At 45.3% G+C, this 57,671-nt stretch carries 52 protein-coding genes and 1 tRNA gene (1 of these 53 running past the window's edge); 16 read left to right on the top strand and 37 right to left on the bottom strand.

Annotated features, from left to right (window positions below):
* Positions 1–262: 262 nt before the first annotated feature.
* Entirely contained in the window at positions 263–688 is a 426-nt protein-coding gene (locus MKS89_RS11330) for an Hsp20/alpha crystallin family protein (protein ID WP_072956353.1), read from the top strand.
* 73 nt (positions 689–761) lie between these two features.
* Here the strand turns inward: MKS89_RS11330 and MKS89_RS11335 are convergent, their stop codons facing one another.
* Entirely contained in the window at positions 762–1,673 is a 912-nt protein-coding gene (locus MKS89_RS11335; RefSeq protein WP_072956350.1) for a DMT family transporter, read from the bottom strand.
* A gap of 111 nt (positions 1,674–1,784) precedes the next feature.
* On the opposite strand from MKS89_RS11335, the gene MKS89_RS11340 reads away from it, so the two are divergent.
* Positions 1,785–2,297, top strand: a complete 513-nt coding sequence (locus MKS89_RS11340; protein WP_072956346.1) for a MarR family winged helix-turn-helix transcriptional regulator — start codon at positions 1,785–1,787, stop codon at positions 2,295–2,297.
* Positions 2,298–2,592: 295 nt separating this feature from the next.
* Positions 2,593–3,099, top strand: a complete 507-nt coding sequence (locus tag MKS89_RS11345; protein WP_072956344.1) for a Fe3+-citrate ABC transporter substrate-binding protein — start codon at positions 2,593–2,595, stop codon at positions 3,097–3,099.
* A gap of 158 nt (positions 3,100–3,257) precedes the next feature.
* Here MKS89_RS11345 and MKS89_RS11350 read toward each other — a convergent pair whose 3' ends face one another.
* Both MKS89_RS11350 and gltX read right to left on the bottom strand, forming a co-directional pair.
* Positions 3,258–4,259, bottom strand: a complete 1,002-nt coding sequence (locus tag MKS89_RS11350) for an OmpA family protein (RefSeq protein WP_072956341.1) — start codon at positions 4,257–4,259, stop codon at positions 3,258–3,260.
* A gap of 267 nt (positions 4,260–4,526) precedes the next feature.
* Complete coding sequence (gltX, locus tag MKS89_RS11355) at positions 4,527–5,954, bottom strand: glutamate--tRNA ligase (RefSeq protein ID WP_072956340.1); 1,428 nt, start codon at positions 5,952–5,954, stop codon at positions 4,527–4,529.
* A 244-nt stretch (positions 5,955–6,198) separates the two neighbouring features.
* On the opposite strand from gltX, the gene MKS89_RS11360 reads away from it, so the two are divergent.
* Both MKS89_RS11360 and MKS89_RS11365 read left to right on the top strand, forming a co-directional pair.
* The gene (locus MKS89_RS11360) at positions 6,199–8,949 is read left to right on the top strand and encodes a heavy metal translocating P-type ATPase (protein WP_072956338.1); all 2,751 of its coding nucleotides are present in this window, start codon (positions 6,199–6,201) and stop codon (positions 8,947–8,949) included.
* A gap of 85 nt (positions 8,950–9,034) precedes the next feature.
* The gene (locus tag MKS89_RS11365; protein WP_072956335.1) at positions 9,035–9,913 is read left to right on the top strand and encodes a TraB/GumN family protein; all 879 of its coding nucleotides are present in this window, start codon (positions 9,035–9,037) and stop codon (positions 9,911–9,913) included.
* Between the two features lie 77 nt (positions 9,914–9,990).
* Here MKS89_RS11365 and MKS89_RS11370 read toward each other — a convergent pair.
* Positions 9,991–10,067: transfer RNA gene (locus MKS89_RS11370), tRNA-Pro, on the bottom strand.
* Between the two features lie 704 nt (positions 10,068–10,771).
* On the opposite strand from MKS89_RS11370, the gene smrA reads away from it, so the two are divergent.
* Complete coding sequence (smrA, locus tag MKS89_RS11375; protein WP_072956334.1) at positions 10,772–11,353, top strand: DNA endonuclease SmrA; 582 nt, start codon at positions 10,772–10,774, stop codon at positions 11,351–11,353.
* A gap of 126 nt (positions 11,354–11,479) precedes the next feature.
* Here smrA and upp read toward each other — a convergent pair whose 3' ends face one another.
* Positions 11,480–12,106, bottom strand: coding sequence for a uracil phosphoribosyltransferase (gene upp / locus MKS89_RS11380; protein WP_072956480.1), 627 nt, complete (start codon positions 12,104–12,106; stop codon positions 11,480–11,482).
* A gap of 234 nt (positions 12,107–12,340) precedes the next feature.
* On the opposite strand from upp, the gene purM reads away from it, so the two are divergent.
* The 3 genes from purM (at position 12,341) to nudI (ending at position 14,765) form a co-directional block, all read left to right on the top strand.
* Positions 12,341–13,381, top strand: a complete 1,041-nt coding sequence (purM, locus tag MKS89_RS11385; RefSeq protein WP_072956331.1) for a phosphoribosylformylglycinamidine cyclo-ligase — start codon at positions 12,341–12,343, stop codon at positions 13,379–13,381.
* Between the two features lie 3 nt (positions 13,382–13,384).
* Positions 13,385–14,032, top strand: a complete 648-nt coding sequence (gene purN, locus MKS89_RS11390; RefSeq protein WP_072956329.1) for a phosphoribosylglycinamide formyltransferase — start codon at positions 13,385–13,387, stop codon at positions 14,030–14,032.
* A 304-nt stretch (positions 14,033–14,336) separates the two neighbouring features.
* Complete coding sequence (nudI, locus tag MKS89_RS11395) at positions 14,337–14,765, top strand: nucleoside triphosphatase NudI (RefSeq protein WP_072956327.1); 429 nt, start codon at positions 14,337–14,339, stop codon at positions 14,763–14,765.
* Between the two features lie 55 nt (positions 14,766–14,820).
* On the opposite strand, the gene MKS89_RS11400 is transcribed toward nudI, so the two are convergent.
* Both MKS89_RS11400 and lpcA read right to left on the bottom strand, forming a co-directional pair.
* Positions 14,821–15,666 carry a class II glutamine amidotransferase gene (locus MKS89_RS11400; RefSeq protein WP_072956324.1) on the bottom strand — a complete coding sequence of 282 codons (846 nt, stop codon included), beginning with the start codon at positions 15,664–15,666 and terminating at the stop codon, positions 14,821–14,823.
* A gap of 29 nt (positions 15,667–15,695) precedes the next feature.
* On the bottom strand, positions 15,696–16,271 hold the full coding sequence (gene lpcA / locus MKS89_RS11405) for a D-sedoheptulose 7-phosphate isomerase (protein WP_072956322.1): 576 nt from the start codon (positions 16,269–16,271) through the stop codon (positions 15,696–15,698).
* A 316-nt stretch (positions 16,272–16,587) separates the two neighbouring features.
* Here lpcA and fadE point away from each other — a divergent pair, with 316 nt between their 5' ends.
* Positions 16,588–19,074: an acyl-CoA dehydrogenase FadE gene (fadE, locus tag MKS89_RS11410; protein WP_072956320.1), complete on the top strand. Its 2,487-nt coding sequence runs from the start codon at positions 16,588–16,590 to the stop codon at positions 19,072–19,074.
* A gap of 127 nt (positions 19,075–19,201) precedes the next feature.
* Here fadE and MKS89_RS11415 read toward each other — a convergent pair whose 3' ends face one another.
* The gene (locus MKS89_RS11415; protein ID WP_072956318.1) at positions 19,202–20,449 is read right to left on the bottom strand and encodes a TIGR03503 family protein; all 1,248 of its coding nucleotides are present in this window, start codon (positions 20,447–20,449) and stop codon (positions 19,202–19,204) included.
* Positions 20,450–20,463: 14 nt separating this feature from the next.
* On the bottom strand, positions 20,464–21,201 hold the full coding sequence (dnaQ, locus tag MKS89_RS11420) for a DNA polymerase III subunit epsilon (protein ID WP_072956315.1): 738 nt from the start codon (positions 21,199–21,201) through the stop codon (positions 20,464–20,466).
* 57 nt (positions 21,202–21,258) lie between these two features.
* On the opposite strand from dnaQ, the gene rnhA reads away from it, so the two are divergent.
* A complete protein-coding gene (gene rnhA, locus MKS89_RS11425; protein ID WP_072956312.1) occupies positions 21,259–21,720 on the top strand; it encodes a ribonuclease HI in 462 nt (153 codons plus the stop codon).
* 4 nt (positions 21,721–21,724) lie between these two features.
* Here rnhA and MKS89_RS11430 read toward each other — a convergent pair whose 3' ends face one another.
* Positions 21,725–22,453 (bottom strand): methyltransferase domain-containing protein, encoded by a 729-nt coding sequence (locus MKS89_RS11430; protein ID WP_072956310.1) that lies wholly within the window; start codon positions 22,451–22,453, stop codon positions 21,725–21,727.
* Between the two features lie 52 nt (positions 22,454–22,505).
* Between MKS89_RS11430 and gloB the strand changes: the two genes are divergently transcribed.
* Positions 22,506–23,264 (top strand): hydroxyacylglutathione hydrolase, encoded by a 759-nt coding sequence (gene gloB / locus MKS89_RS11435; protein WP_072956307.1) that lies wholly within the window; start codon positions 22,506–22,508, stop codon positions 23,262–23,264.
* Positions 23,265–23,338: 74 nt separating this feature from the next.
* On the top strand, positions 23,339–24,913 hold the full coding sequence (locus tag MKS89_RS11440; protein ID WP_072956305.1) for a lytic transglycosylase: 1,575 nt from the start codon (positions 23,339–23,341) through the stop codon (positions 24,911–24,913).
* 98 nt (positions 24,914–25,011) lie between these two features.
* On the opposite strand, the gene MKS89_RS11445 is transcribed toward MKS89_RS11440, so the two are convergent.
* From MKS89_RS11445 to rpsB, 20 genes are all read right to left on the bottom strand, one after another.
* The gene (locus MKS89_RS11445; RefSeq protein WP_072956302.1) at positions 25,012–25,872 is read right to left on the bottom strand and encodes an endonuclease/exonuclease/phosphatase family protein; all 861 of its coding nucleotides are present in this window, start codon (positions 25,870–25,872) and stop codon (positions 25,012–25,014) included.
* Positions 25,873–25,983: 111 nt separating this feature from the next.
* Positions 25,984–26,322 (bottom strand): nitrogen regulatory protein P-II, encoded by a 339-nt coding sequence (gene glnB, locus MKS89_RS11450; RefSeq protein ID WP_072956299.1) that lies wholly within the window; start codon positions 26,320–26,322, stop codon positions 25,984–25,986.
* A gap of 277 nt (positions 26,323–26,599) precedes the next feature.
* Entirely contained in the window at positions 26,600–27,988 is a 1,389-nt protein-coding gene (tilS, locus tag MKS89_RS11455) for a tRNA lysidine(34) synthetase TilS (RefSeq protein WP_077316512.1), read from the bottom strand.
* 181 nt (positions 27,989–28,169) lie between these two features.
* Positions 28,170–29,129 (bottom strand): acetyl-CoA carboxylase carboxyl transferase subunit alpha, encoded by a 960-nt coding sequence (gene accA / locus MKS89_RS11460; protein ID WP_072956296.1) that lies wholly within the window; start codon positions 29,127–29,129, stop codon positions 28,170–28,172.
* A 44-nt stretch (positions 29,130–29,173) separates the two neighbouring features.
* Positions 29,174–32,653, bottom strand: coding sequence for a DNA polymerase III subunit alpha (gene dnaE, locus MKS89_RS11465; protein ID WP_072956294.1), 3,480 nt, complete (start codon positions 32,651–32,653; stop codon positions 29,174–29,176).
* An 81-nt stretch (positions 32,654–32,734) separates the two neighbouring features.
* On the bottom strand, positions 32,735–33,349 hold the full coding sequence (rnhB, locus tag MKS89_RS11470; RefSeq protein ID WP_072956291.1) for a ribonuclease HII: 615 nt from the start codon (positions 33,347–33,349) through the stop codon (positions 32,735–32,737).
* Entirely contained in the window at positions 33,350–34,501 is a 1,152-nt protein-coding gene (gene lpxB, locus MKS89_RS11475; protein WP_072956289.1) for a lipid-A-disaccharide synthase, read from the bottom strand.
* 92 nt (positions 34,502–34,593) lie between these two features.
* On the bottom strand, positions 34,594–35,382 hold the full coding sequence (lpxA, locus tag MKS89_RS11480; RefSeq protein ID WP_072956286.1) for an acyl-ACP--UDP-N-acetylglucosamine O-acyltransferase: 789 nt from the start codon (positions 35,380–35,382) through the stop codon (positions 34,594–34,596).
* Between the two features lies 1 nt (position 35,383).
* Positions 35,384–35,815: a 3-hydroxyacyl-ACP dehydratase FabZ gene (gene fabZ, locus MKS89_RS11485; protein ID WP_205409182.1), complete on the bottom strand. Its 432-nt coding sequence runs from the start codon at positions 35,813–35,815 to the stop codon at positions 35,384–35,386.
* Between the two features lie 149 nt (positions 35,816–35,964).
* The gene (gene lpxD / locus MKS89_RS11490) at positions 35,965–36,996 is read right to left on the bottom strand and encodes a UDP-3-O-(3-hydroxymyristoyl)glucosamine N-acyltransferase (protein WP_072956474.1); all 1,032 of its coding nucleotides are present in this window, start codon (positions 36,994–36,996) and stop codon (positions 35,965–35,967) included.
* Positions 36,997–37,003: 7 nt separating this feature from the next.
* Entirely contained in the window at positions 37,004–37,513 is a 510-nt protein-coding gene (locus tag MKS89_RS11495) for an OmpH/Skp family outer membrane protein (protein WP_072956471.1), read from the bottom strand.
* A gap of 16 nt (positions 37,514–37,529) precedes the next feature.
* A complete protein-coding gene (bamA, locus tag MKS89_RS11500; RefSeq protein WP_072956280.1) occupies positions 37,530–39,950 on the bottom strand; it encodes an outer membrane protein assembly factor BamA in 2,421 nt (806 codons plus the stop codon).
* 51 nt (positions 39,951–40,001) lie between these two features.
* Positions 40,002–41,360: a sigma E protease regulator RseP gene (rseP, locus tag MKS89_RS11505; RefSeq protein WP_072956277.1), complete on the bottom strand. Its 1,359-nt coding sequence runs from the start codon at positions 41,358–41,360 to the stop codon at positions 40,002–40,004.
* Complete coding sequence (gene ispC / locus MKS89_RS11510; RefSeq protein ID WP_072956469.1) at positions 41,357–42,568, bottom strand: 1-deoxy-D-xylulose-5-phosphate reductoisomerase; 1,212 nt, start codon at positions 42,566–42,568, stop codon at positions 41,357–41,359. The genes rseP and ispC overlap by 4 nt, the downstream gene beginning before the upstream one ends.
* 67 nt (positions 42,569–42,635) lie before the next feature.
* Complete coding sequence (locus MKS89_RS11515) at positions 42,636–43,478, bottom strand: phosphatidate cytidylyltransferase (RefSeq protein ID WP_072956274.1); 843 nt, start codon at positions 43,476–43,478, stop codon at positions 42,636–42,638.
* Positions 43,479–43,489: 11 nt separating this feature from the next.
* Positions 43,490–44,245 carry a polyprenyl diphosphate synthase gene (gene uppS, locus MKS89_RS11520; RefSeq protein WP_072956271.1) on the bottom strand — a complete coding sequence of 252 codons (756 nt, stop codon included), beginning with the start codon at positions 44,243–44,245 and terminating at the stop codon, positions 43,490–43,492.
* 91 nt (positions 44,246–44,336) lie between these two features.
* The gene (gene frr, locus MKS89_RS11525) at positions 44,337–44,894 is read right to left on the bottom strand and encodes a ribosome recycling factor (protein ID WP_072956269.1); all 558 of its coding nucleotides are present in this window, start codon (positions 44,892–44,894) and stop codon (positions 44,337–44,339) included.
* A gap of 34 nt (positions 44,895–44,928) precedes the next feature.
* Positions 44,929–45,666 carry a UMP kinase gene (pyrH, locus tag MKS89_RS11530; RefSeq protein ID WP_072956266.1) on the bottom strand — a complete coding sequence of 246 codons (738 nt, stop codon included), beginning with the start codon at positions 45,664–45,666 and terminating at the stop codon, positions 44,929–44,931.
* 161 nt (positions 45,667–45,827) lie between these two features.
* Entirely contained in the window at positions 45,828–46,670 is an 843-nt protein-coding gene (tsf, locus tag MKS89_RS11535) for a translation elongation factor Ts (RefSeq protein WP_072956264.1), read from the bottom strand.
* A gap of 130 nt (positions 46,671–46,800) precedes the next feature.
* Entirely contained in the window at positions 46,801–47,529 is a 729-nt protein-coding gene (gene rpsB, locus MKS89_RS11540) for a 30S ribosomal protein S2 (protein ID WP_106406926.1), read from the bottom strand.
* 360 nt (positions 47,530–47,889) lie between these two features.
* Here rpsB and map point away from each other — a divergent pair, with 360 nt between their 5' ends.
* The 3 genes from map to MKS89_RS11555 all read left to right on the top strand — a co-directional run bounded on the left by map (position 47,890) and on the right by MKS89_RS11555 (position 52,103).
* Positions 47,890–48,732: a type I methionyl aminopeptidase gene (gene map, locus MKS89_RS11545; protein WP_072956259.1), complete on the top strand. Its 843-nt coding sequence runs from the start codon at positions 47,890–47,892 to the stop codon at positions 48,730–48,732.
* Between the two features lie 222 nt (positions 48,733–48,954).
* Positions 48,955–51,579 carry a bifunctional uridylyltransferase/uridylyl-removing protein GlnD gene (gene glnD, locus MKS89_RS11550; protein ID WP_072956256.1) on the top strand — a complete coding sequence of 875 codons (2,625 nt, stop codon included), beginning with the start codon at positions 48,955–48,957 and terminating at the stop codon, positions 51,577–51,579.
* A gap of 140 nt (positions 51,580–51,719) precedes the next feature.
* Positions 51,720–52,103: a DUF3461 family protein gene (locus tag MKS89_RS11555; protein ID WP_072956253.1), complete on the top strand. Its 384-nt coding sequence runs from the start codon at positions 51,720–51,722 to the stop codon at positions 52,101–52,103.
* Between the two features lie 47 nt (positions 52,104–52,150).
* Here the strand turns inward: MKS89_RS11555 and pgpA are convergent, their stop codons facing one another.
* From pgpA to ribD, 7 genes are all read right to left on the bottom strand, one after another.
* The gene (gene pgpA / locus MKS89_RS11560; protein WP_370737053.1) at positions 52,151–52,657 is read right to left on the bottom strand and encodes a phosphatidylglycerophosphatase A; all 507 of its coding nucleotides are present in this window, start codon (positions 52,655–52,657) and stop codon (positions 52,151–52,153) included.
* The gene (thiL, locus tag MKS89_RS11565) at positions 52,658–53,635 is read right to left on the bottom strand and encodes a thiamine-phosphate kinase (RefSeq protein WP_072956248.1); all 978 of its coding nucleotides are present in this window, start codon (positions 53,633–53,635) and stop codon (positions 52,658–52,660) included.
* Positions 53,636–53,735: 100 nt separating this feature from the next.
* Complete coding sequence (nusB, locus tag MKS89_RS11570; protein ID WP_072956245.1) at positions 53,736–54,203, bottom strand: transcription antitermination factor NusB; 468 nt, start codon at positions 54,201–54,203, stop codon at positions 53,736–53,738.
* Positions 54,203–54,673 (bottom strand): 6,7-dimethyl-8-ribityllumazine synthase, encoded by a 471-nt coding sequence (ribH, locus tag MKS89_RS11575; RefSeq protein ID WP_072956243.1) that lies wholly within the window; start codon positions 54,671–54,673, stop codon positions 54,203–54,205. Before ribH ends, nusB begins: the two co-directional genes overlap by 1 nt.
* Before the next feature lie 139 nt (positions 54,674–54,812).
* On the bottom strand, positions 54,813–55,922 hold the full coding sequence (ribBA, locus tag MKS89_RS11580) for a bifunctional 3,4-dihydroxy-2-butanone-4-phosphate synthase/GTP cyclohydrolase II (protein WP_072956241.1): 1,110 nt from the start codon (positions 55,920–55,922) through the stop codon (positions 54,813–54,815).
* Between the two features lie 81 nt (positions 55,923–56,003).
* Positions 56,004–56,663 carry a riboflavin synthase gene (locus tag MKS89_RS11585; protein ID WP_072956238.1) on the bottom strand — a complete coding sequence of 220 codons (660 nt, stop codon included), beginning with the start codon at positions 56,661–56,663 and terminating at the stop codon, positions 56,004–56,006.
* Between the two features lie 10 nt (positions 56,664–56,673).
* On the bottom strand, positions 56,674–57,671 hold the 3' portion of the coding sequence (gene ribD / locus MKS89_RS11590) for a bifunctional diaminohydroxyphosphoribosylaminopyrimidine deaminase/5-amino-6-(5-phosphoribosylamino)uracil reductase RibD (RefSeq protein WP_072956237.1). The gene runs 124 nt beyond the window's last position; 998 of the gene's 1,122 nt are visible here — the last part of the coding sequence; the start codon falls outside the window, past its right edge; the stop codon is at positions 56,674–56,676.

Below are 57,671 nucleotides of genomic sequence, written 5' to 3' on the forward strand. Positions count from 1 at the left end.
CGCACGGTAGCACATAAAAACCACACTGTTTTGATGGAAATCAATTTGTAAAATTTATAAACAGAAATTGCATCATTATGTTAAAAAAATCACATTTTCCATGAAATATAATGTTGAGAAAATTAAAAATATTACTCATGGCTACATAGAAAACGCCACCCGAATATTGACTTACATCAATTCACAAGCATGTTTTGATTTAAATTTCGGAACACGTCCTACACTTATAAAGAGTTCGAGGATGCCAAACAGGAGGATTGTGATGAGCTTAATTCCACGAGACTCATGGTCTGATTTCTATCATTTATTTGATCATGCTTTTCCGTCGATTCGGCCAAGCTTCAATATTGAATCTTTTTCTCCGCGGGTTGATGTACTGGATAAAGAAACTGCATTTGAAATTATCGCGGATTTACCCGGGGTCGAAAAAGATGATATTTCAGTGAGCTGTCAACATGGCACTCTGACTATCGAAGCATCGACCTTAAAAAATGAACAGAAAACCGATGGAGATAAAGTCATTCATAGAGAGCGCTATCAAGGCAAAATGGTACGCAGCTTTACTTTAGGTGACAATATCAACGCGAAAGAAATTTATGCAGAGTATCAAGATGGTGTACTGGTTGTTGTCGTACCGAAAATAGAAATGAAGCCAGGCGAAGCTACTCAGCATATTAAAATCAACTAATGTTGAAAAAGCAAATGACTAAAAAGCGGTGTATCCCACCGCTTTTTCTGTTTCATCCTTCATGAAATCTTGGTTATTTCCCTGAGAGTGGCTGAAGATGATTCTTCGATACACTTCGATACTTCTGATAACTTTTCACGAACTGTGGGAATAAAGACATCACAATCATACCGACCATCAAACTATATTGTATCGGCGTATAAGATTCACCAACCAACAGCAGACCACACAGAATCCCTGCAATCGGATTGGCAACCCCGGCAAAAGTAAATTCAACTACTGAAAGCTGTCTGAGTGCCCAAACATAAAGAGAATATGCAACCGCAGTATTCATGATACAGAGCCAAAACAGTCCTAACACGTTTTTACCTGACAAATGCTGCCATGCGCTGAGATAGAGAGCTGGCTCGTAGCTCAAGTGAATCAACGCAATCAATAATAATGCAAAACCACCCAGAATCAGTTGCCAAGTCAACACACACCACCACGCCAATTTCTGGTTCAACATTTGAGTCAATGTGCTCCCGCAAATCATACATAAGATACCAATCAACATGGCAGAAAGCCCAAACAAGCTCAGATCCAAGCGACCGGGGTCAAATAGTAACGCAGCGAATCCAAACAAAGCCAAACCAGAAACCATCTGAATCACTGATGGCCGCTTTCTCATCACTATCCATTGGAGCAGCATGGCAAATACAGGCACAGACATCATTCCAACACTGGATATCGCTGAAGGTAAGGTCAATGCCATCACAAATATGCAACCGAAAAATATAGCAATGTTCAGCAAACCGGTAGCGAGTAACACCTTCCAAGTGCCTTTATCAGGAAAAGTTGGCTTAATTGCGAAAAGGATAATACCTGCCGGTAGTGCCCGTAACACACCGAGCAACAACGGTGGCCATCCCGGTAATGTTGCTTGAGTGACTGCATAAGTCGTTCCCCACAAAAATGTAGCCACCATTGCTAATATTATATTCATGTAAAGTATCTTTATGTTGAAATTTTATTAATCATAAAAAAGTAATTTGTTTTTGTAAAGAATCTTTATGTTAAGATATCATTATCCTCTTTGAATCAGGTGCATAGGGCTATGGATATTATCGACAGGATCGTCAATCAGTGGGCGGCAGAAAAACCAGAACTGAATACACTGCCTATGAGCATTTTTGGCCGGATACTACATTTGGCTAAACATTTAGAACAAGAAATTGCCAATATTCATAAACGATATGATCTCAAATCAGGAGAGTTTGACGTACTTGCAACATTACTCCGCTCTGGTGCCCCTTATCAGCTAACCCCTTCCGCATTAATCAGTACTGCGATGCTAACCTCAGGCGCGATGACAAACCGACTTGATAAGTTGGAGCAAAAAAATTTAATTACCCGGATTCATAGCAACATTGATCGCCGAAGTATTTCTGTACAATTAACCGAGCAAGGCTACCAACTCATCAATCAAGCACTGGCAGAGCATGTTCAGGCTCAGGAAAGATTGATCAGCGTTTTAAACCAAACAGAGCAATCACAACTCTCCACTCTGCTTAAGTCTTGGTTATCGTCATTTGACCCGAGCACCCCATCAGGTAGTGACATTGAGTAACAAAGCGTGCCCGTGTTACTTTTCTTGCAATAAAAATTGAATGGAATTCTCGAATATTGCCACAATTGTTGTGTGTTATCTCAAACTAGCTCAGAATACCAAAAGTGTTGCTCATATGACGTGGATCTGTCTGAATCCTTATCTGGATTGAAAGGAAGATTAAGACATACGAATCATAACAGCCATGAGCGGTATTTCCTGTCGCATCACTCATGACTGAAGCGAACGGAACCACTTCACCTTAGTGGTGATTTGATCTATTATTGTTAATAATAAAAATATAGATAACAAACGGATGAAGAAGAGTAATCTTGAAACCAATACTGGCCATCGTTTTATTTCTAAAGCGAAAACTGCTTACAAAATTCATATACATACGCCAGATGATAAAGTTTTACACCGCTCTGTTGGTTTCATCCGTATTGGTGAAAAAAAAGGGCTAAAGAAAGCGATTTTGCTTCGTAATGAACTCGGCCGTCAAATGTGGGGAAAGCACTGGCGAATGCTTCTCAAAGATCCCTATCTAATGACACGGCTACCCCACAGCCTTGAACCTAAAATTATCTATAAACCTCGCCCCACCAAAGACAACCCAAGCTATCGGGATACTTGCTACATTGCTGCTTGGCGTACCTATGACGATCAAGGAAAGTGCCACTTCAAGAGTGTGGTTTGTTCAATTAATAAGCATGGTAAGCTAGCCGCATATACGAAAACCAAAAAGGCGCTTCTCGATGCGCACAAAGATTATCTCGATATTCTAATTTTTATGGGCCGATTAAATAGCATCGATCTGAAATAATGACGCTCCCGACACAGTGAGCAATTCATTCCATCCGTATTTCCCATTCTCTTAATACTAATTTTACGGCTAAATACATATAAAAACGCTGCGATATGCGAGCTTTAAGCCCTCATATCGTAGCGCTGAATCAAGTTGAATTCGAAATTGTTTTGCGTTTATTCTTTGATGACAACCTGATAAGTGAATGTCGGCACTTCAACTTCAACCCGTCGGTTTTGCGCCCGACCTTCTTTGGTATCGTTGGATGCGACAGGCTCTGATTCTCCCATACCACGTACGGTGATTCGATCCGCATCAACTCCTTGAGAAATGATCTGATCCGCAACAGCCTGTGCTCTTTTCAACGACAGTGATTGGTTGTATTCCTTTGAACCGGTTGAATCGGTATACCCCGTCACCATCACTGTCGCTTGAGAATAACGAGACATCAATTCAACGACTTCCTGAAGATCAGCAACGCCCTGTTTACTCAGTGCAGCACTGTTTAATGCAAAGCTACTGGCACTATTCAAGCTCTTTTTCACAGTTTTAATCACCTGTGTTTCAACTGGTTCTGCCGGAGCCGGTTCCGGTGCTTCTGCAACAACGGCCGGCTCTGCAACAGCTGGCCGAGGTTTGCTTGTCACGACAGGTACAGACTCAGAGCGACCAAAACGATAAGTAACGCCCAATGTAGCCATATTGCCTTGCGCTCGTACAATATCATTATTCATATCAGTGAGCGCCTGATATTCCAGACGAACAGCCACATTGTCATTCGCACTCAATTCAAGACCTGCGGCTGCCAGATAAGACCAATCATCTTTAGAGCCATAGTCAACATAAGCGCCACCGAGTTTTGCATACAGGTCAAGATTTTGATAAAGAGGAAAATTAAACTTAGGCGCAATGGTTACTGCATTCACATGGTCATTGACCATACCTGCCCCGGTAAATTTCCCTAAGTGATCATATCCGGCCTCCAATGCGACATGATCCCAAACCTGATAGCCAAGAAAAGCCCCAACTGCCGATGAATCATCATCGCAGACATCTGTCGGACGGCATGAATCATCCAGCCAAGACTTGCCCACTTTACCACCTACATAAACCTCGGCATGAATTATTGTGGAAACCATCCATGATGCTGCCGAGATCACCATTATCATTTTATTCATGCTGCTATTCCTTTTTTATTGTGAGGCTCAAGCTGACTCGCTTCGAGCACATAGAATCAGCGTTACTCTATGGCATCACTGTAAAAAATGAGAGAGGAGCGTGTTAAATTACTGTCACCTTTTACTCGTCCTGAAATACGGCAACGTATTGAGCAGCGCCAACTGAGATGTATGATTGTATATATGATATGTATAGGATCGAGACAAAAAAGCCGCAACATCTATTGCGGCTTCTCAACTATCTTCAGTTATCTTGTTCTTGTGGCCTTAGCCCGCATTCGCTTCACGCTGCTCAATAAATTCAAGTGCCATCTGGATCCGCTTCATCACCCGCGCTTTACCGATCAGCTGCATTGTGGCATCGACAGATGGAGACTGCCCCCCGCCGGTCACTGCAACACGTAACGGCATTCCCACTTTACCCATACCGAGCTCCAGCGTCTCACATACATCAGTAATGACCTGATGCAAACTCTCAGTGGTCCATGTCTCCAGCGCTGTTATTTTTTCCAAAGCCAGAGCGAGAGGCGCTTTTGCTACCGGACGCAGATGTTTCTTCGCGGCAGCCTCATCAAACGCATCAAAGTCTTCATAGAAATAACGCGCCTGCTGCGCCAGTTCAACCAAGGTGTGTACCCGATCAGCCAGCAGTTGGATAACTTCCGTTACCGCAGGGCCATTTTCCGGGTTGATTCCCTGATGATCCAAATGCCATTGCAGATGTCCGGCAACGTATTCTGGATCCGAGTTTTTGATATAGTGATGGTTTAGCCATAACAGTTTATCAGTATTAAACGCAGAAGCTGATTTGCTAATCGCATTCAGACTAAAGTGCTCAATCATTTCATCACGAGAGAAAATTTCCTGATCACCATGAGACCAACCAAGCCGTACTAAATAGTTATTTAATGCTTCAGGCAGGTAGCCGTCATCCCGATATTGCATCACCGAAACAGCGCCATGACGTTTCGAAAGTTTGGCGCCATCATCCCCTAAGATCATGGCACAATGAGCAAACGTTGGTACCGTCGCGCCCAGCGCTTCATAGATATTGATTTGACGTGCGGTGTTGTTGATATGATCTTCTCCCCGCACAACATGAGTGATGCCCATATCCCAGTCATCAACAACCACACAGAAATTATATGTGGGAGAACCGTCCGTCCGGCGGATGATTAAATCATCGAGTTGATCATTACGAATTTCGATCCGTCCACGAATTTGATCGTCAAAAACAACACTTCCCTCTTTCGGGTTGCGGAAGCGCACGACAAAAGCATCGCCATCTTTTGCCGCATCATTCACTGCTTTGATCTTCGGATGATTCGCGTCATAGCGAGGATTCTCTTTGTTGGCTTCCTGCTCTGCGCGAACGTCATCCAACAGCGCTTTGGGGGCGTAACACTTATACGCGTTTCCTGCTGCAAGTAACTGTTCAACCACTTCATCATAACGATCAAAACGTTTCGTCTGATAATAAGGACCTTCATCCCAATCCAATCCTAACCAGCTCATGCCTTCCAGAATTGCATCGACCGCTTCCTGCGTTGAACGCTCTAAATCGGTATCTTCAATTCTTAATACAAATTCACCGCCCTGATGTTTTGCATAGAGCCAAGAATACAATGCCGTACGGGCACCACCGACATGAAGAAACCCTGTAGGGCTTGGAGCAAAACGCGTTTTAACCGTCATGAGATTTACCTTTATTCTGATCGAGTTTAACAACTTCGGATCTAGATGTATCAGCCAAAATTTGGCCAGTATTCTAGCACCTGAGTATCAATCACGACAATGACCCTTTGTCCTGAATTTTCAGTCATGTCAGTGGATAGCGCGTCACGCTCAGCAGAAAAAACCAGAAATAGCGAAATGCCTTGACCTTCCCCTTGCGTCAAGGTTTATTTTGATGCGAAATGGGATAGAGAAAGAGACGAACATGTATCATTTAAAACTACCGTTATCAGGCTTGCATTGTATGGGCTGCGCTCGGAAAGTAGAACGTCAGCTCAAAGCGAATTTGAATGTCGAAATCTGCAATCTCTCCCCGTCTCTCATTGAGATGGATACCGATGCATCCATCGATGAAATCGTCGAAAATATCGAATCTCTCGGCTATCAGGTGGGTAAAAAACAACATTACACATTACAGGGTTTACACTGTGGCAAGTGTGTTCAAAAACTCACCGACCTTCTGAGTAAAAGTGAACAGATTCAAGATTTGAATGTGACCAAAGAGTCGCTCTCACTGGTCACAACTTTACCGAAACAGGACATTCTCGATCAAGTTGCATCACTTGGCTATCAAGCCTTTACAGAGGCATCATCCCCAAACAGCAATCCTACGCCCCAAACCCCTGAAACAGATACAGATATAGAAAAACCAACAGAATCAACATCAGTGACACCACCATCTCGTCAACCACATCAAATGGACGTCACGACCAATTTACTCGTCAAAGGAATGACTTGTGCCAGTTGCGTCGCTTCCGTAGAAAAAGCGCTGTTATCCGTCTCTGGTATTGAAGACGCCCAAATTAATTTATCAGAACAAAGTGCTGCAACATTTTCCGCACGACAGCCGGATCAACAACAGCTAATTGCAGCGATACGCGCTGCCGGATACGACGCTGAAATTATCGATGACCCGGCACAGCAACAGGAAAAACAGCAAGCCCATTTAACGACGATACTCAAATACCATCGCCGTCACGCTGTCATGGGGCTATTACTGGGGATTCCGATTATGGCATGGGGCGTTTTCGGTGGCAGTATGCTGATCCAAACACAGCAACAACAGTTGAGCTGGGGGATCGTCGGTCTCTTATGTTTAGGGCTACTGTGTACTGCGGGTCGAGGTTTCTATCAAAGTGCATGGCAGGCACTTCGGCACAAAAGAGCCACCATGGATACACTGGTCGCATTAGGAACGGGCGTTGCGTGGCTTTACTCAATCATAGTGGTCATCGCACCACACTGGTTTCCCATCCAAGCCCGTCATGTCTATTTCGAAGCCAGTGCCATGATCATCGGTCTTATTTCTTTGGGACATGCCATTGAATCAAAAGCCAAAGCGAAAACAACACAATCGCTACAAGCTTTGATTCAGCTCCAGCCCCAACAAGCAACACTTATCACCGAGAGTGACGATCAGAGTATTCCTGTCGCACAGATTGAGAAAGGGATGCATCTGAGAATTAAACCCGGCGATAAACTGCCTGTTGACGGGGTTGTGATGCAAGGAGAATCCTATCTGGATGAATCCATGTTAACCGGAGAACCGATTCCCACACTGAAACGTTCCGGAGATACCGTCTCCGCAGGGACCATCAATCATGACGGTAGTCTGGTGATTGAAGCAACCGGTGTCGGCAGTGAAACCATGCTTTCCCGCATTATTCAGATGGTCAGAAGAGCACAAAGCAGTAAACCGCCCATTGCAAAACTCGCCGATCAGATTTCTGCTGTGTTTGTCCCTGTCGTCGTCGCTATCGCTATCGTGGCTGCATTGGTCTGGTTCTGGTTCGGACCCGAGCCCAAAGTCAGCTATATGCTTGTCGTAGCGACCACAGTGCTGATTATTGCCTGCCCCTGTGCATTGGGACTCGCGACGCCGCTATCGGTGACGGTTGGTGTCGGCAAGGCCGCTGAAATGGGTATTCTAATCCGTGATGCCGAGGTGCTTCAAACCACCAGCCATATTGATACGGTTGTCTTTGACAAGACCGGTACATTGACGGAAGGCAGACCACAGGTGCAATCGGTTGAAAGCTGCCATCGGGAACAACACGAGTTGTTATCCATCGCCTATGCACTGGAGCAACAATCAGAACACCCATTAGCCAAAGCGGTGTGTGAATACGCACGTTCAAAACAAATCTCAGCAGCTCAGATTTCATCCTTTCAAAATCTGCGCGGACGCGGGGTTAAAGCGTCTTACAACGGTCACGCTGTTCATATCGGTTCAGTGCATTACATGACCTCTTTGGGGGTCTCATTCAGCCAAATACAAACCACACTTGATCATGTCCTTGAACAGGCATGGACACCGATTCTGATTGCTATTGATCAAAACATTCAAGGCGTGATCGCTGTAGCCGATCCGATTAAAGCCGATGCAGCAGAAGCTATTCAAACACTCAATACGTTGGGCATCAAAACCGTGATGTTAACCGGAGATCACCATACTGTCGCCCAAGGTATTGCCAACCAGTTAGGCATTCAAGAGGTCATCGCTCAGGTTCTTCCCGATCAAAAAGCAGCACACATTATTGAATACCAGCAAGCGGGACATAAAGTCGCCATGGTCGGTGATGGCATTAATGATGCGCCAGCGCTAGCACAAGCTGATCTCGGCATTGCCATGGGGAGTGGCAGTGATGTGGCCATCGAAAGTGCTCAGATGACATTTCTCAACAGCTCACCTCTGTCGATTCTTAATGCAATTTCGCTCTCAAAAGCAACGGTAAAAAATATCAGGCAGAACCTGCTCGGGGCTTTTATTTACAATACCCTCGGCATTCCGATCGCAGCCGGCGTATTGTATCCATGGTTTGGCTTTCTACTCAGCCCCGTCATTGCCGGAGCAGCGATGGCTTTATCGTCGATTACCGTTGTCACAAACGCCAATCGGTTACGGCTATTCCGGCCTCAGCATCAGTTGCATGAGTCAGAACATAAGGCTCAATGATTTTGAGTGATGAACAGTTGCCTATCAGTCATGACCCAATCTATGCTAGCGTTCAGATGAATGCCACAAGATAGGAAATTAACTTATGCAACTCACCCGTCTGCTTTCAGTCGGCGCTATCATCCTCAGCTTCTATACCAATGCCGAGCCATTATATTGGCTTGCCAGTAAGAATCAGACGCAACTGATGCTGTTGGGCTCGATTCATGTCGGGCACCCGGATATGTACCCGTTACCCAAACCGGTGATGGACTTTCTTCGCGACAGTGATGGATTAATTGTCGAAGCCGATATCCGTCAGGCAAACAAGTTGCAATATCCACCCGTCAAGTGGACCTCACAACAAGTGCTCTCTGCTTCGGAGCTGGAAAAATTAGATCGTATCGCTGAAGAGTTAAATCTCAATGTGCAACGTCTGAAAACATCGCCACCATGGCAAACGGCTATCGGTTTACAAATGCAGGCAATCAATCGCTTGGGGTACCGTGCTGATCTCGGTGTTGATCAATATATGATTCAAAAAGCAGAATCTGCATCGATTCCGATTATTGGCCTCGAATCACTCCAGTCTCAAATCGATTTACTGGCAGGTATGAAGCAAAATGGTAAAGCGTTGCTAACGACCACGCTGCAAGATTGGGGAGATGATTCGCACGAAACTGAATGTTTGGTGACAGGCTGGCATCTGGGCGATCCAGAGCAATTAAAACAGTTGATTGATCATCATGACATGTCCCAAGAAATGTCTGAGCAACTTGAAGTCAAAAGAAATCATCGCTGGTTAAAGCAACTAACGACCGCACCGATATTGACTGAACACCCTTCGAAATATCTCGTCGTTGTGGGTGCCTTACACTTAATCGGCCATGAAAATTTAATTCAATTGCTGACCAAGCAAGGATTCACCGTCACCCGGCAAAATACCATTGAGAAAGGGACGAACCTGATGGATCAATGCCGATAAACAATCACCACCGCCCAAGGCGGTGGTTTAGAGCTGACAACGAAAAAAGCCCCAGCATATGCTGAGGCTTCTTAATATGGTCGGTGAAGAGGGATTCGAACCCCCGACCCTCTGGTCCCAAACCAGATGCGCTACCAAACTGCGCTATTCACCGAGTCTTGGTTGGGCGACTGTTAATAGCGCCTCAACGGGGGGCTATAATACGGATTCTTGTTATAGACGCAACTCATTTTCGCTAATTTTTCAAAAAAAATAATCAAGTGCTCAAAAGACATCCATCTCTGACTATAAATGTGACGATGGACACATGAATTTCAACAAATAAGTAACTTCATCAATACACTTGATCCAGATCATCACTTGATTGATTCACTCACTTTATGTTTAGTACGTCTTCGCAACTTTGAGGAAACATCGCTTAAAACTGAACATCAGGGTTTTGCTTTGGCAGGTAGCTTGTTTTTACAGATCGAATGTTTTTTACAGGTCGAGTGTTTTAACGAACAAATTGTCACTGCGTAAACACGGTTTGGCCACAGTGTGCAGTTTCTTATCGACAAAGTCATGAATGACAAATCTCCTCACTAGATCGCTTAGCTCCTGTAAAAAACAGTTATAAGCTATGCACCGGAGCGGACTCTTTTCCACTCCGGTTTTTTATTTCTGTCTGCCATATATTTTCCCCATAATCACTCAGCACAATGCTTCAAGCTTCCCCAATTTAACAGCAACACTATTTTTTATCCTCCCACCTTTGGTAAACGAATGTTGCGAGAGTCTTGCATCTCAAAGTCACTTCGGTATATATACAAAAATGACCTCAAGGTACGTGATTGACAACAATTCGGAGGAATGCGCATGTCTCAGAAAGATTTCGAGTTATTTCAGCAAATGATGGAAGATGTCAAACCTCTGAAGCACGATACAGCCGAACTGAAGAAAAATTTACAGATTACTGAGGCGCATCTTGCCCGGCAAGAAGCAGCGATGAAACTAGAACAGCATGAGTCTGATTACCTGTCTCTGGAACATGCACCGCCAGTCAAGCCTCATGATCTGATCGAATTTAAGAAAAGCGGGGTTCAGGACGGTGTTTACCGGAAGCTCAGATTAGGCAAATATCCCATTCAAGCACGTTTAGATCTTCATCGAAAAACACTGGAACAGGCCCGTGACGAGGTTGTGAAATTTTTACGCCAGTGTATGCGAATGGATATTCGAACCGTCCTCATCATTCACGGAAAAGGCGAACATTCGAACCCACCGGCACTGATGAAAAGCTATGTTTCATACTGGCTTCCTCAGATTGAAGAAGTCCAGTGTATTCACAGTGCACAGCGGTTTCACGGAGGGAGTGGTGCACTTTATGTTCTTTTGCGTAAAAGTCAGGTACAAAAACTGGAAAATCGTGAGCGTCACCAGAAAAAACGGCCTCACTAACCGGAAAAGTAACAACTAATAGCGTTTATTTATCTATACACGCATGCACTTTGGATAAACAAACCGAAAATAAAAAAACAGCCAGACTATACAAGACTGACTGTTTTTTTATCTGATGCATGCAACTTACTTGGTACCGAAGATTTTATCTCCCGCATCACCAAGACCGGGAACAATATAGCCTTGTTGATTCAGATGGTCATCGATTGCAGCAGTGTACAATTCAACATCCGGATGCGCTTTTTCTAAAGCCCGAATCCCTTCAGGTGCAGCCACCAGAACCAAGATTTTAAATTGAGTACATCCCTGCGCTTTTAGCAAATCAATCGTCGCGATCATCGAACCACCAGTTGCCAGCATGGGGTCAACCACCAAAGCAATTCGCTCTTCGATATTTGAAGCAATTTTATTAAAATAGGGAACGGGCTCAAGTGTTTCTTCATCCCGATAAATACCCACCACGCTAATACGGGCACTCGGTATATGCTCAAGCACACCATCCATCATGCCTAATCCCGCACGAAGGATCGGAACAACCGTCACTTTCTTACCTTTGAGTCGGTCAATTTCAACCGGGCCATTCCACCCTTCAATTGTCACTTTCTCGGTTTCAAAATCTGCTGTTGCTTCATAAGTAAGTAAGCTGCCGACTTCAGTGGCTAACTCGCGAAAACGCTTGGTACTAATATCAACCTCTCTCATCAAACCCAATTTGTGTTTGACAAGCGGGTGCTTAACTTCGACAACTTTCATCTGCATCTCCGACATTCAATCAAATAAACTTTTCGATTATACATACTTTCTATCGTTAATTTTATCCTTAACATCAGGAAATATCATGATTTAGCACATAGAGAAGTCATGACTACCAAGAATTTTCAGCCAATCTCGCCAGATAAAAAAATCAGCGCAAACGTTTTCCTTTTACTTTTTTCCCCTGTAGAATAACGCCGTTTTCATATCCAACCAAAGAACGAGGATGACCCCGTGAGTGGCAAGAACACATCTCTGAGCTATAAAGATGCAGGCGTTGATATTGATGCAGGCAACGCGCTTGTAGAGCGAATTAAAGGTGCAGTAAAGAAAACGCGTCGCCCAGAAGTAATGGGTGGTATCGGTGGTTTTGGTGCCCTGTGTGAATTACCAACCAAATATAAGCACCCAGTGCTTGTCTCAGGAACGGACGGTGTCGGCACGAAATTACGTCTGGCACTGGATATGAAAAAGCACGACACCATCGGGATCGATTTAGTCGCAATGTGCGTCAACGATTTGATTGTACAAGGTGCGGAACCACTGTTTTTCCTTGACTATTATGCCACCGGAAAACTTGATGTTGATACCGCAGCAGACGTTGTTTCAGGGATTGCCGAAGGCTGTCTTCAGGCTGGTTGTGCGCTGATCGGCGGAGAGACCGCAGAAATGCCCGGCATGTATGAAGGTGAAGACTATGATGTCGCTGGATTCTGTGTCGGTGTCGTCGAAAAAGAAGCCATTATCGACGGTTCCAAAGTTGGCGCCGGTAACAGCTTAATTGCTGTAGGCTCGAGTGGCCCTCACTCAAATGGTTATTCACTGATCCGTAAAATTCTGGAAGTATCAAATGCAGATAGCTCAGAATTGCTGGACGGAAAAGCCGTTGGTGAACATTTGCTCGAACCGACCAAAATTTATATCAAGTCAGCACTCAAACTCGTCGCTGAACACGATATTCACGCCATTTCTCATATTACGGGTGGTGGATTCTGGGAGAATATTCCTCGCGTTCTACCACAAGGTACCAAAGCCGTTATCGATGGTAGCAGTTGGGAATGGCCAGCGATTTTCAAATGGCTGCAAGAAAAAGGTCACGTCGATACTTACGAAATGTATCGGACTTTCAACTGCGGCGTCGGTTTGATTATCGCACTACCAGAAGCACAAGCTCAGGCTGCGGTCGAACTTCTCCAATCAGAAGGAGAAAATGCTTGGATTATCGGGCATATTGCAGAAGCACAAGCTAACGAACCGCAAGTAGAGATTAAATAGTTCATGAAAAGTATTGTCGTTTTAGTTTCGGGAAACGGGACCAACTTACAAGCAATCATTGATGCTTGTGATTCTAAAATGCCCAATGGCAGGGTGACTGCTGTTTTTTCAAACAAAGCAGATGCTTATGCGCTGGAAAGAGCCAAAAAAGCAGATGCCGCGGCAATCTTTGTCGATCCGAAAGCCTTTGACACGCGTGATGCATTTGACCGTTCATTGATGGAACAGATTGATGAATATGCACCAGACCTGATTATTTTGGCTGGTTATATGCGTATTCTGAGTGCAGAATTTGTTCGTCATTACATGGGAAAAATGATTAACATTCACCCTTCTCTATTGCCGAAGTATCCCGGCCTGAACACTTATCAGAGAGCGATTCTCGCTGGAGATGAAGAACATGGCACCAGTGTTCACTTCGTCACTGAGCAACTTGATGGCGGCCCAGTCATTCTACAAGCCCGGGTTCCAATCGATGATGATGATACCATTGAATCTCTGACCCGTAAGATTCAGGAGCAAGAACACCAAATCTACCCTCTGGTCACTCAATGGTTTGTTGAAGAGCGTGTTGAAATGCGTGACGGCAAAGCCTATCTTGATGGCGAGCCACTGGGAATTTATGGCTATAAAGGCCACTCAGCACGTTAATCACCAACGTTCTCAGCGCTTTCAATGTTGAACAGGCGGCTCCATGGGGCCGCTTTTTACTTTTCTCTCATCCTCAATTTATGCTTCACGCCAGTCCGTCTATCCACCACACCTCTTTTAATATTATTATTATATTGAAACGCTCTCATATTAAGGATTATATATTTGCAATATTTTATGCATAAGTAAGAATATATCCGGAGAACGACATCAAACATATATGACTTTATGCCATGAACTCATGAATATAGTCCCCGATCCCCAATGTAATTATCAATAAAATTCAGAATAAACAGGAGCCTTTATGCGACAGCGAACCATTGTTTGCCCCTTGATCACCAACAACGGGGATTACTTACTTTGTAAAATGGCAAATGATCGTGGTGTATTTCCCGGTCAATGGGCGCTTCCCGGCGGAGGTATGGAACCGGGAGAAACAATGGAAGAGGCATTAAGACGTGAAATCAGAGAAGAGCTGGGCCCTGAGTTAGAACTCACGCGGATCTCTCCTTGGAAATTCAGAGACGACACTCGGATCAAAACTTACCCGAACGGAACTCAAGAAGAAATCTATATGATTTATCTGATATTCGACTGTGAAAGTGCCAATCGTCGTATTGCAATTAACGACGAATTTCAGGAATTTAAATGGGCGAATCCTGAAGAACTTCTGACGCTGGATCTGAATGACGCAACAAAAGTGACCTTTGCACAAAAAGGTTTGCTGAAATAAAAAGATCTGCCAAAAGGAATGCCAGAGGCTTGCAACAAGGCAAGCCTCTGTTCTTTTAGTCGAGTGGCTCCGTCGGAGCCTGAGAGCCGGGTTTGTCTTCCGCAAACGGAACATCTGCTAACTGATACTGATTGGTATCAATCAACTCGCCTTGATGAAAAATATTGTACTCTCCGGGCTTCATTCGGTGCCACTGCTCATTCAGTGTCAGTGGCTGAGTTGCAATCACCGTAACAATGTCATTGGGTGTCGTCTCTTCCTGAAAATTGACTTCGACTTCCTCATCAATCAAGGTTGCCTTACCAAAAGGTGACCGACGTGTAATTGAATAGAGATGATTGGTACAGTAAGTCATCACATGCTCACCATCCGTCAACAGCATATTAAAAACCCCCAGCTGCCGAAGCTGGTCACACTGTGAAGCAATAAAACGACAGACTTCTATGGCATCGTCCGGAGGGGTCGGATATTGATCTTCCAAACGTTTTAACAACCAACAGAATGCAAGTTCACTATCTGTTTCCCCCACTGGCCGATGGTTGGCTGTATCGAGAGCCTCATAACCACTCAATTGTCCATTATGAGCAAACGTCCAGAAACGGCCCCAAAGCTCTCGCGTAAACGGATGGGTGTTTTCCAAACTGACCCCGCCACGATTTGCCTGACGAATATGACTAATCACAGCCCGACTTTTGATTGGGTATTTCTGAACCAGTTCAGCAATCGTGGATTGATAGCCAGGCTTTGGGTCCTTGAATGTGCGAAACCCCTTCCCTTCATAAAACGTAATCCCCCAGCCGTCACGATGCGGGCCTGTTTTGCCACTGCGCTGAATCCAGCCAGTAAAACTAAAACAGATATCGGTCGGAACATTAGCGCTCATGCCGAGCAATTCACACATAACCTACACTCCCCTTATTGAACCGATGATTAAGCCATTTCTTTCTCAATCAACATAATCAAAATATGGATGATCTTGATATGAATTTCCTGAATACGATCAGCATAACCGAAATGAGGAACTCGGATCTCAACATCAGCAATACCAGCCATTTTGCCACCGTCTTTACCGGTTAAAGCAATACTTTTCATACCTTTGGCTTTCGCCGCTTCGATCGCTTTCAGGATATTACCGGAATTCCCTGAGGTCGACAGCCCGAACAATACATCACCTTTGGCACCGACAGCCTCGACATAACGAGAAAATACAAATTCATAACCAAAATCATTACTGACGCACGACAGATGGCTGGGATCTGAAATGGCAATGCCCGGATAGCCCGGCCGATTATCACGGTAACGTCCAGTCAGTTCTTCAGCAAAATGCATCGCATCACAATGGGAGCCACCGTTCCCACAAGAAAGCACTTTTCCACCCTGTTTAAAAGAATCAGCAATTAGCTTGGCAGCCGCCTCAATCTGAGCAATGTTGTGCTCATCACTTAAAAACTTGTTTAGTACGTCGGCAGCTTCGTTCAGCTCGTTCTTAATTAAATCGTGGTACATAACTCAATTCTCTTTGATGTATGCTGAAATGGCACTCTTACGACAAGAGCGGTACATGTTTACCCGGCTCACTCAGAAGATACTGGTGAAATGTTCCGGAGATAATCATGAGTTTACCCCAACAATTCATTCTGTCGAGCCTTGCCCTGTAAGAATGTTATTCCTTCCCTCAGATCCAGTGCATCATCGCTCCAAATCACCAGAAAGTGACTCACAACCCGATCTCCTTAACACTTTTGCAACATTACAACTGGTAAGACCTCTTCGATGGTTCTACGATAGAAACATCTGAATCTCCCGATTAAGGAAAAGAAATATGAGTATTTTGCTCTCGATCGTCGTATTACTCGCGGTATGGGGAATCTGCGCCTATCATCGTCTCTCGATGGCATTGGGAACAGGAATGCTTACTGCATCACTCATTGTGTTAACGCTGCTTGGCCAAGTCGGTTTCACATTCTGGGTCATTTACGCACTGGTCCTTGCCTGCGTGACTGTCCCATCGATTCGGCAGAATCTAGTGACCTCCCAAATTTTCAGTCTCTTTAAACGCCAACTCCCACAAATGTCCAAAACTGAGAAAGAGGCCTTAGATGCAGGAACCGTTTGGTGGGAAGCCGAACTATTTCGCGGCAAACCCGACTGGCAACAACTACATCGTTATCAAACACCCCATCTGACCGAAGAAGAACGCGCATTTTTAGACGGCCCAGTGAATCAGGTCTGTGAAATGGTCAATGATTATCAGGTCACTCATGAGCTGGCAGACTTACCGCCTGAAATCTGGGAATATCTCAAAGCGCAGAAATTCTTTGCCATGATTATCAAAAAACAATATGGCGGCTTGGAATTTTCGGCCTACACACAATCACTGGTGCTGCAAAAACTGGCAGGTGTCTCTGGTATTCTCGCCATCACGGTCGGTGTGCCAAACTCCTTAGGTCCCGGAGAATTATTGCAACATTACGGCACCGAAGATCAAAAAGACTATTATCTGCCTCGGCTGGCAACGGGTCAGGAGATTCCCTGTTTTGCCCTCACCAGCCCTGAAGCGGGTTCCGATGCCGGTTCGATTCCTGATTTTGGTGTGGTTTGTAAAGGAACATGGGAAGGAAAAGAAGTCATCGGGATGCGTCTGACTTGGAATAAACGCTATATCACACTAGCCCCCGTAGCAACCGTATTAGGGTTAGCATTTAAATTACAAGACCCGGATCATTTACTCGGTGAAGAAGAAAATATCGGCATCACCTGTGCGTTAATTCCAACCGATATGGCCGGTGTCGAGATCGGTCGTCGTCACTTCCCACTGAATATTCCGTTTCAAAATGGCCCGACTCAAGGAAAAGACGTTTTTGTCCCGCTCGACTTCATCATCGGTGGACCCGGTATGGCCGGTAACGGATGGCGAATGCTGGTTGAATGCCTGTCGGTTGGCCGCGGTATCACCCTGCCATCGAACTCAACCGGTGTCACCAAAACGACCGCAGTGACAACCGGCGCCTATGCGAGAATCCGCCGTCAGTTCAAGCAACCAATAGGGAAAATGGAAGGGATTGAGGAGCCACTAGCACGCATAGGCGGGAACGCCTACCTCATGGATGCTGCCTGTCAGCTCACCGTGACGGGTATCATGAACGGCGAAAAACCCTCCGTTATTTCAGCAATCGTCAAATACCACTGTACCCACCGGGCTCAACAGTGCCTCAAAGATGCCATGGATATCACCGGCGGGAAAGGGATCTGCCTTGGTCCGTCGAATTTCCTTGCCAAAAACTATCAGGGTGCCCCCATCGCAATTACGGTTGAAGGTGCGAATATTCTGACTCGTTCAATGATAATCTTTGGCCAAGGCGCAATTCGCTGTCACCCTTATATACTCAAAGAAATGGAACTGGCCCATTCTCAAAGTGACAACGCAATGGCGCAATTCGACCGGACACTCAGCGCACATATTGCTTACACCGTGAGTAATGCGGCGCGCAGTTTTTGGCTTGGTCTCACCAATGGGCTCGGGTCCGCAGCACCGCATCATGACGAAACCAAACGTTACTACCAAAGACTCAACCGTTACAGTGCCAATCTCGCACTCATGGCCGACCTAACTATGCTAACACTCGGCGGTAGCCTCAAACGCAAAGAACGTGTATCAGCCCGTTTGGGAGATTTGCTGAGTCAATTGTATTTGTCTTCAGCAACATTGAAACGCTATGACGATGATGGCCGTCACACTGAAGATTTGGACTTGGTGCGTTGGGCTCTGGAGGATAGTCTGAAACAGATGGAGGTGGCATTGTCAGAATTGCTCGACAACTACCCGTCCCCAGTCTTGGGTTATCTGCTCAAACGGATCCTCATGCCTTATGGACGAGTTTGTCACGGCCCCGGTGATAAACTGGATCACCGAGTTGCGAAACTACTGCAATCTAACACCGCATCCAGAAACCGTCTGGGTCGTTATCAGTACTGGTATGCAAGCGAACATAACCCAGCAGGTCGGATTCATCAGGCATTGGATACGATCATTCAGGCAGAACCGATTTTTGATAAGATCTGTCAGCTGAAAAATAAACATTACCCATTTACCAATTTGGATCAACTGGCGAAAACAGCACTGGATGAACAGCTGATTTCAAGTGATGAATCGAATCTACTGATCAAGGCAGAACAAGAACGCCTCTATGTAATTAATGTCGATGACTTTGCACCGGAAACGTTAGCAGCCGGATCGTCTGACCGTCCGAAACAGGGAAAAACAAAGCGCAGCAATCGTAAAACTACCAGTTCGGTACAAGAATCCTAAGGTCAGGGATACAAGAAAAAGCGGTGTCCATAAATAAGCATGTCAATATAAAAGAATGCCAGTCAGCACCACTGACTGGCATTCTTTTATATTGACAGCGTTCCACAAATCACTCGGGACATCACGCTTATTTTTTCGGCATATCGAGCTGTAGTGATACTCCAGATTTTCTCGCTTTTATCTTGCGGACGACCATCCAGATGATGAGTCCCAAAATCAAAGCACCAATATTCCCTAGCGCAATGTAAATCAGTTTCCACTGTCTTGCAGACTCCCGCTGTTGCAGTATCTCTTCCTGCTGTTCCTGCTTAACTTTCTCTGCAAGGGCTTTCTCTTGCATGAGACGCGTCTGCTCGATATTCACATCTTCCACAACACTATATGTATGTACAGGGATTGGGAAGACAAGCGGCCGTTGAGAGTTGGCTTCCGTCGCATAGACTCGGCCATTCCATTTAAAGTTACCCACTTCACCATCGTTAGGAATCGCCAGTTTAACGGTCAGCGATTCCCTACCGGATTGCCCTTCGGCAGTAAAATGGTTGTCATACCGATCCCAGTGATCGACATGAGCCACCAGCGACCCTGGTTTGATCGTACCTTCTAGCCCGGAAAACACCACTTGATGAGGCTGATCATCAGCTCGGGACTGAATAAAAGACGTGGTAATCGGTGATGGATAAACCAGCACTTCTTGTTCCTGCGCGCGTAAAAAGACGCCATTCCCCGAGGTAATCCGTGCCCGGTATCTTCCCGGCTCAGAAAAAATGTTCAGTTTGACGGTAAATACACCATCGCCGGGTTTCTCATCGAGCCCCCGACCATCATCGGAAAACTCACCGATCACATCAGGTTTCGGGCGCGCTTCTTTGACCAGTTGTTCTTCATTCTCGATATATTTGGTAAAGGTCACTTTCAGTTTCACGCGATCCAAAAAATCACGGATCGTTAACGGCTTATCATCGGAAGTCAGTCTGGCGGTAAACTTAATATCTTCGCCCTGATATAACCGTAACGGGAGCTTATCGGTGGTCAACGCCAGATTAGAGATGAGTCTGATATTATTTTTGGGTGTCACTTTCCCTACCGCTTGCCAAGGACCGGGCATGGGCTTATCAATCGAGATAATATCCATTGAGGGTTCTTGATACCAACGGACATTTTCAGGATGCTGCCATGAATAGTATTTAGTGCCATCTGGGCGAACTAACACCACAGGTTTCGAAGGTTTCTCACGGTAGATGACGAAAGTAATCTGACTGATTGTCGGATCCACCCGAACGCGATTATCCAACAAAGACACCGGAGAATTTGTTGCAGCATAACTTCCCAGCGATACCCATAGCCCGATAAAGATCGTTAACACCCGCAACATATATATTCACTCTCCTACTGACGCCAAAGACAGCTGCCATTTTTTTCAACTAAATCTAAACGATCTTGATGTGCTTGTATTTCATCGGCAGTTGCGCTTAAAACCTTTAGTGATTTTCGCCCGGTGGCAACTCTGCGAATGGCTTCACTGCCATCTCCGGAGCTTTGTCCTGCCGAAAACTGCAATGAGGTCTGCCCACCGGTCATGAACAGATAAACGTCAGCAAGAATCTCCGCATCGAGCAAAGCCCCGTGCAATGTTCGATGTGAATTATCGATCCCATAACGTTCACACAACACATCCAGATTGTTCCGCTTACCGGGGAAAATCCGTTTGGCCATTGCCAACGTATCGGTCACCTTACAGTACTGTTCTGTTTTACCGATGTCGGCATTGAGCTTAGCAAATTCATAATCCATGAAGCCGACGTCAAACGGTGCGTTGTGAGCGACCAGTTCAGCCCCGCGAATAAATTCCAAAAAAGCCGAATGGACATCTTTGTATTCCGGTTTATCGACGAGAAATTCATCGGTAATGCCGTGAACTTCAATTGCTTCTGGCTGTATTTGGCGATCCGGTTTGAGATAAACATGAAAATGTCTGCCGGTCAGTTTACGATTGATGATTTCAACCGCACCGATCTCAACGATTCGATGTCCCTCATAGTGTGGACCACCATCTTGGTTCATACCTGTGGTTTCCGTATCGAGAACCACGATACGATGTATTTCAGAATTGTTGCTAGTATTCATTGGGATAACTGTGTCAGACTATATTGATTCAATCACTGTGGCTTATAGTATCAAATCATGGCGAAACAGGTGGAAATTTTCACAGATGGTTCTTGTCTCGGCAATCCGGGACCGGGTGGATATGGCATTGTTCTGCGTTATAAAAGCACTGAAAAAAATCTGTCTCAAGGCTTTCGGTTAACCACAAATAATCGGATGGAAATGATGGCGGCAGTTGTCGCACTGAAAAGTCTCAAAGAACCCTGCCAAGTCATTTTGACAACAGACAGTCAGTACGTCCGACAAGGGATTACCCAGTGGATTCATAACTGGAAGAAGAAAGGCTGGAGAACCGCAGATAAAAAACCCGTTAAAAATGCAGACCTATGGCAAGCACTGGACAAAGAAACTCAGCGACATAGCGTTGAATGGCGTTGGGTCAAAGGCCATGCCGGTCACCGGGAAAATGAAATTTGCGATGAACTGGCTCGTACAGCGGCTGAGTCACCAACCGCTGATGATGAGGGATATCAACCGTAACCGCTCACTCAGAATGGGTACGGTAATTGATCCGAACCGGGCTGAGCGGGCGTTTGAAACGCCAGTGCGGTTTAATCAGCTTCAACGGATAGGTTCTTTTTCTGGCAACGATAAAGTACAGGCTACCGAAAGTACGACAGCTATCACTGATATTATTTTCCAGCCAAGTCCAGAGTGGACGGTAATTCTGAACCGGAAACAACGCATACCGTTCGCATTCAAGCACTTGATAGTTCAAAACGCCCAGCCAGTCACTGATACGGCTGGGCGTGAACATCCGCCCGCTCCACGGCAAATATTTCTTGCGCCACGGTAAGATACTCGCACATCCGGTCAGACTCATCGGATTAAATCCGGTCACAATCAGATAACCGTCATCAACCATCACCCGATCAACTTCTCTGAGCATGCGGTGCGGATCGTTACAATAATCGAGCTGATGCGCCAAAATCACCACATCAATACTTTTTTCCAGAAAAGGTAAGTCATACTCATCTGCAATGAGTGTATGTAATGGGTTTTCTATATCCAAATGGACTTGATGTTGAATATTTGAAAGACTACTGGCAAGCTCACAACTTAAACCGCCCAATTTCAGCATATGATAACCAAATAATTTCGGCCACCACTCATCTAACCGGGTTTGGATCGACTCACTGACCCATTGACCATTCTTCAACTGGTTCCAAGAGTGTGGCTTATCGATTTTTTTTTCACTGCGTGCCGGTTCCATGACTGCCCCGCTACAATAAGCTCAATAAAAAGAAGGTGAATGGAGATAACTCATGTTAAACATCAAAAGCATACCTGCATTTCGCGATAATTACATCTGGCTCATCCAAAATAGAGATCAACACTGTGTCGTTGTTGACCCCGGTGATGCTGGCGTTGTCATTGACTACCTGACATCCAATCATCTGACTTTAGATGCAATCCTCATTACACACCATCATGCCGATCATGTAGGTGGCATCAGTGAACTTGTCCGTCACTATCCTCATATTCATGTTGTCGGTCCGGCCAATGAAGCAATCCCCGGTATCACTCATCCCGTCTCCGGTGGTGATCAGATTGAAGTATTCGACCATATATTTCATATCATCGATTTAAAAGGGCATACACTGGGACATATTGGCTATTTGGGTGAATCCGAAGTTTTCTGTGGTGACACGTTGTTTTCTGCCGGATGTGGCCGCCTGTTTGAAGGGACTGCGGAAGAGATGTGGCAGTCATTACAGAAATTGAGAGCTTTGCCAGAAGAAACCAAGGTTTACTGCGCCCATGAATATACAGCCAGCAATATTGCCTTTGCATTAGCCGTCGAGCCGGAAAACCCAGCCTTACAGGCATATCGCGATACCGTCAATCGCTTGCGCGCCCATCATCAGCCCACCTTACCAACAACCATAGGGCTAGAGAAACAAATTAATCCTTTTCTACGCCCGGAACAGGCTGAAATTATTAAATCCGTCTCAGATAGGAACTCTGCCCTTGATCCACTCTCTGTTTTTACAGTATTACGTGAGTGGAAAAACGAATTTTAACACTTCCGCTCTTGTCATCGTTATCCTGAGACAAGTATCATTACGGGCTGCGAAAAAAGGGCTGCTATTAATTTATGAGAATACATATCAGTTGGGTGCTAATGTTGTTAGTCACCGGATGTCAAACCACCCAACCGTTTGAACAAACGAATGCTTCCGATCCGACCAACACACAGTCGCCTGAGCATTCAGAAAACGCAGCCGCAAAGCCGCCTGCAACGTTCCAGACGGCTGTCAAAGAACAGAAGAAAATACCCACACCACAGGAACAAACGGACTTGTGGCAACGTATTATTATGCAGTTCCGTCTGTCAGTGCCGGATCAAGCATCGGTAAAACGGTATCGGGCTTGGTATCTCAGACATCCCGGACATATAGAAACCGTCGCCCAAAGAGCAACTCCATTTCTCTATCTGATCACTGAAAAGATTGAACAACGTCATCTCCCACTTGAACTCGCTCTGCTCCCCGTCGTCGAAAGCTCATTTGACGCCTTTGCCTACTCTTATGGCAGAGCCGCCGGCTTATGGCAGTTTGTGCCTTCAACCGGGAAAATATATGGTCTGAAACAAAACTTTTGGTATGACGGACGGAGAGATGTTGATGCAGCAACCGACGCAGCGTTAGATTACCTTTCCTACCTGAACAAGAAATTCAATGGCAATTGGAATCATGCCATTGCTGCCTACAATAGTGGCAGCGGCCGAGTCTCCTCCGCGATTCGAAGAAACAAAAGAAAAGGGCTGCCAACCGACTTTTTCTCATTAGATTTACCCAAAGAGACCAGTAGTTATGTCCCTAAACTGCTGGCATTGGTCGATGTCATTGCCCATCATCAACAATACGGTATTGAACTTCCACCGATTACAAACCAACCCGTACTGGCTCGCGTCGATCCTCAGAAGCAGCTCGATCTTGCCGTTGCAGCAAAGTATGCCGGCATCAGTGTCAGAGAACTGCAGAGCTATAATCCAGCGTTCAATCAATGGGCGACATCACCGAATGGTCCATATAACTTACTGATTCCTGTTGATAAAGTCAGTGTATTTGAACAGGCCATCGAGGCCGATGACGGAAAAGGAATGAAACTGATCCGTTATCAGGTTAAGTCCGGTGATGTGTTGAGTACCATTGCTCAAAAATACAATACGACCACAAAAGTCATTCAAACAGTGAATCATCTTGATGGAATGCTGATTCGTGTCGGACAGTATCTGATGATTCCAACCTCAGTCAAAGACGAAAAAGCCTATACACTCAGTATGAGTAATCGACTGGCGAAGATTCAGTCCAGAGTCAGAGGGCAATATAAGATGACCCATCGTGTTCGCTCAGGAGAGAGTTTATGGACGATTGCCAAACACTACCATGTCTCCCATCGGTCTCTGGCTAAATGGAATGGGATGAGCCCGAAAGATCCGCTCAAGATTGGCAAATCTCTGGTGATCTGGAAAAAAGCCAGCGATGGCGCAATCATCCGGACCTTATTTTACAAGGTTCGCAATGGTGATACCCTCAGTGGCATTGCCAATAAATTCAGAATTAAAACATCCGATATCATCAAGTGGAATAGCCTGATGGGAAAAAAATACCTCCAACCCGGCCAGCAGTTGAAGTTATATGTCGATGTAACCAAAGTCAGCGTTTAAGCACAACAATCGCTTTACCGGAAATTCCACCACTCCGGTAAAGCGCTTTTCATTGATTCTCATTGAATAAGAACAAACACTCGCTTCAAGAAAATACACTAGTGCGGTAAAGAGAAAGAGACCTCAATCGGATTATGATCCGATGCGGTTGTCTGTATCACACTGGCCTGATTCAGAATCAGCCCTCGGTAAAAGACATGATCCAGCGGATGAGAAAGGAACTGTTTACGCTGGTCATGCGTATATTTCACTTCCTGCATCGATAATGAGGCCATCATCTGATTGACCAGCTGAATCCTCGCATCACTCCAGCTATTAAAATCACCGGCAAACAAGATCGGCCCTTGATGAGAGGCCAACGTTCGCGTCAATTGTTGCAACTGCTCCTGAAATGCATCGATCCCAAGAGAAAAGTTAATGGCATGGACATTCACCACCGCCAGCGTCTGTGCCTGAGGTTCACTTAACTGATAATAGGCAACCAAAGCCGATTTAGGCAGACGAATCAATGGCTCATCAGCAGTATAAGCACAAGCGGAAATAGGGAGTCGCCTTGCAATATTCATCACGCCAGCAGACTTGTTGAAAACAGAGAAAGCCCGAACCTGCAATGCCGACAAATCTTGTTGCATCAGCCATTGATACAATGGCGAACCAAAACTAGATTCCTGAAGCAAGATCAATTGTTTGTGTTGACTATATTGAGTCAGTGCCGGCTCCCAATCGGAGCGGTTCTCTTTATAGATATTCCAGACCAAAACATTCAACGACCCTTGAGCGTCAATCGCAGCAGCCGTGTGACGATTCTGATAACATTGCCCATCAACAGCCGGAGCGGATGACGTTGAAGGCACTAATGCCATCAGTTGTGGTGAGTCAGGGACTTGAAAAACAATCGTCGCGCCTAATCCAGAGAGGAATAGTAAGACAGCAAAGATGATCGCCAATCTTTTTTTCATGGTGTATTTTCCGGAAAATAATCAAAGAATAAAATGGCAGGAATAAAACAGTCGTTGATGACATCGTTCATAAACTAAAGAAGGAGCCATCGGCTCCTTGCTTTCATTCGGTTAGATAGCGTCTTCGTCTTCTTCACCTGTGCGGATCCGAATCACTCGCTCAACATCGGCGATAAATATTTTGCCGTCGCCAATTTTGCCGGTTTGTGCCGTTTCAATAATGGCATCAACACATTTATCAACAACATCACTGGATACAACAATTTCCAGTTTCACTTTCGGCAAAAAATCCACCATATATTCAGCGCCGCGATATAACTCAGTGTGACCTTTCTGACGTCCAAATCCTTTGACCTCTGACACAGTCATCCCCGTAATCCCGACATCGGCAAGCGCTTCCCGAACATCATCGAGTTTGAACGGTTTAATAATAGCTTCTATCTTTTTCATGTTCATCCTTTAAACTTTATGGGTTACAGGCATTATCAATTACCAGAAGAAAACATTCAACAATCCCTCAACTGATAAGCAATCATCGCGCCAGTATGAAACGAATAGATTAATCATATACTCTTGACATCATCCTCGCCCTGCACCTGAGATTCGATTCATCCGAATCAACCTCAAACTAGCACAATCAGGGACCTGTGCAATACCATCAAATCGCATGACCTCATCAATGACACATCTTCCGGTCACTCTGGTTTTGGCAGTGATGTGACAGTGTTTACGTGTCAGTGCTCCAAATCAGCTCATAGTCTGAACCAGAAAAGTGCTCATCAACAAACAAACCCGCCACGGCTACCACCTGTTGCCCGCTGATTAAAATCGGCATTCTTCGCCGTCGCCAACTCGGAATTCGGTATTCTTGAAACAGTTTCTTCAATTTGTGTCGCCCCTTTCGCCCAACGGGAGATGCGACCAGCCCTTCAGGATTAAAGCTCACCCAAAGCGGCGTAGACAGACAACGTTTATCCAGCCCGAATTCAACTGGTTTCTCCGTCGTGCGCTCAGTCAATAGAGTGCTTTCGGTTAAGGTTAAGGTTAAGGTTAAGGTTAAGGTTAATAAAGTACCATCGGTTAATGTTAGTGTGCCCAGCCCGTCAGGAAGTTCAACCGGATGATTAAATTTTATCTGACATTGCCAATCCCTGATATCCGCATAAACAGGAACATAATGGAGATAACCGTCAAAGCGACGCACTTCATGATTGCCGATACGACAACACGGATTGGCATCTGATTTAGCCAGCAACACCTGATGACAGATCTGTTCCAACTGCACCCGACTCGGCATCTGATGTTCAAACTGATGGAACCACATCCGTAATATCTGTGCCCGCACCGCGTCTCCACAATCTAATAAGCAACGGACCGACAAACGATTGTCCGGCTGCAGCGCGGCTTGAAAGCGCTCTTGGAGTAACTCATCCAGTAAGGCTTCTTGACTGGCACATAGCTCGGCACTGCGTTGTACTGCTTGCGGGAAATGAGGCCAGCGCGCCACCAACAAGGGCATCACCTCATGGCGAATAAAATTCCGGTCAAAGCGAATATCCTGATTACTCTCATCTTCAACCCAGCTTAATTGATGCGTATTGGCATACGCCTCAATCTCTGCTCTGGAGCAATGCAATAACGGACGAATTAACCGTCCTTGATGAAATGGCATTGATGCCGCCATCCCCGATAAGCCTTTCGGGCCACTTCCTCGCTTGAGAGCCAACAGAAACGTTTCCAGTTGATCATCACGATGTTGTCCGGTCAGCAGCAGATCACCTTTGTCGATATAACGCTCTAATGCCTGATATCTTGCTTGACGAGCCGCCGCTTCCAAACCTTTACCTTGAGTATCGAACTGAATATATGCCACCTGAAAAGGCAATGCTTCTTCTGTACACCACTGCCGGCAACGTTCAACCCACTGGTCAGCAGACGAGCTCAGTCCGTGATGGACATGCACCGCCATTGCCGGACATTGATTGTCCCGCACATAACGAGCCAACAGGTGGAGCAAGACACGCGAATCAATACCACCACTCAATGCCAGAACACATCGAGCCTGTGGTGATTGAATATGGGTGGTCATAAACCGAGAAAAATCGTGATAAAGCATCAAAATCGCATTTCAAAAAATCGCTGGAGGATGTCAGTGTACCTTGGGCCTTTGCTGGTGAAAACCTGAATTGACCTCAAGATAACGACGAGTAAACAAAAGGGAGATCCAATTCGGATCTCCCTTTCAATCGTAATCAAATATTCGGTACAACAAAGCGCATTCGTACCATCAATTGAGCTTAACAATAACCGTAATTCATGAGTCGCTGATAGCGGCGATCTAATAAAACATCCTGCTCAAATTGACCCAGTTCCTGAAGCTGTCGTTGCAACGTCTCTTTCATTCGTTGTGCAATTTGCTGGGGATTGCTATGCGCCCCACCCAAAGGTTCTTCGATAACCTCATCAATCAGTCCCAGCTCTTTTAATCGTGGTGCAGTGAGTCCCATAGCTTCAGCCGCTTGAGGCGCTTTATCTGAATCACGCCACAAAATAGAAGCACAGCCTTCAGGAGAGATAACCGCATAAGTTGAATACTGCAACATGTTGACATAATCACCAACACCGATAGCTAAAGCGCCACCGGAGCCCCCTTCACCAACCACATTACAAATAACCGGCACTTTTAAACTGGACATCACTTTCAGATTGGTCGCGATCGCTTCTGATTGCCCGCGCTCTTCAGCACCGACACCGGGATAAGCACCAGCCGTATCGATAAACGTAATAATCGGCAGGTTAAAACGCTCCGCCATTTTCATCAAACGCAGCGATTTACGATAACCTTCAGGTTTTGGCATTCCAAAGTTACGCTTCACCTTCTCTCGGGTTTCACGGCCTTTCTGATGACCAATCACCATCACAGGTTGACCATCCAGACGCGCCATGCCACCAACAATTGCTTTATCGTCAGCATAAGCACGATCACCGGCCAGTTCATCAAAATCAGTAAAGACATGTTTGATGTAGTCCAAAGTATACGGACGCTGAGGGTGGCGAGCTAATTGAGCAACTTGCCACGCACCTAAATCATTAAAGATTTTTTTCTTCAGCTCGATGCTTTTATTTTCTAGCTGTTCAATCTCTTTATCGAGATCGACTGAGGTACTCCCACCATGACGAGAGACATCTCGCAACGCTTCAATTTTCGCTTCAAGTTCTGCAATTGGTTTTTCAAATTCTAGAAAATTCAGGCTCATCTACCGATCCTTTTTGACTCAGCTTTCTTTATTTTCAGCTGAATTTAGTTAAATTCGAGTTCAACTTGGCCGGGGCCAAGCAGTTGTTTCAGTTCATCCAGCAATGTATCGTTCGGCGTCACTCGCCATTCTGTACCCAAGGTCAATTTCGCTCTGGCATCAACCCGTTGATAATAAATATGTATCGGTACACTGCCGGAACGGTGAGGTTCCAGAATACGGCTGAAACGCTCAAAAAATGGTTCATCAATCTGTGTTTGAGTGATTGATAAAGACAGACTCTTTGCATATTTTTCTCGTGATGAATCTAAATCCATCACTTCGCGGACGGTCATTTTAAGCCCACCATTGAAGTCATCAAAGCTGACCTGTCCATTTAGGACCAGAATTTTATCTTTTTCCAGCAATTCTGCATACTGTTCCAGCGCATCAGAGAACAACATCGCTTCTAACCGACCGGAACGATCATCCAATGTTAATATCCCGATTCGCGAGCCTCGCTTCGTCGTCATCACCCGTGCGGCAATCACCAATCCCGCCACTTTTAATGATTGATCGCGTCGCGTTGGCGTCACATCCTTTAATCGACAATCAGTATAATGAGTGAGTTCCTTCAGATACGCATTGACAGGGTGTCCGGTCAAATACAGTCCTAACGTATCTCTTTCACCTTCAAGCCAGACTTTTTCCGGCCATGGTGTCACTTGGGTATACCGTTGTTCTACCGCTTCCGGTGCATCGGTCAATACACCAAACATATCTGTTTGGCCAAATGATTCAGCCTGACGATGCTGGCTGGCCGCTTTGACCGCATCATCCAGAGAGGCCATCATTGCGGCGCGATGTGGTCCAAGACGATCAAGCGCACCGGCATAGATCAGTTTCTCAATAACACGCTTATTCACCCGTTTGAGATCTACACGTGCACAGAAATCAAACAAATCTTTAAAATGTCCGTCAGCGTTACGGGCTTCGAGAATAGCATCAATCGGGCCTTCACCGACACCTTTTATCGCCCCGATACCGTACACGATAGCGCCCTGATCATCGACATTAAACCGATAAAGCCCCGAATTAATATCTGGTGGTAGCACCGCTAGGTTCATACGAATACATTCATCGACCAAACCGACCACTTTTTCGGTATTGTCCATATCCGCAGTCATCACTGCAGCCATAAACTCCGCCGGATAGTGCGTTTTCAACCATAACGTCTGATATGATACAAGAGCATACGCTGCTGAATGCGACTTGTTAAACCCATAACCGGCAAATTTCTCTACCAAGTCAAAGATTTTCATCGCAAGTTCGCCATCAATACCGTTATTGATCGCACCTTGCTCGAATACCGCCCGCTGCTTCGCCATTTCCTCCGGCTTCTTTTTCCCCATTGCGCGGCGCAACATATCTGCACCACCCAGAGTATAGCCAGCCAGGACCTGAGCGATTTGCATGACCTGTTCCTGATAAAGAATGATGCCATACGTTGGCTCAAGAATTTCTTTGAGCGATTCGTGCTGCCATTTTTCATCAGGATAAGAGAGCGGTTCACGCCCATGCTTCCGGTCAATAAAGTTATCAACCATTCCTGACTGCAAAGGACCGGGACGGAACAGCGCCACCAATGCGATAATATCTTCGAAACAGTCCGGCTGAAGTCGTTTAATCAGATCTTTCATCCCGCGTGATTCGAGCTGGAACACCGCGGTTGTTTCTGAGTTTTGCAGATTCCGAAATGATTGGGGGTCAACAAGCGGAATCGCTTCGATACGAACCGGTGGCTCTCCTCGTTTTTCTAACCGTGGATTGATCAGACCAAGCGCCCAGTCGATAATCGTCAGTGTACGCAGCCCCAAAAAGTCAAACTTCACCAGCCCCGCAGTCTCGACATCATTTTTATCGAACTGAGTCACCGGATAGTGACCTTCCGGATCACAATAAATAGGGGAAAAATCGGTAATCGTGGTCGGTGAGATCACTACCCCACCCGCATGCTTACCCGCATTTCGGGTACATCCTTCCAGAATGCGACACTTGTCGATCAGCTCTTTGACTTCTTCATCGACATCATAGAGTTCTTGCAGCGCCGGCTCAGCTTTAAACGCTTTTTCCAGAGTCATCCCCGGATCGGGCGGCACCAGTTTGGAAATTCGGTCCACGAATCCAAATGGATGTCCTAAAACCCGTCCCACATCACGAATAACCGCTTTTGCAGCCATGGTACCGAAAGTAATGATCTGAGAAACGGCATCTCTTCCGTACATCTCAGCAACGTGTTCGATCACCCGGTCACGTTTATCCATACAGAAATCGACATCAAAGTCGGGCATCGAGACCCGTTCCGGGTTAAGAAAACGTTCGAAAAGCAGGTCATATTCCAGCGGATCCAAATCGGTAATTTTCAGAGCATAAGCCACCAAAGAACCGGCACCAGACCCCCGACCGGGTCCCACCGGAATATCATTATCTTTCGACCATTGGATAAACTCCATGACGATCAAGAAATAACCGGGGAAGCCCATTTGGTTGATCACATCAAGTTCAATCTGCAAACGCTCATCATAGGCAGGTCGTTGCTGCTCTCTAACTTGTGGATCAGGAAAGAGGAATTCGAGTCGTTTTTCCAGCCCTTCCTGTGACTTTTTCACTAAAAAGTCATCAATATTCATCCCTTCCGTGGGGAAGTTCGGTAAGAAATACTCGCCTAACCGTACCGTCACATTACAGCGTTTAGCGATTTCAACGGTATTTTCCAGTGCTTCGGGGATGTCTTTGAACAGCTCACACATCTCATCTTCGCTACGAAGATATTGCTGTTCACTATAATGTTTGGGTCTGCGAGGATCTTCGAGCGTATAGCCATCATGAATCGCTACTCGAATTTCATGCGCATCAAATAGATCCCGACTTAAAAAGACAACTTCATTGGTCGCCACAACCGGTAAGTCATATTGTTCTGCCAGTTCGATGGCAAAATGCAGGTAGGTTTCTTCGTCAAGACGCCCAGTTCGGAGCAATTCAAGATAAAAACGGTCGGGGAAATGAGTCTGATAAAAATCGACATACTGCTCAACCAGTTTCTGGTTGCCTTTGAGTAAAGCCTGTCCGATATCACCATTTTTACCACCAGACAGAACGATTAAACCTTCCGAATGTTCAGCCAACCATTCCTGATCGATCACTGGCTGATGCTGAATATGCCCACGAAGATAGGCTTGTGAGATGAGCCACGTCAGATTCTTGTAGCCAGTATTATTTGCTGCCAACAACGTCAGACGAGTCAGATCATCACCGAATGCTTGCGAACGGACTGAAAAATCAGCACCGATAATCGGCTTCACGCCAGAATTATGGGCCGTACTGTAAAATTTCACTAACCCGCATAGGTTGGTAAAATCGGTTAACGCCATCGCCGGCATTCCCATCTCTGCAACCTTCTTGACTAAAGGAGGCACTTTCGACAGCCCATCAATCATAGAAAAATCACTATGAATTCTGAGATGGATAAATTTAGGGTCAGACATGTTGATAAATATCCTGTTCAGACACGGTAAAAAACCACCGTATCCGTCTGTAAAAACGCGATAACCAAATATTGTACGTGATTATCTATCTAAGTCCAAAATACGTCGTACAGGCTTGAAACTTCTGCGATGCACATCAATCACCCCATAACGTTCAATCGCTTCCAGATGCGCTTTGGTGGGGTAGCCTTTATGCTGTGCAAATCCATAGTTTGGATATTGCTGATCTAACAGAATCATTTCCTGATCCCGGGTGACTTTCGCCAAAATCGAAGCGGCACTAATTTCAGCCACTCGCAGATCGCCTTTGACAATAGCCGCTGCCGGAACAGATAAGGACGGAATCCGATTACCATCGACCAAAACAAATTCAGCCGCAACCGGCAGCGCACGAACAGCTCGCTGCATTGCGACCATCGTTGCCTGTAAAATATTTATCTGATCGATTTCTTGTGCAGAGCAACGCCCAATCGCCCACGCAACTGCTTTTTCCTGAATTTCAGGAAAGAGTGCCAATCGTTTCTTTTCAGATAATTTCTTCGAGTCGGTTAAACCCGAGATCGGTCGGGCCGGATCTAAAATAACTGCGGCTGTCACGACATCGCCAACGAGCGGCCCACGACCAACTTCATCCACACCGGCAAAACGCTGATAACCGAGCGGGTATTCAAAAGGAGGGAATTCGACGTTAGCCATTTACAATCGCTCTATCAAGTTTAAAACTGAGTTAGCTGCCTGTTTGTCTGCATCTTTGCGGATTAACTGGTGAATTTCTGTGAACTTACGCTGCATCAAAGAATTATCACCATCAAATAAAACACAGACTTCTCGGTATAAATTCTCCACCGTACATTCATCCAACAATAATTCTTTCACGATCTCTTCATCGGCAAGGATATTCGGCAACGAGACATATTTGGTTTTGACCAAACGCTTCGCTAAGAAATTCGTCACCGCATTAAATCGATAACCGACGACCATAGGACGATTCACCAGCATACATTCTAACGCGACGGTCCCGGAAGCAAGCAGCACAGCATCCGCAGCAGTAATGACGGTTCTCGCCGTACCGTTCACCAGCACAAAATCTAATTCAGGGGCAATTTCCTGCCACACCGCTTCAAATTGTTCACGTCGTTTATCGTTCACCAATGCCACAACAAATCCTAAATCGGGATAGCGCTGACGAAGTTTCCGACAAGTTTCAATAAAAGGGCGACATAGCATTTTCAGTTCGCTGCCCCGACTACCGGGCAGTACGGCTAACCAACGTTTTTCAGGATCCAGCCCCAATGTTGCCCGAGCTTCGTTTTTATCCGAAGCCAGAGGAATCGCATCCGCTAATGTATGGCCGATAAATTCACACGGTACGTTAAACCTATCATAGAAAGCTTTCTCAAACGGAAGAAATGCCAAGACCAAATTTGTTGCCTGAGCAATTTTATAAATACGCTTTTGGCGCCATGCCCAAACAGAAGGACTCACATAATGAACGGTGGTAATACCGGCATCTTTCAAATTACGCTCCAGACGCAAATTGAAATCCGGTGCATCAATCCCGATAAAAACGTCAAGGTCAGCGTCTTTAAAGTAACGAACAAGGTGTGATTTAATCTTAAAAAGACGAGGCAGCCGTCCTAAGACCTCGGCTAATCCCATGACGGCAAGTTCTTCCATATCAAATAGAGATTCACAACCTAATGCTTTCATTTTCGGGCCAGCAATCCCCACAAAATGAGCATCAGGATACTGTTCTCGAATCGCTTTGATCAGTCCTTCACCCAGCGTATCGCCTGATAACTCACCGACCACGATACCAACCTTGAGCGGCTTACTTTTATCCAACATTATCGACTTTGAATCCCTAATAGACTGTATTGATGAACCAATAAAAAAAGATCGCTCAATTCAAAGCGATCTTTTTGCTAATTGTGTACCAATCAACGGATAATACCGCGTACAGACTGAACCAGAAAATCCAGAAAGACCTGAACAGCGGGACTTAATTGTGCTTCTTTTGCAATTTCCGTTTTTGCTTCATCCAGCTTGAGACCGCTGCGGTACAATAATTTATATGCACGGCGAATTGCATGAATATCAGATTTTTCAAATCCGCGGCGTTTCAAACCTTCAATATTAACACCGAATGGAGAACAGTGGTTTCCCTGAGCTGTAACATAAGGCGGCACATCCTGAACAACAATTGAACCACCACCCAACATTACATGTTCACCAATATGGCAAAACTGGTGAATCGCACACATCCCGCCCACAATCGCGTAATCACCAACTTTTACATGTCCGGCAAGTGTTGCATTATTAGCAAAAATACACCGATCACCAACGATACAATCGTGTGCCACATGCGCATTGATCATGAACAGATTATCACTTCCGACTTGCGTGATCCCCTGATCCTGTACAGTTCCCCGGTGCATTGTGACACTCTCACGAATCGTGTTGCGATCACCAATCACCAGTTGTGTTTCTTCACCTTTGTATTTTAAATCCTGGCAATCTTCACCTATTGAAGCGAACTGAAAAATACGATTATCCTGACCGATTTTCGTCGTGCCTTTGACAACGACATGGGACAGTAACTCGGTTCCATCACCGATTTCCACATTGCCTTCGACATAACAAAATGGACCGATTTTTACATTCGCACCGATCAGAGCACCATCTTCAATGACTGCTGTAGGGTGTATCTGAGCTGTTTCATGAATCATACTAAAACTCTCTGCGAGCACATTTTAGCTCCGCCGAACAAACGACTTCACCATCAACTTTTGCCACTCCGGTGAATAGTGCAATTCCCCGACGATCTTTCAGGAACTCCACTTCAACGATTAATTGATCTCCCGGAGTAACCGGTTTGCGAAACTTCGCATTATCAATACTAGCAAAATAATAAAGCTCATTCTCTTTAGGCGCACCAAAACTTTTAAATGCAAGTAAGCCGGTCGCCTGAGCCATCGCTTCAAGAATCATGACTCCCGGAAACACCGGTAATTGAGGAAAATGTCCGGTGAACTGAGGCTCATTGAATGAAACATTTTTCAAGCCGACTAAATATTTCCCTTCCTCATAATCCATCACGCGATCAATCAGCAAAAATGGGTAACGATGTGGAAGGAGTGTCTGAATCTCAGTGATATTCATCGTCTTATTTTCAGTAGTCAAAGTCATATTCCTATATAAATCAATAAAAACTAAAATGGGTATTGCCAACAAAAAAGGCTCACACGATGCGAGCCTTTCTCTATATCCTTCCCCGCTCAATCAAATTCGGCTCAGGATACATCGCAGAATTAAGATTCCACTTGTTGCTCCAACTGTTGTTCAACGGCTTTCAACCGTTTATGCATATCTTCAATCCGAAGAACCCGGGCTGTCGTTTTACGCCACTCTTTATTCGGTTGAAGAGGAATCCCTGAAGAATAGACACCTTTCTCAGGCAGACTCCGCATGACCATCGCCATGCCGGTAATCGTGACACCGTCTGCAATCTCAATATGCCCATTGATAACTGAAGCACCACCAACGACACAATATTTTCCTATCGTTGTACTTCCGGCAATAATCGTACCACCAGCCATTGCCGTACCATATCCGATGTGCACGTTATGTGCGATCTGCATCTGATTATCAAGGATAACATTTCCTTCAATAACCGTATCATCGAGTGTTCCCCGATCAATTGTCGTAGACGCACCGATTTCAACACGATCACCAATTCTGACGGTCCCCAACTGAGGAATTTTAATCCATTCCCCTTTTTCGTTGGCATAACCAAAACCATCAGAACCGATAACGGAACCCGATTGAATCAGACAATCAGAGCCGATCACCACCCGATGATAAATACTAACATTCGCCCATAGACGGGTATTGTTACCAATCTCTGCATATTGCCCAATAAAACAGCCGGCACCAATAACAACATTATCACCCAAAACGACACCGGATTCGATGACGGAATTGGCGCCAATCGAGACATTACTTCCCAGAACAACATCTTCAGCAATGACAGCAGATGCAGCAATACCTGATGCAGGTGGCGGTGTGGTATCCAAAGCTTGGGCCACTTTTGCAAAAGCAACATATGGATCACTCACGACCAATACATTCTTTGGGCATTGCGACTGATGAGAAGCCTTGACCATGATTACCGATGCCTGACAGCCACCTAAATGCTGTGCATATTTCGGATTCGATAAGAAAGTAATATCACCCTCTTTTGCGGTATTCATCGGGGCGACGGCCTCCACCGTAACGGTTGGGTCGCCAATTATTTCACCATTGGTGATATCTGCCAGCTCGGCTAATGTCAGTTTTACCATCATATAATTATTTCAACGCTTTAATAACCTTGTCTGATAGATCATATTCGGGTTTACCATATTGCATAACCTGAGTATCAATGACCATATCAAAATCTTCTTTCTTAGCAATTTTTTCTACCGCATCATGAATGATTTTCAGTAGTTTGCCCTTTTCTTCTGCTTCTCTCTTAGAAGAGGCTTGTTCTAATGCTTGCGATTTAATTTTAAACTTACTATCAAGCTGTCCAATTTCGATGCGAAGTTTCTCGACATCACTTTCACTCATTAATGAACTGTCTCTTTTTAGTTTTTCAACTTTCTTTTTGGCTTCATTCCGAATGCTTTGTAACTCAGCAGCTTTATCCTGAAACTCCTGCTTCATTTTTTGCAGAACAACCTCTCTTTGAGGAAGCTGTTGGAACACTTTGGCAGTGTTGATATAGCCAATTTTCTGCGCAGCTTCGGCTGCCAGACTAAAACATGACATGCTCAAAACAGCTAAACCAACACTGATCGCTTTGATATGATTCCTCACCATTAATATCCTCATTTTAGAAAGTTTTACCTATCGTGAAGGAGAAGAATTCTTCATCATCTCCTTCATATTTCTTAATCGGCTTAGCAATTGCAAACACAAGTGGCCCCATTGGAGACATCCACTGCAATGCAGCCCCATACGACGAGCGGTACTTCGTCGGATCAGAATAATCATAATAGTATGCGTTACCATAATCTGAACCACGATCATGATAATTAAATTCAGTATCCCAAACACTCGCCATATCATAGAAAACGCTGGTCCGTACCTGATTCTGAGCCTCTTCTGACACAAACGGTGTCGGCACAATCAACTCGGCACTGGCTTGCATCATCGCATTACCACCAACCGATTTATCCGTTGCTGTTAATGTACCGTTGTTGCTATCGGCAAAGCTTTTAAAGACAGCTCTTGGGCCAGCCGAGTTTGAACTAAATCCTCGCAAAGTGGAGAATCCACCAGCATAAAAGTTCTCATAAAATGGGTAAAGGTTATCATTATCACCACTTTTCCCATAACCATTTCCGTAACCCAGTCTTCCTCTGAGCAGCAAGGTAAAATCGTGCTGTTTCGTCAGTGGGAAGTATTGTCTGACATTATATTGAGCCTTGAAATACTGAGTATCAGACCCCGGAACCGTGATCTTATAAGAAGCACGTTGATAATTTCCTTCCGTCGGGAAATAACCTTTATCGAGGTTGTTGCGTGTCCAAGTAAAATCGAGATCAAAATCGTCAGTCACAAAATTAACAGTTGACCCCGTATTTGCATCGATTCCCTGAGACATCAAGAACTTTTCAATCTGTAAATAAGGAGACAGATTGCCAATCATGTTATGTGTATATCCGATACCAAACGCAAAACGGTTAAGTTCATCGTAAGGGAATCCCCATGTCAGACTGGTGCCATAGCTCTCATTGGTATAATCAACAATCCCGGCTTCCGACGCTTCAAATTCATTATAGAAAATCTTGCCTCCTAAGCTAACGCCATCCAAATTCCAATAAGGATCGTTATAGCTCAAAGTGACATTCTTCTGATAATCATTAATTGTCGTTGTAATACCAACGCTGTTTCCGGTTCCCAGGAAGTTTTCTTGTTGTAGTCCGACCTGAAAACTCATACCTGATTCGGTACCATAACCGATACCGAAATTGACACTACCTGAATTGGCTTCTTTGACGTTATAGACCAGATCGACCTGATCATCACTGCCGGGCACCCGAACGGTCTGTACATCAACCGTTTCAAAAAATCCCAGACGATTCAAACGTGTTTTACCGGCATCAATCGATTTAGAGTTCAGCCAACTACCTTCCATCTGACGCATTTCACGGCGAAGTACTTCATCTTTAGTGACGGTATTACCGACAAAACGAATGTCTCGAACATAAATCCGCTTTCCGGGAGATACTTGAACCACAAGAGAGACTTCTTGCTTGTCATCATCAAATTCAGGGATGGTTCGTACCGTCGGATAAGCATAGCCCGATTCACCAAGGATTTTCTTGATACTGCTTTCCATGGCTGTCACAGAAGAGCCTTTGTAGATATCTCCTTTTTCAAAAGGTACCAGCGTCTCGAACTCTTTTTCTTTGCCGATAAGGTTACCTCTAAAGGATACCTTTTTCACGGTATAAGGTCGGCCTTCATTTAAGTTCAGGGTAATATAAACACCCTTCTTATCAGGAGAGATTGAAACTTGAGTCGAATCAACCTGAAATTTCAGATACCCGCGATCAAGATAAAACGACTTGAGTTTTTCCAAATCACCAGCAAGGATTTGCTTTTGATATTTATCTGAAGATAAGAAATTCCACCATGAGACATCGGCATTCAGATCAAATCGTGCCAGTAACTCTTCATCACTGAACACATGATTACCAATAAAATTGATCTGCTGAATTTTGGCTGAAACACCTTCGGTAAACACAAATTTGAGGTCAGCCCGGTTACGCGGCAACGGTGTGACAACCGCCTTTACTGTGGCATTGTATTTTCCGACACTATAGTAGAAATCTTCCAGACCTTTTTCGATGTTACTCAGCGCAGTCCGATCAAGCGCTTCGCCAACCCGCACACCTGATGCTTTCAGGTTTTCGGTCAACTGTTCATCTTTAATGGCTTTGTTACCGGAGAAAGAGACACTAGAAATTGTTGGTCGCTCTTTGACTTCAACAACTAGCGTTCCCTTATCCCGAAAGACCCGAATATTTTCGAAGTTACCGGATGAATAGAGTGCCTTAATTAAATCGGCAATGTCCTGAGAGCCAACCGTGTCTCCGACACGAATAGGCATTTTCAATAATGCAGCACCAAGCGTAACACGTTGCAATCCATCAACTTGAATGTCCTGAACAACAAACCGCTCGGCACCGTAAACAGACATACTGCTGACAAGCACTGTTGTCAGGATAAGCTTTTTTATCGCCATCGTTATTCTAATTATTCCTTTGTACAACCATGCCCAATCAATGCAGATTCATCACAGGCGTGTAAAATCATTAAACATGGCGATTGCCATGAGTGAAAAAATAATTGCGCCACCGATTCGGTACCCAATCTCTTGTACCTTTTCCGGAACAGGATGTCTGGTAATCGCCTCAATTGCAAAAAACATCAGATGTCCTCCATCCAACATCGGAAGCGGCACTAAATTGATGATTCCTAGGTTAATGCTAATTAATGCCAAAAATCCTAAGAAATAAACCAATCCATATTCTGCTGTTGTTCCTGCCCCTTTCGCGATAGAAATCGGCCCACTTAAATTATTCAGTCCGACATCACCAACCAACAGTTTTTTCAACATGCTGAGGGTCAGATTAATCACTTGCCCCGTTTTTTCAACGGCCTTCGGAACAGCCTCAAAAACACCGTACTGTAAATTATAGCGATAATTTTCCGGCCACTGCCCCACTGTCGGAGAGATTCCTGCAAAACCGATGGTTCGCCCATCAGATAATGTTTTAGCGTTCGGAATCATTGTGATATCAAGATACTGTCCATCTCTTAATACCGACAGTTCCAGAGGCTTATTCGGACTGCTTTGTACCGACTGAACCAACTGTTGCCACGAAGACACGTCTTTACCATCGATAGTGACAATCCTATCACCTTTTGTTAATCCGGCGACAGCGCCTGCACCTTCGTCAATCACCTGTTCCAAAACCGTTGAGACCTTCGGTGAATATGGCTTAAAACCAAGAGCCTTCATTGGAGACTCTTTTTCTGGATCAAAGTTCCATGTTGACAGGTCGAGATGCAAAATTTCTTGGTGACCGATAGCATCAGGTTCACGAACCGTGAGGGTCATCTGCGCATCACCAATATGAGAAATGAGAGCCATATTGACCGATTCCCAATTCCCTGTTTCAACGCCAGACACCGACTGAATTTCCATACCGGAACGTAATCCGGCATCCGCAACAATCGATGTCGGGGCGACTTCACCGACGACCGGTTTTACCGCAGGAATACCGATACAATAAACGGCCCAATAGGCGAAAACAGCAAACAGAAAATTAAAGACTGGTCCGGCGGCAACAATTGCGGTCCGTCTCCATAAATTTTTCCGGTCAAAAGCCAGATGTTGCAAGTGTTCAGGAACATCAGCCACCCGACTATCGAGCATCTTCACATATCCCCCTAACGGGATCACTGAAATGCTATATTCAGTTCCATCTTTGGCGATCCGACGCCAAATCGAGCGTCCAAACCCAATTGAAAATTTCTCGACCTTGACCCCGCAGCGCCGTGCAACCCAGAAATGACCAAATTCATGAACGGCAACCAGTATGCCTAATGCCAGAATGAATGAAATGAGGTTCCACAGAATACTGTTCATAACGAATACTCTTTGACTAATTGCTGTGCCGATTGTCGCGCTATCTTATCGATCTCCAGTAAAGATTCCAAATTCATGACAGAAGATGCGCTTGCTGTTGCACATACCTTCGACAAAACGCGCTCATTAATCACAGCAATATCTGTAAAACGAATCCCACGATTTAAAAATGCATCAACAGCAATTTCATTCGCGGCATTCAGCGACGTCGTCGCGTGTTGCCCCTCGTAACAAGCATCAATCGCCAACTGTAAACAAGGATAGCGCGCCATATCAGCCTGCATGAACGTCAGCTCACTCAACTGAGAAAAATCCAATGGCGCAACGCCCGACGAAAGCCGCTGTTCAGGATACCCCAGCACATGAGCAATCGGTGTTGCCATGTCTGGCTCTCCCATCTGAGCAATCACACTCCCATCACGATACTGAACCATAGAATGAATCACAGACTGAGGATGAATCAGAACTTTAAGCTGATCGCGCGAAGTATTAAACAACCATTTCGCTTCGATATACTCAAGCCCTTTATTCATCATTGTGGCTGAATCAACAGAAATTTTAGGCCCCATAGACCAATTAGGATGAGCGATGGCCTGTTCTGGCGTAACATCAGAAAGAGTATGGATCGGGGTATAACGAAATGGCCCGCCAGAACCGGTTAACAAGAGATGAGAGATGCCACTTTCGGCCAGATTGCACCGTCCTAAAACTTGTTGGCAATTCGAAGGAAGTGATTGAAAAATAGCATTGTGTTCACTGTCAACAGGAAGCAACTGAGCTCCGTACTCTTCGACAGCATTGATAAATAACTGACCGGACATCACTAAGGCTTCTTTATTTGCCAGTAACACCCGTTTTCCAGCTTTAATAGCAGACATTGTCGGTAGCAATCCGGCAGCACCAACAATCGCAGACATCACTGTATCGACCTCATTAAGCGCCGCAACGTCACACATTGCCTGTATACCGGACAAGACCTCCGTCTTCACGGCATCGGTCTGTAAACGCAACCGCAGTTGATGAGCGGCCTGCTCTGATGCCATCACAGCATATTGTGGTTGCCAACGACAGCACAGTTGATACATTTTCTCAACATCACTGCCGGCAACTAAAGCGACGACAGAGAATCGTTCGGGATTTTCTTCCATGACCCGAAGCGTACTGGCACCAATGGAGCCTGTAGCGCCTAAAATAGTTAATTTACGCATAAAAGAAATCGTATCACTCTTTTGGGACATCATTGCAAAATCCGAACAGCACCAGCGACCAACTCAACTACACCTGAAAGTACAGGAATGCAAATACAGGAAATGCGGCAGTCAAACTATCAATGCGATCTAAAATACCACCATGCCCGGGAATAATATGACTACTGTCTTTGATTCCTGCGACACGCTTAAACATACTCTCGACCAAGTCACCGAGTACAGAGAAAATAACTGTCAATAGAATTGTCACTAACATCATACTCGTACTTGAAAAGTGCAATTCAAACCATTCCACCAATCCAAAAGCAACGAGACATGCAGCCACAACCCCACCAATTAAACCTTCGATGGTTTTATTCGGGCTCACTTCTGGTGCCATTTTATGCTTGCCAAAAAATCGGCCAGAAAAATAAGCAGCACTATCTGCCACCCAAACAATCAGACAAACAAAAAGAACCAGCTTTGCACCGTGGTACGGGTCAACGGATAATCCTTCCGTTCTTAACAATAAAACACTCCAGAAGAATGGAATGAGTGTGAGTAACCCAAATAGATGTTTGAGTCCTTTCGAATGCTCCCAAAGTGGTCGGGATTTTGGATAAGAAACAGCAAGATAGCTTGCGATAAACCACCACAGAAAGCCACTCCATAACAGAGCTTGGTAAGGCAGCGGGAGAGCATGATTCATCGAAAAGTTTTCAGGCAAACACCACAAACTAAAACCACCGATAAAAACGGCTGGCAGCAGCGAAATAAGACGAGCATCTAAACTAATAAATTGTGTCCATTCCCAAAAACCAAGCAACGCTAACAGAGCCAATGCAGCGATGAAAATACTCAACGGTAATTTAAAAATCCCTAATATAACTAGGGGAGCCAACACCAAGGCGGTAATAATTCTCAGCTTCAAATCCTGAACCTTTATCTTTTATCCATCATTGCTTTAATTTGTTCACCGGTGCACCCGAAACGTCGTTCACGATTCACAAACCAAGTCATTGCTTCAATTAAGCTTTCTTCATTAAAATCAGGCCAAAAAGTCGGCGTAAAATACAACTCAGCGTAAGCAAGTTGCCACAACATAAAATTACTGATCCGGCATTCACCACTCGTTCTAATCAACAAATCAACATTTGGCAAATCAGACATCGTCATATGTTGAGCCAGGATATTTTCGGTAATGTCAGATGGCGTCAAAACGCCTGTCGCAACTTTTTCAGCGACTTGCCGCGCGGCTTGAGTTATATCCCATTGACCACCATAGTTGGCTGCGATATTCACAACCATTCCAGTATTCTGAGCCGTCAACATTTCTGTCTGAGCAATTTTATCCTGTAAGCGAGAATTAAAGCGAGAGGTATCACCAATGACCCGTAATCGGAGATTATTTTTGTGAAGTTTCTTTGCTTCTGTAGACAACGCTGTAATAAATAACTCCATCAACACCCCGACTTCATCTTCAGGTCGTCGCCAATTTTCGCTACTAAAAGCAAATAAAGTGACCGCCTGAATGCCAAGTTGGGCTGCTGTCGTTATCGTTTTCCTTACCGCTTTGACACCATTTTTATGTCCAAAAACCCTCGGTTTTCCCCGAGCTTTAGCCCATCGTCCATTACCATCCATAATAATAGCAATATGTTGGGGAAGTGCTTCAGACGAGAGTTGTGATTTTTGCATAAGAAACGAATTGATTTTCAATAAAATATGTCAAACAAAAAGGCGCTGTACTGGTTTTGCGCAGCGCCTCAATTATATATGGAAAGACCAATTAAACTTCCATCAACTCTTTTTCTTTCGCAGCAAGAACATCATCGATATTCTTCACCGCAACATCAGTCAATTTTTGGATGTCATCTTGGGCTTTACGTTCTTCATCTTCTGAAATTTCTTTATCTTTCAATAGATTTTTCAGCTCAGTGTTAGCATCACGACGAATATTACGTACCGCAACCCTACCACCTTCTGCTTCTCCGCGAACAATTTTAACCAAATCACGACGACGTTCTTCCGTCAACGCTGGCAGAGGAACGCGAATGACAGTACCGGCAGACATTGGGTTTAATCCCAGATCAGACATCATAATGGCTTTTTCTACCTTTGGTGCCAATTCTTTGTCAAAAACTGTAATCGCAAGTGTTCTTGAATCTTCGGCAATGACGTTCGCAACCTGATTCAATGGTGTCGATGCGCCATAGTATTCTACGGAAATGCCAGAAAGCAAACTGGGATGGGCTCGCCCTGTACGAACTTTAGATAGGTTATTTTTGAGCGCGTCTACACTCTTATCCATTCTCTCTTGAGCGTCTTTTTTGATTTCATTAATCACATTATCACCTTAATTCTTACTCAACCTATAAAGATTACAATGAAGCCTTGTTGTTTATGAGTGTCCCTTCAGCTTCACCCATCACAATACGACGCAGAGCTCCGGGTTTATTCATATTAAAGACTCGGATTGGCATTTGATGATCTCTGGCAAGCGTGAAGGCTGCCAAATCCATGACCCGTAGTTCCTTTTCAAGGACATCGTTATAAGTCAGCCTATCATACAGTTCTGCATCAGGGTTTGCTACCGGATCCGCACTATAAACACCATCAACTTTTGTGGCTTTGAGCACAACATCAGCTTCAATTTCAATACCACGTAAACATGCAGCAGAATCGGTTGTAAAGAAAGGGTTACCGGTTCCTGCTGAAAAGATCACCACGCGTCCCTGACGAAGCTGACTGATCGCATTGGCCCAATTATAATTATCACACACACCATTCAGTGGAATAGCAGACATGACTCGGGCATTGACATAAGCGCGATGCAGTGCGTCACGCATCGCCAGCCCGTTCATGACGGTTGCCAGCATCCCCATATGATCACCAACAACACGATTCATCCCTGCTTTGGCAAGTCCTTCGCCACGAAATAGGTTGCCACCACCAATCACAACACCGACCTGAACGCCTAACTCAACCAGTTCTTTCACTTCCTGAGCCATCCGATCAAGCACGGTCGGGTCAATACCAAAGCCTTGCTCACCTTGCAGAGCTTCACCACTGAGTTTTAACAAAATACGTTGATATGCAGGTTTCGGATTCGTTGTCATGGTGTTTTACCTTCTCAAGAAAGTTATTCATCGATTAATGGTCATGAATAGATGCTTGCAGACAATTATAAACACATATTCATCACAATTAATGATGGTTTCATTCGTGAAAAGACCGTAGCAATAGCCACGGTCCTTTTAATCGCTTCACGAATCAGAAATTAACCTTTCTGAGCCAGTGCAACTTCTTCAGCAAAACTTAGGCTTTCTTTCTTTTCAATACCTTCACCGACTTCAAGACGGACAAACGCAGAAACAGAAGCACCTTTTTCTTTCAAAATTTCGCCGACGGATTTCTTCGGTTCCATGACGAAAGCCTGACCGGTCAGAGAGATTTCGCCTGTGAATTTCTTCATCCGGCCTGTAACCATCTTCTCTGCGATTTCTTTTGGCTTACCTTCATTCATTGCGATTTCGACTTGAACGTCACGTTCTTTCGCAACAACATCAGCAGGTACATCGTCCGGTGTCACATACTCAGGGCTAGATGCAGCAACGTGCATTGCGATGTGCTTGAGTGTTTCAGCGTCACCTTCACCAGCAACAACAACACCAATTTTTTCACCGTGGCGATAAGACGCGATCGCTGAACCTTCAATATACTCAACACGACGGATAGTGACGTTTTCACCAATTTTTGCAACCAGTGCAACACGCGTGTCTTCAAATTTAGCCTGTAGCTCTTCTACAGATGCTTTAGAAGCGAGGGCTTCAGCAGCCACTTCATGGGCAAATGCGCTAAAGTTTTCATCTTTCGCAACAAAGTCAGTTTGGCAGTTCACTTCAAGAAGAGCGGCAGAGCCTTCACCTTCTTTGATAATAATAGTACCTTCAGCTGCCAGATTACCTGCTTTTTTAGCAGCTTTAGCAGCACCACTTTTACGCATGTTTTCGATTGCAAGTTCAATGTCGCCGTCTGTTTCAACAAGCGCTTTCTTACATTCCATCATACCTGCGCCAGTACGCTCGCGCAGTTCTTTTACTAGAGCAGCAGTAACAGCCATTCTCTATTCCTCGATTGATTCTGGATATGGTAAAAATTAGGGGCCAGTTTGCGGCCCCCAATGTTAACTATAACCTAGTCGATATGTCACGGATGTTGCACATCAGACTAAGTGTGACTCAGAGCCGCAATTATTCAGCTTCTACGAAACCATCTTTTTCAGCAACAGCAACAACGTCTTTGTTACGGCCTTCGCTGATAGATGAAGCAGCAGCATTCAGATAAAGTTGAACTGCACGGATTGCATCATCATTACCTGGGACAATATAGTCAACACCATCTGGATTAGAGTTCGTATCAACGACTGCGAATACAGGGATACCCAGATTGTTCGCTTCTTTAACTGCGATGTGCTCGTGATCAGCATCGATGATGAACAGAGCGTCTGGTAAACCACCCATATCTTTGATACCACCAAGAGATTTCTCGAGCTTCTCCATTTCGCGAGTACGCATCAGAGCTTCTTTCTTGGTGAGCTTGTCGAAAGTACCGTCTGTTGATTGCGCTTCAAGCTCTTTCAGACGCTTGATTGACTGACGAACGGTTTTCCAGTTCGTTAACATACCACCTAACCAGCGATTGTTAACATAGTATTGGTTGCTTGCTAATGCAGCTTCTTTTACAGATTCAGATGCAGCGCGTTTTGTCCCTACAAACAGAACTTTTCCTTTTTTCTCACCGATTTTTGCCAGCTCAGCCAGCGCTTCGTTGAACATTGGAACAGTTTTTTCTAGGTTAATGATATGAACACGGTTACGAGCACCAAAAATGAAAGGCTTCATTTTTGGGTTCCAGTAACGAGTCTGGTGACCAAAGTGAACACCAGCTTTCAGCATATCGCGCATTGATACAGTTGCCATATTTTCATCCTCTATGGGGTTAGGCCTCCACATCCCCCATGCATCCGACCTTTGAACAATTTCAACAAAGGCACCCCGGAACACGTGTCGGAATGTGTGTGATTTAAAGAAGTAAATGGAAGGAATGCAATCTGACTCATACCTCTGTGCGAGATAGGAATCGACTCTGTCATTCCGGCGCGCTTTATATCATATTTTACGGCTGACTGGCTAGAAAAAAATATCATCTCCCACAGGTGCACCGCTTGATATTCAGGTTTATCATGTTACATCGATGTTGTCAGCTTGCGCTCCTGCCAGCGCTTGTTAAAATAAGCTATCAGTACAATACAGTGCCCCCAAATAAAATAGAGATTACCGATGTCTGTAAATATAAAAACCGCAGAAGAAATAGAGAAGATGCGTGTTGCCGGCCAGCTTGCGGCAGATGTACTCGAAATGATTGAACCTCACGTCAAACCCGGTGTAACGACAGAAGAACTGGATCAAATCTGCCATCGGTACATCACAGAAACACAACAGGCCATTCCGGCGCCACTTAATTATCATGGCTTTACAAAATCCATTTGTACGTCCATTAATCATGTGGTCTGTCATGGTATTCCGGCGACTGAAGATAGTACATACGGTCAAATTCAGCGCCCGGCAGTGCTGAAGGATGGCGATATTATCAACCTCGATATCACCGTGATAAAAGACGGATACCACGGTGATACCTCCAGAATGTTTTTGGTTGGCGACGTCTCTCCGGCAGATAAGCGTTTGTGTATGGTGGCACAAGAAAGCCTTTATCTGGCAATGAAATTGGTGAAACCCGGCATCCAATTGGGTGAAATCGGTACCGCGATTGAAAAGTACATCAAAACGAACAATAAAAATAATCCACGAATGAAGTTTTCTATTGTGAAAGATTACTGTGGTCACGGTATCGGGGCAGGATTCCATGAGGAGCCACAGGTTGTCCACTATAAAAACGGTGATAGAACAGTCCTGAAACCGGGGATGACATTTACTATCGAGCCGATGATTAATGCGGGTAAGTTTAGCTGCCGCTTGGATGAAGAAGACGGTTGGACAGTCTATACCGCAGATTGCAAAAACTCAGCACAATGGGAACACACACTTCTCGTCACCGATACGGGTTGTGAGGTGCTCACCTTACGCAAAGACGAAACGATTTCCCGTCATTTACACAATATCTAAATCAGAAATCAGCCTGCATGTCATGTCGTAATACCCTCTGACATTGCAGGCACCTTTCTCCTGCTCAGAATTGATACGATTCACGACTCAAAAGACTATAAAGTTGCCTCATCATGACTGCTTTTTTCCAATTGGACGCAAAGGGAAAAGGTAGGCTTCTGAAGGTATCTTTGATAGATTCATATTTATAAACAAGATGTATACCGCACGGATGCTACTAATATGCATGTTCAATCCCCACTCACACTACAAGATGAACAACTGACACTCGCTTCGCTGAAAAATCAGCTGGAAATGTTTGCCGATGAGCAAAAACAACAGTTTCTGAATTCGCATTCAGTACTGGATCTGGTTTATGGCCGAGCAGAATACATGGATCAATTGCTACAACGTTTATGGCAGTCTTACAATTTTCATCAGATCGATGAACTCACGCTGATTGCTGTGGGAGGTTATGGCAGAAAAGAACTTCATCCGTTGTCAGATATTGATATTTTAATTCTTTCCAAACAAAAACTTTCGCCCCACGTTCAGGCACAGATCAGCAAATTCATTACACTTCTCTGGGATTTAAAACTCGAAGTCGGTCATGCCGTCAGAACCATTGCAGAGTGCAGTCTGATTGGCCGTGAAGATTTAACCGTCGCCACAAATCTACAGGAAGCCAGAATGCTCACTGGTTGCGAAGAGATATTTCATCAACTCAAACTCATCATTCTGTCAGAGTCATTCTGGCCGACAGAGACGTTCTACCGAGCCAAAGTTGAGGAACAGAAAGCACGCCACGCACGCTATCACGATACGACTTATAATTTGGAACCCGATATCAAATCAACGCCCGGTGGATTGAGAGATATTCACACGCTCAGTTGGATAGCCAGACGACATTTCGGAGCAACTTCATTATTCGAAATGAGCAGCCACGGTTTCCTCACTGATGCTGAATATCGGGAGCTGGCCGAATGTCAGGAGTTTTTATGGCGGGTACGTTTTGCGCTGCACCTAGAGCTCAAACGTTATGATAATCGCCTAACGTTTGCCCATCAGGCTCAAGTTGCCGAACATCTGGGGTTTCAGGGAGAAGGCAACCATGCTGTTGAGATGATGATGAAAGAGTTTTACCGCACGCTTAGACGAGTGGCTGAACTCAATAAAATGTTACTTAAACTCTTTGATCAGGCGATTCTGGATGAAGAAGATGCCTTCCTACCGACTATCATCAATGACCATTTCCAAAAACGAGGCAATCTGATCGAACTTCGGACCGAAGGACTTTTCCAACAATCTCCGGAAACGATTCTGGATATGTTTATCCACATTGCGAACGATTCTCAGATTGAAGGCGTTGCCCCGGCGACCATGAGACAGCTTAGAACAGCCCGACGCCGACTCAGCTACTTTTTACACACGCTGCCTTCAGCCCGAGAAAAATTCATGGAATTAGTCCGGCACCCGAATGCTCTGACCAAAGCTTTCAGCTTGATGCATCGTCATAGCGTCTTATCCGCGTATCTGCCGCAATGGAGTCATATTGTCGGACAAATGCAGTTCGACCTCTTCCATGTTTATACTGTCGATGAACACAGTATTCGTTTGCTCAAACATATTCGGATTTTCAGTGATCCCAAAAATCATGAACATCACCCGATCTGCTGTGAAGTTTACCCTCGCCTGCAAAAGAAAGAGCTACTGATTATCGCGGCAATTTTCCATGATATCGGTAAAGGACGTGGCGGTGACCATTCAGAAATTGGCGCGGTCGAAGCCTATGATTTCTGTATTGAACATGGTTTATCAAAACCCGAGGCAAAATTGGTATCATGGCTGGTGCAAAATCACTTACTGATGTCGGTGACGGCACAGCGACGCGATATCTATGATCCAGAAGTAATTATCGAGTTTGCGAAAACAGTGCGTGATGAAGAATATCTTGAATTTCTCGTCTGTCTGACCGTTGCGGACATCTGTGCAACAAACCCAGAATTGTGGAATAGTTGGAAAAGGACCTTACTGGCGGAACTGTTTTATTCGACCCAACGGGCACTCCGCAGAGGTCTGGAGAACCCGGTAGATGTCAGAGAGCGAATCCGACACAACCAGCAACTCTCTTCGGCTTTATTAAGAAAAGAAGGCTTTAGTCTGCAAGAAATTGATTCGTTATGGCAACGTTTCAAAGCAGACTATTTCTTACGCCATACGCATAAACAAATCGCCTGGCACTGTACGCATATGTTACGCCACCAGATGCCAGATGAACCGCTGATCTTAATCAGTAAGAAAGCCACCCGTGGTGGCACTGAAATTTTTGTTTATACCAAAGATCAACATGCACTGTTTGCCACAGTTGTTGCTGAGCTTGACCGCAAAGGCCTAAATGTTCATGACGCTCAGATCATGACCAGTAAAGATGGTTACGCACTGGATACATTTATGGTGCTGGACCAAAATGGAGATACCATTGATGCGGAGCGCCATCAAACACTGACATCTCATCTCCACCGAGCGATCGGACAGGGAACGCCAGCCCTGCATAAAACCCGTCGGACACCCAGTAATTTAAAACACTTCACGGTCAAAACGCAGGTTGATTTTCTGCCGACTAAAAGTAAAAAACGCACACTCGTTGAATTTGTAGCACTGGATATGCCTGGGTTACTTGCGACGGTCGGTGCAACGTTTTCTGAGCTGGGATTTGATATTCACGGTGCCAAAATCACGACCATTGGTGAAAGAGCTGAAGACTTATTTATCATTACCAGTGCCACACACGGCAAGCTAAGCATTGAAGAACAGGAAAATCTGAGACAGGTTTTAATCGGAAATGTGGATGCACTCATGCCCCACTAAGTGGGGCTATCGCACCACAAACTGGGTATCAATAGAGCGATCTATACCACAACTTTCAATGCAAAATAGAAACATACGCTATCTCAACCGAGAAGAGGCTGATACATTGATATTATCACTAGCCATCGGAGAGATAGCCTATGTTCCCACACCTCAGTAATCTGGGAATCAATGATCCCACCCAAATAGAACGCTACACCGTCCGTCAGGAAGCCCTGAAAGATGTGCTGAAGATTTATTTTCGTAAACAAAAAGGAGAGCTGTTTGCGAAAAGTGTGAAGTTCAAATACCCGAGACAAGTGAAAAATGTACTGGTCGATGGGGGGAGCCATCAATACAAAGAAGTCACGGAAATCAGTCGTAATCTCACATTAGTCATTGATGAACTCAACCACATCACAACGCCAGAGCAACTCTCCGAACAAGATCTGAAAGAGAAAATACTCAGTGATCTGCGCCATCTGGAAAAGGTCGTCACCAGTAAGATCCACGAAATTGAAAATGATTTAATGAAATTAAAATGATGGGTGAGGTTCCCGGCTGGGAACCTTACTTTCACGACGACCGTGTTTCAGCCAAACCACCCGATACCAAAACCGATCCCCGCAAGCACAATCCCGGCCATTACACCGGCGAGTACGTCATCAATCATGATGCCGAATCCCCCGGCAACATGCTGATCCAGCCAGCGAATCGGCCATGGTTTAACCATATCGAAAAAGCGAAATAATACAAAACCAAGAGCGATCCACGACCACTCGCCACTCCCCTGAACCATATAGGGAACAACTAACATTGTGATCCAAAAACCAACAAATTCATCCCAGACGATCGAACCATGATCATGAACACGCATATCATCTGACGTCCGCTGACAAATTTTTATACCAATCAGCGCGGCAAAGAGAGTGATGGCTACATAGATCCCAAATGGCAGTTGAGACAACAATAGATAGAATGGAATTGCGGCCAGCGTCCCCATTGTGCCGGGAATCACCGGGGATAAACCACTGCCAAATCCTGTCGCCAGTAAATGCCAAATATTACCAAGGTGCAGCCGTTCTGTGGGTTTCATCAATTACTTCTCCTGCTGAAAATGATCATAACCGGCTAACTCCCACGACAAGGGATCACCTGCATGATGTAGTTCCCACTGTCCTTGAGACCGAATCTGTCCAATGCAAGTCAACGGTGTATCACAGTGAGAAAGCGCACTGACCAGTGAGCCTTGATTCTCCTTCGGAACGGTAAAGCAGAGTTCGTACTCTTCGCCACTTGTTAATGCATATTGCTGTGCTTTAACCATATCACCGCCCACGTACTGTAACAGCGCTTCAGAAACAGGAAGGCGACTCACGTCAATACTGGCTCCCACCTCTGACCCCGTCAGAATATGTCGGATGTCACTAATCAAGCCATCAGATATATCGATCGCGGCTGAAGCCTGTTTTAACAATGATTGTCCGGCAAGAATTCTGGGGGTTGCAAAGTAATGACGCTTTTCTAGCTCCCGACCCACATCATCAAGTATTTGCTCCGCAGATAAAATCAGTTCTAACCCAGCTTTACTATCTCCCAGCGTTCCAGTCACATAAATCCAGTCTCCGACCTTTGCGCCATTGCGAGTTAGCGCATGCGCTTCTGGCACGAAGCCATGTACTGTCAGCGTGATACTCAGCGGCCCTCTGGTGGTATCACCACCGATCAATTGAATATTGTAGTAACTTGCTAACTCAAAAAAGGCATCACAAAACCGACTCAACCACACTGAATCCATTTCAGGTAGCGTCAAAGCCAGCGTACACCATGCTGGTGTAGCCCCCATCGCGGCCAAATCACTTAAATTAGACACTAGGGCTTTATGTGCGATCCAAGCCGGGTCAACGTCAGGAAGAAAATGAGTCCCGGAGACCATCGTATCTGTACTGATCGCAAGCCGGACTTGCTCGGGTACTTTTACAATCGCGCAATCATCGCCAATACCAAGCTGAACATCTTTACGCTGTGTTTGTCGTTGCTTAAAGAAACGATCAATTAAACGAAATTCACCAGTCATAAATTTTTCCCGAATATGGAGAGATGTATATCATGCACATAAAAAAGGTCAGCTCTCGCTGACCTTCTTATTTTAATCGCTTTCTATGTCTTACGAACACTTATTTCTTACGAACATGAGGTGCTGCTTTATCCAGCACACCATTGACAAATTTATGGCTATCTTCTGCTGCAAAAGATTTTGCTAATTCAATGGCTTCGTTTATTACGACTTTATAAGGCACATCTCCGCGACGCGTCATCTCATACATCGCCAAACGGAGCAAAGCAAGTTCCATCATATCCAGATCTTGCATCGGACGAGAAGCATAAGGACGAATTTTGCTGTCCAGCTCAGTGTGGTTCTGCACGACACCGGTGAGCAAATCTCGAAAATACTCAACATCAGTTTCAGGCGCGCGAAGTGCCGGCTCCGTTGAGCGATGCTCTTCATCATCATATTTATCACTAGAGAGAAACTGAGCCTCAATTGTTGAGACATTCTCACGGGTAATTTGCCAAGAATAAATAGCCTGTAAAGCAAACTGGCGTGCATTACGACGTGCGGCTGGTTTCACATGAGCCCCCATTAGGAATCAATTGCAGAAAGAACATTAATCATTTCAAGTGCGCTCAGTGCAGCCTCTGCACCTTTATTACCAGCCTTGGTTCCTGCGCGTTCAATCGCTTGATCGATGGTATCAACAGTCAAGACACCAAAAGCGACAGGTAAGCTATACTCAAGAGAAACCTGAGCTAAGCCTTTATTACACTCATTACAAACATAGTCAAAGTGCGGCGTTCCGCCTCGGATCACTGTCCCAAGAGAGACGATCGCATCAAACTGACCGGTTTTTGCAACTCGCTGCGCGACAAGCGGCAGTTCAACGGCACCCGGACAACGAACAACCGTAATATTCTCATCACTTACCTGACCGTGACGTTTCAACGTGTCAATTGCACCGGAAAGTAAACTTTCATTAATAAAACTATTAAACCGTGAAATGACAATCGCAATTTTCGCGTGAGGTGCCGGGAAACCTCCCTCAATCACTTTCATAAACTTTCCTTAAAACTCTGTTGATCAGCGAGAATCGGCGGATTCTAGCATAGTTCCATGATTAATTTCTAATGGTATTTCTGAAGACGCAGGGAAACAGATTGCCTGTTTTCATCCGAGCCTCTCCCACTCAGATGACTTACTGACTGATATATTCCACAACATTCAGTCCAAACCCACCCAATGCATGATATTTTTTATTCGCGGATGAGAGCAACTTCATATCGGTGACGCCTAAGTCAGCAAGGATTTGCGAACCAACACCGACACGACGGGATGTCCCTTGTTTTTTTGCCATTGCAGGTGCTTCACCTTTATCCTGCAACTCAAACATCTTGACCCGATGAATAATCAGTTCCGAAGACTCTTCATTGCCGAGCAGAACTAACACTCCGCCTTCAACACTAATACGTTTCATCGCATCTTCAATACTCCAGCTCCGATCGGTATTCCGATCACTATGAAGTACATCCGTGAACGTGTTAATCAGGTGAACCCGGACCAGAGGAACATCCTGACCCTCCTTCTCTTTGACTAATGCATAGTGAACCTGATTATCGATGACATCACGATAAGTGATTAAATCGAATTCACCATGAGCGGTTGGCAACTGACAAGTCGCAACACGCTCAATGGTGGTTTCCGTGTTATTTCGGTATTCAATGAGGTCAGCAATCGTCCCTAGCTTAATTTGGTGTTTCTCTGCAAAGACTTCCAGATCTGGACGTCTTGCCATACTACCGTCTTCTTTAAGAATCTCGACAATTACCGAAGCAGGCTCCAAACCCGCTAATCTTGCCAAATCACATCCGGCTTCCGTGTGTCCGGCGCGAATCAATACGCCACCATCTTGAGCAGCAAGCGGGAAAATATGACCGGGTTGAACAAGATCAGAAGCCTTTGCATCAGATGCAACCGCAGCCTGAACCGTCCGGGCACGATCTCCGGCTGAAATCCCTGTGGTAACGCCTTCAGCAGCTTCAATCGAAACCGTAAAATTGGTGGTAAACTGGGCGTTATTATCTTGAACCATCGGTGCCAGTCCCAAACGCTGACAACGCTCTTTAGTCATCGTCAGACAAATCAGCCCCCGCCCATGCGTTGCCATAAAATTAATCGCTTCTGGTGTAATATGCTCTGCGGCAATAATCATATCACCTTCATTTTCACGATCTTCATCGTCCATCAGGATAACTATTTTACCCTGACGAATATCTTCGATAATTTCTTGGGGGGTGCTAATTGCCATCGTTCTTATCCTCGGTACTGAATTTAGTCTATTGTGCTGTACGATGCTTCAATGCAACCGCAAGCAACAAATTGTTATCATTCAAGCAAAACCATTCTGCTGCAAAAATTCTAAGGTCATGGAAGTGCTCTGCTCACCCTTATCGGGGGCTCCGGCACTCAGTAAGCGCTCCAAATAACGAGCCATGACATCGACCTCAAGATTTACCTGTCGGCCGACCCGAAATGCGTGAATGGTGGTTTCTGACGATGTGTGGGGAATAATCGTCAGTTTAAAAGCGTTGTGGCGTAATGCATTGACGGTCAGACTGATCCCATCCACAGTGATAGACCCCTTTTCCGCCACGTAACGGCAAATGTCTTCCGGTAAAGCAATCCAAAATTCAATCGCTCGGCCAACCTGAGCGCGCTCAATAATCTCACCGACCCCATCAACATGTCCGGAAACAATGTGTCCGCCAAACCGAGTTGTCGGTAACATGGCTTTTTCCAGATTGACTCGATCGCCCACTTGAGCATGGGCAAAACTCGATTTATTGAGTGTTTCCAACGATAAATCAGCGGTATAACTTCTTTCCGTCAGCGCCACAACCGTCAGACACACGCCGTTGGTCGCAATGCTGTCGCCCAGTTTTACGTCTGACATATCCAGAGAACCGACTTCGACCTGAATGGAAACATCTTCACCTTTCGGGGTAATCGCGGTGAGCGTCCCGATAGATTCAACAATACCAGTAAACATGGTGTTACTCTTATATTTGTACGTTGGGGGAATGATACTGCGGTATCACAGTCATACGAATGTCGGGGCCAACCCGAACCACATCAGCGATATCGAGCTGAAATACATCTTGCATCGATTCAAAACCAAATTGACCAAACAACCCTCGTCCGTCACTGCCCATTAATTTGGGAGCCAGATAGAGAATAATTTCATCGACTAACTGCTGCGACAACAATGCCTGCGAGAGTGTCGCCCCGGCTTCAACCCAAAGATGATTGATTTGGTGCTTGTCAGCTAATTGGCATAGCAGAGCACGGAGGTCGAGTTTTCCTGTTGAGTCAAGAGCGACACAAATATCTGCGTCATCCTGCCCCACGGTCAATACCGCCCCGTCACCATCATACAGTTTCAGCCCGGCATGTAAGCGGTGATGCTGATCTAAAATGATGCGTACCGGTTGACGAAGTTCAGCCAATGGATACCTCTGACCAACCGATTCAGGGAGCGCTTGATGCCGAACCGTCAGGGCCGCATCATCTGCAATCACCGTTTGGCTGGTTGACAAAATTGCACTGGCTTTGGCCCGAAACTTTTGTACATCGGCCCGGGCTTCCACAGACGTGATCCATTGACTGACACCGTTTGCTAAAGCCGTCTGCCCGTCAAGGCTAGCTGCCATTTTCAACTGAACCCATGGCATTCCGGTTTTCATGCGTTTGAGGAAAGCAGGATTGAGTGCGTTTGCATCGGCTTCCAGTAATCCAGTCAGGACTTCAATGCCTGCTGCTTGCAGCATTGCAATCCCTCGGCCGGCCACTTGTGGATTTGGATCTTGCATCGCACAAATGACTTTAACCACACCCGCCTGAATCAAGCCTTCAGCACAAGGAGGCGTTCGACCATAATGAGAACAAGGTTCCAGCGTAACGTAAGCCGTTGCACCTTTCGCTTGCGCACCCGCTTGCCGTAGCGCGTGAACTTCCGCATGAGGCCCTCCAGCCTGCACATGATACCCTTCCCCGACAA

Source organism: Vibrio gazogenes, assembly GCF_023920225.1.
Classification (GTDB): Bacteria; Pseudomonadota; Gammaproteobacteria; order Enterobacterales; family Vibrionaceae; genus Vibrio; species Vibrio gazogenes.

Bases quoted from the DNA above. Each gene is read 5' to 3' on its own strand.
- MKS89_RS11330 (WP_072956353.1), top strand. From the start codon at position 263: ATGAGCTTAATTCCACGAGACTCATGGTCTGATTTCTATCATTTATTT.
- MKS89_RS11335 (WP_072956350.1), bottom strand. From the start codon at position 1,673: ATGAATATAATATTAGCAATGGTGGCTACATTTTTGTGGGGAACGACT.
- MKS89_RS11340 (WP_072956346.1), top strand. From the start codon at position 1,785: ATGGATATTATCGACAGGATCGTCAATCAGTGGGCGGCAGAAAAACCA.
- MKS89_RS11345 (WP_072956344.1), top strand. From the start codon at position 2,593: ATGAAGAAGAGTAATCTTGAAACCAATACTGGCCATCGTTTTATTTCT.
- MKS89_RS11350 (WP_072956341.1), bottom strand. From the start codon at position 4,259: ATGAATAAAATGATAATGGTGATCTCGGCAGCATCATGGATGGTTTCC.
- gltX (WP_072956340.1), bottom strand. From the start codon at position 5,954: ATGACGGTTAAAACGCGTTTTGCTCCAAGCCCTACAGGGTTTCTTCAT.
- MKS89_RS11360 (WP_072956338.1), top strand. From the start codon at position 6,199: ATGTATCATTTAAAACTACCGTTATCAGGCTTGCATTGTATGGGCTGC.
- MKS89_RS11365 (WP_072956335.1), top strand. From the start codon at position 9,035: ATGCAACTCACCCGTCTGCTTTCAGTCGGCGCTATCATCCTCAGCTTC.
- smrA (WP_072956334.1), top strand. From the start codon at position 10,772: ATGTCTCAGAAAGATTTCGAGTTATTTCAGCAAATGATGGAAGATGTC.
- upp (WP_072956480.1), bottom strand. From the start codon at position 12,106: ATGAAAGTTGTCGAAGTTAAGCACCCGCTTGTCAAACACAAATTGGGT.
- purN (WP_072956329.1), top strand. From the start codon at position 13,385: ATGAAAAGTATTGTCGTTTTAGTTTCGGGAAACGGGACCAACTTACAA.
- nudI (WP_072956327.1), top strand. From the start codon at position 14,337: ATGCGACAGCGAACCATTGTTTGCCCCTTGATCACCAACAACGGGGAT.
- MKS89_RS11400 (WP_072956324.1), bottom strand. From the start codon at position 15,666: ATGTGTGAATTGCTCGGCATGAGCGCTAATGTTCCGACCGATATCTGT.
- lpcA (WP_072956322.1), bottom strand. From the start codon at position 16,271: ATGTACCACGATTTAATTAAGAACGAGCTGAACGAAGCTGCCGACGTA.
- fadE (WP_072956320.1), top strand. From the start codon at position 16,588: ATGAGTATTTTGCTCTCGATCGTCGTATTACTCGCGGTATGGGGAATC.
- MKS89_RS11415 (WP_072956318.1), bottom strand. From the start codon at position 20,449: ATGTTGCGGGTGTTAACGATCTTTATCGGGCTATGGGTATCGCTGGGA.
- dnaQ (WP_072956315.1), bottom strand. From the start codon at position 21,201: ATGAATACTAGCAACAATTCTGAAATACATCGTATCGTGGTTCTCGAT.
- rnhA (WP_072956312.1), top strand. From the start codon at position 21,259: ATGGCGAAACAGGTGGAAATTTTCACAGATGGTTCTTGTCTCGGCAAT.
- MKS89_RS11430 (WP_072956310.1), bottom strand. From the start codon at position 22,453: ATGGAACCGGCACGCAGTGAAAAAAAAATCGATAAGCCACACTCTTGG.
- gloB (WP_072956307.1), top strand. From the start codon at position 22,506: ATGTTAAACATCAAAAGCATACCTGCATTTCGCGATAATTACATCTGG.
- MKS89_RS11440 (WP_072956305.1), top strand. From the start codon at position 23,339: ATGAGAATACATATCAGTTGGGTGCTAATGTTGTTAGTCACCGGATGT.
- MKS89_RS11445 (WP_072956302.1), bottom strand. From the start codon at position 25,872: ATGAAAAAAAGATTGGCGATCATCTTTGCTGTCTTACTATTCCTCTCT.
- glnB (WP_072956299.1), bottom strand. From the start codon at position 26,322: ATGAAAAAGATAGAAGCTATTATTAAACCGTTCAAACTCGATGATGTT.
- tilS (WP_077316512.1), bottom strand. From the start codon at position 27,988: ATGCTTTATCACGATTTTTCTCGGTTTATGACCACCCATATTCAATCA.
- accA (WP_072956296.1), bottom strand. From the start codon at position 29,129: ATGAGCCTGAATTTTCTAGAATTTGAAAAACCAATTGCAGAACTTGAA.
- dnaE (WP_072956294.1), bottom strand. From the start codon at position 32,653: ATGTCTGACCCTAAATTTATCCATCTCAGAATTCATAGTGATTTTTCT.
- rnhB (WP_072956291.1), bottom strand. From the start codon at position 33,349: ATGGCTAACGTCGAATTCCCTCCTTTTGAATACCCGCTCGGTTATCAG.
- lpxB (WP_072956289.1), bottom strand. From the start codon at position 34,501: ATGTTGGATAAAAGTAAGCCGCTCAAGGTTGGTATCGTGGTCGGTGAG.
- lpxA (WP_072956286.1), bottom strand. From the start codon at position 35,382: ATGATTCATGAAACAGCTCAGATACACCCTACAGCAGTCATTGAAGAT.
- fabZ (WP_205409182.1), bottom strand. From the start codon at position 35,815: ATGAATATCACTGAGATTCAGACACTCCTTCCACATCGTTACCCATTT.
- lpxD (WP_072956474.1), bottom strand. From the start codon at position 36,996: ATGGTAAAACTGACATTAGCCGAGCTGGCAGATATCACCAATGGTGAA.
- bamA (WP_072956280.1), bottom strand. From the start codon at position 39,950: ATGGCGATAAAAAAGCTTATCCTGACAACAGTGCTTGTCAGCAGTATG.
- rseP (WP_072956277.1), bottom strand. From the start codon at position 41,360: ATGAACAGTATTCTGTGGAACCTCATTTCATTCATTCTGGCATTAGGC.
- ispC (WP_072956469.1), bottom strand. From the start codon at position 42,568: ATGCGTAAATTAACTATTTTAGGCGCTACAGGCTCCATTGGTGCCAGT.
- uppS (WP_072956271.1), bottom strand. From the start codon at position 44,245: ATGCAAAAATCACAACTCTCGTCTGAAGCACTTCCCCAACATATTGCT.
- pyrH (WP_072956266.1), bottom strand. From the start codon at position 45,666: ATGACAACGAATCCGAAACCTGCATATCAACGTATTTTGTTAAAACTC.
- tsf (WP_072956264.1), bottom strand. From the start codon at position 46,670: ATGGCTGTTACTGCTGCTCTAGTAAAAGAACTGCGCGAGCGTACTGGC.
- rpsB (WP_106406926.1), bottom strand. From the start codon at position 47,529: ATGGCAACTGTATCAATGCGCGATATGCTGAAAGCTGGTGTTCACTTT.
- map (WP_072956259.1), top strand. From the start codon at position 47,890: ATGTCTGTAAATATAAAAACCGCAGAAGAAATAGAGAAGATGCGTGTT.
- glnD (WP_072956256.1), top strand. From the start codon at position 48,955: ATGCATGTTCAATCCCCACTCACACTACAAGATGAACAACTGACACTC.
- MKS89_RS11555 (WP_072956253.1), top strand. From the start codon at position 51,720: ATGTTCCCACACCTCAGTAATCTGGGAATCAATGATCCCACCCAAATA.
- thiL (WP_072956248.1), bottom strand. From the start codon at position 53,635: ATGACTGGTGAATTTCGTTTAATTGATCGTTTCTTTAAGCAACGACAA.
- nusB (WP_072956245.1), bottom strand. From the start codon at position 54,203: ATGGGGGCTCATGTGAAACCAGCCGCACGTCGTAATGCACGCCAGTTT.
- ribH (WP_072956243.1), bottom strand. From the start codon at position 54,673: ATGAAAGTGATTGAGGGAGGTTTCCCGGCACCTCACGCGAAAATTGCG.
- ribBA (WP_072956241.1), bottom strand. From the start codon at position 55,922: ATGGCAATTAGCACCCCCCAAGAAATTATCGAAGATATTCGTCAGGGT.
- MKS89_RS11585 (WP_072956238.1), bottom strand. From the start codon at position 56,663: ATGTTTACTGGTATTGTTGAATCTATCGGGACGCTCACCGCGATTACC.